This is a genomic window from Cereibacter changlensis JA139 (genome assembly GCF_003034985.1).
Lineage (GTDB): Bacteria > Pseudomonadota > Alphaproteobacteria > Rhodobacterales > Rhodobacteraceae > Cereibacter > Cereibacter changlensis.
This window is the reverse complement of record NZ_PZKG01000019.1, coordinates 1-51576: the sequence shown is the minus strand read 5'-3', so window position 1 is coordinate 51576 and position 51576 is coordinate 1. Positions and strand designations below refer to the sequence as shown.

The window sequence follows — 51576 nt, the reverse complement described above, 5'->3', positions numbered from 1 at the left end:
GGGTCGGCGCGGTGCGCTACCTCGCCAGCCAGCCCTGGCCCTTCCCGGCCTCGCTGATGATCGGCTGCCATGGCGAGGCCCTGACCGATGCGATCACCCTCGACCCGGTGGAGCTGGAGGAGGCGCGCTGGATCAGCCGGGAGGAGATGGTGACGGTGATGGCCGGCGCCCATCCGGAGGTGCGGCCGGCGCGCAAGGGGGCCATCGCGCATTTCCTGATCGCGGCCTGGCTGGCCGACCGGCTGGACTGAGGTGCGTCACGGGAGTTCGCAAGGAGAGGAGGCGGGATGAGGCTCAGCACGCGGGAAGATGTCGAGGCGCCGATCGGCTTCGTCTTCGGAAGGCTTTGCGATTTCGACAGCTGGGAGCGCGCGGCGCTGCGCCGGGGCGCGGATGTGCAGCGCACCGACGGGCTGACGGCGGCGCAGCCGGGCATGGGCTGGCAGGTGCAGATCGACTACCGCGGCAAGCTGCGCAGCGGCGAGGTGCGGCTGGCCGTGCTGGAAGCGCCGCAGAAGCTGCTCTTCACCGGCGCCGGCGGGTCCTTCGAGGCCACGCTGGAGATCGAGCTTTTGGAGCTCGGCCCGCGCCGCACCCGGGTGGTGGTGATCTCCGAGGCGCGGCCGCGCAGCCTTTCGGCGCGGGTGCTGCTGCACTCGGTGAAGCTGGGCAAGGCGAAGCTGGTCCAGCGCTACGAGCATCAGGTCGCCCGTCTCGCCGCCGATATCGAGGAGCGTTTCCGCCGCGCCTGAGCCGCCTCAGCCGCGGCCGGGGTGCGCCGGGTAGACGCCGAGGATCTCGTGCTGGCTGGTGAAGTAGCGCAGCTCGTCCAGCGCCCTGGCGACGTTGTCGTCTTCCGGGTGGCCCTCGATGTCGGCATAGAACTCGGTCGCGATGAACGACCCGCCGACCATGTAGCTTTCCAGCTTGGTCATGTTGATGCCGTTGGTGGCGAAGCCGCCCATCGCCTTGTAGAGCGCCGCCGGGATGTTGCGGACGCGGAAGGTGAAGGTCGTCACCATCTTGCCCGGCCCGCGCCGGGTCCAGTCGGCCTCGCGCGCCATGACGAGGAAGCGGGTGGTGTTGTTCGACTGGTCCTCGATCTGCCGCGCCACCACGTCGAGCCCGTAGATCTCGCCCGCCAGTTCCGAGGCCAGCGCCGCCATCTTCGGATCGCCGAACTCGGCCACCAGCTTGGCAGACCCCGCGGTATCGGCCCCGGTGACGGCGCGCAGGTTGTGCGTCTTGAGGAAGCCGCGGCACTGGCCCAGCAGCACCGTATGGCTCATGGCGGATTCGATCTGCTCCAGCGGCGTACCGGGCAGGGCGAGGAGGTTGATGTGGACGCGGACGAAGGCCTCGTCGATGATCCGCAGCCCCGAACCGGGCAGCAGCGAGTGGATGTCGGCCACCCGGCCATAGGTGGAATTCTCCACCGGCAGCATTGCCAGATCGGCCTCGCCGCCGCGCACCAGTTCGATCGCATCCTCGAAGGTCCGGCAGGGAACGGCCTCCATGTCCGGGCGCGCCTGGCGGCAGGCCTCGTGCGAATAGGCTCCAAGCTCGCCCTGAAAGGCGATCCGTCCGGTTGTCGTGACCTGCTGCACCTCAAAACCCCGTAACTTGCGCGTAGGTTTTCGCTACTACACCTTGAAAGGGAGGGGGGGAAGCAGGTAGATACCCCCGGATTGGAAGCCAGAGGTGGACGCGACATGTTCGACACGATGACTAGCACCAAGGTGGTTGGCGCGGGCTGCGGCGCGCTGCTGGTGTTTCTCCTGGGCGGGTGGGCCGGGGAGACCCTGTACTCTGTTGGTGGTGGGCATGGTGAGGACGAACAGCAGGCCTATGTGATCGACACCGGCGCCGCCCCGGCCGAGGAAGCCGCGGAGGCCGTGCCCTTCGCCGATCTGCTGGCCGCGGCCGACCCGGCCGCCGGGCAGAAGGTCTTCGCCAAGTGCTCGGCCTGCCACAAGGTCGACGGCGGCGACGCCACCGGCCCGCACCTGAACGGCGTGGTCGATCGCCAGGTCGCCTCGATCGCCGGCTATGCCTATTCCGACGCGATGCTGACCCATGCCGACAAGGTCTGGAACGGCGAGGAACTGAACGCGTTCCTGGCCAGCCCCAAGGGCTATGTCCCCGGCACCAAGATGACCTTCGCCGGTCTGCCCAAGGACACCGATCGCGCCAATCTGGTCGCCTATCTGGCGACGCTGCCGTAATCGACCGCATATCGCGTCGCAGGGCCGTCCTTCGGGGCGGCCTTTTGCGTTCCGCCGCCGACGCTTCACGCAATCGCAACTTGAGCCATCGACAAGATACGTTTTACCTACATGATTGTAGATCGGGTGGCGCAAGCCCGGACCGGACAGGGGGAGAACGGCATGAAGAGACAGCACCGCACGTCGCGTATCGAGGTCAGGGTCGCTGACCGTCCCGACGCGCGGCCTTGGCTGGTGGCGGGTCTCGGCATGCTGGCGCTGGCGGGCTGGGCGGTCGCCGCCCGGGCGCAGGAGCCGGCGGTGATCACCGCGCATGGCATCTCGACCTTCGGCGACCTGAAGTATCCGGCGGATTTCACCCATCTCGACTACGTGAACCCCGAGGCGCCCAAGGGCGGCGAGATCGCCGAATGGACCTTCGGCGGCTTCGACTCGATGAACCCCTATTCGATCAAGGGCCGGGCGGCGGCGTTGTCGAACATCAGCCTCGAGAGCATCCTCACCGGCACCGCCGACGAGATCGGCGCGGCCTACTGCCTGCTCTGCGAGACGCTGGAATATCCCGAGGACCGGTCCTGGGTGATCTTCAACCTGCGGCCCGAGGCGCGGTTCTCCGATGGCACGCCGCTGACCGCCGCCGACGTGGTCTTCTCCTACGAGACGCTGCTGGCCAAGGGCCTGACCGATTTCCGCACCATCTTCGCCACACAGGTCGAAAGCGCCGAGGCGCTGGGCGATCACCGGGTGAAGTTCACCTTCAAGCCGGGCATCCCGACCCGCGACCTGCCGCAGGACGTGGGCGGGCTGCCGGTGATCTCGAAGGCGCATTACGAGGCGAACAACCTCGATCTGGAAGAGAGTAGCCTGACGCCCTTCCTCGGCTCCGGCCCCTATCTGCTGGATAGGATGAACATCGGCCAATCGGTGGTCTACAAGCGCAACCCGGATTACTGGGGCGCGGACCTGCCGATCAACCGCGGGACCAACAACTTCGATACGATCCGCATCGAATACTACGCCGATTACAACGCCGCCTTCGAGGGCTTCAAGGGCGGCAGCTACACCTTCCGCAACGAGGCCTCGGCGATCCTCTGGGCCACCGGCTACGACTTCCCGGCGGTGCAGAACGGCGGCGTGGTGAAGGCCGAGCTGCACTCCGGCGCCAAGGCGACCGGGCAGGGCTTCATGATGAACCTGCGGCGCGAGAAGTTCCAGGATCCCCGGGTGCGCGAGGCGCTGGGGCTGATGTTCAACTTCGAATGGTCGAACGAGACGCTGTTCTATGGCATCTACGAGCGGGTGAACTCGCTCTGGGAGAACAGCTATCTCGAGGCCGAGGGTCCTCCCTCGCCGGAGGAGGCGGCCTACCTGAAGCCGCTGGTGGACGAGGGGCTGCTGCCCGCGTCGATCCTGACCGATCCGCCGGTGATGGCCCCCACCTCCGGCCCGCGCCAGCTCGACCGCGGCAACCTGCGCAAGGCCAGCGCCCTGCTGGACGCGGCGGGCTGGCCGGTCGGCGAGGGCGGGCTCCGGCGCAACGCGGCGGGCGAGGTGCTGCGCGTCGAGTTCCTGAACGACAGCCAGACCTTCGACCGGGTGATCAACCCCTATGTCGAGAACCTGCGCGCGCTGGGCGTCGACGCGCTGATGACGAGGGTCGACAACGCCCAGATGGAAAGCCGCAGCCGGCCGCCGGCCTTCGATTTCGACATCGCCGTCGGCAACGCCATGACCAACTACATCTCCGGCTCCGAGCTGAAGCAGCATTACGGCTCCGGCACGGCGGATGTGTCCAGCTTCAACATGATGGGGCTGAAGAGCCCGGCGGTGGACAGGCTGATCGACGTGGTGCTGGCGACCGAGACCAGCGACGAGCTGACCGCCGCGACCAAGGCGCTGGACCGGGTGCTGCGCGCCGAGCGCTTCTGGATACCACAATGGTACAAGAGCACCCATACCGTCGCCTATTACGACATGTACGAGCATCCCGAGACGCTGCCGCCCTATGCGCTGGGCGAACTGTCCTTCTGGTGGTACAACGCCGACAAAGCCGCCGCGCTGAAGACGGCGGGCGTGTTGCGATAAGAAAGAGCAGTTCCCCCATATGGGCGCCTATATCCTCCGGCGGTTGTTGCTGATCATCCCGACGCTGTTCGGCATCATGGTCATCAACTTCGTCCTGACCCAGTTCGTGCCCGGCGGCCCGATCGAGCAGGTGCTTGCCCGGCTCGAGGGCGGCGGCGACGCCTTCCAGACCATCGGCGGCGGCGGCGACGCCGGTGGGGGCGCGCAGGATTTCGCCTCGGATGAACGCTACGTCGGCTCGCGCGGCCTGCCGCCGGAGTTCATCGCCGATCTGGAGCGGCAGTTCGGCTTCGACAAGCCGCCGCTGGAACGCTTCCTGACGATGATGTGGAACTACCTGCAGTTCGACTTCGGCGAGAGCTATTTCCGCTCGATCTCGGTCGTGGATCTGGTGCTGGAGAAGATGCCGGTCTCGATCTCGCTCGGGCTCTGGTCGACGCTGATCGCCTATATGGTCTCGATTCCGCTCGGCATCCGCAAGGCGGTGCGCGACGGGTCCAGCTTCGACACCTGGACCTCCGGCGCGATCATCATCGCCTATGCGATCCCCGGCTTCCTCTTCGCCATCCTGCTTCTGGTGCTCTTCGCGGGCGGCTCCTACTGGCAGTGGTTCCCGCTGCGCGGCCTGACCTCGGACAACTGGGACCAGTTGAGCCTCTGGGGCAAGGTGGTTGACTACTTCTGGCACATCACCCTGCCGGTGCTGGCCTCGACCATCTCGGCCTTCGCCACGCTGACGCTGCTGACAAAGAACAGCTTCCTCGAGGAGATCCGCAAGCAATACGTGATGACGGCGCGGGCCAAGGGGCTGAGCGAGAGCCGGGTGCTCTACGGCCATGTGTTCCGCAACGCCATGCTGATCGTCATCGCCAGCTTTCCCTCGGTCTTCGTCTCGGTCTTCTTCGGCGGCAGCCTGATCATCGAGACGATCTTCTCGCTCGACGGGCTGGGGCGGCTCGGGTTCGAGGCGGCGGTGGCGCGGGACTATCCGGTGATCTTCGGCACGCTCTTCGTCTTCGGGCTGATGGGGCTGCTGATGGGGATCCTGGCGGACCTGATGTATATCTGGATCGACCCCCGCATCGATTTCGAGACGAGGGGCTAGATGGCGCTGTCGCCGCTGAACCAGCGCCGCTGGCGCAACTTCCGCTCCAACGGCCGGGCCTTCTGGTCGCTGGTGGTGTTCTCGCTGCTGTTCGGCCTGTCGCTCTTCGCCGAGCTTCTCGCCAACGACAAGCCGCTGATCGTGAACTACAAGGGCGAGTATTACCTGCCGATCCGCAGCTTCTACCCCGAGACGGCCTTCGGCGGCGACTTCCAGACCGAAGCCGCCTATCGCGATCCCGAGGTGCAATGCCTGATCGTCGCCGCCGGCAGCGAGGCCTGCTGGGACGATCCCGAGGGGGTGATGGCAGAGGCCAAGGGCGGCACGGTGGACGGCCAGCCGGTGCAGACCGGCTGGATGCTCTGGCCGCCGATCCCCTACAGCTACAACACGATCAACAACATCGGGGGGGCCGCGCCTTCGGCCCCCGATGCGCAGCACTGGCTCGGCACCGATGACACGGCGCGGGATGTGCTGGCGCGGGTGATCTACGGCTTCCGGCTCTCGGTCGCCTTCGCGCTGATCGTCACCGCGCTGACCTCGGTCATCGGCATCGCGGCGGGGGCGGTGCAGGGCTATTTCGGCGGGCTGACCGACCTTATCTTCCAGCGCATCATCGAGCTCTGGGGCTCCACCCCGTCGCTCTATGTCATCATCATCGTCGCGGCGATCTGGCAGATGAACTTCTGGCTGCTGGTCGGGCTGATGGTGTTCTTCGGCTGGACGGGGCTCGTCGGCGTGGTGCGGGCCGAGTTCCTGCGCGCCCGCAACTTCGAATATGTCCGCGCCGCACGGGCGCTGGGCGTCTCGGACCGGGTGATCATGTTCCGCCATGTGCTGCCGAACGCGATGGTCGCCACGCTGACCATGCTGCCCTTCATCATCACCGGCACCATCGGCAGCCTCGCGGCGCTCGACTTCCTCGGCTTCGGCCTGCCGGCCAGCGCGCCGTCGCTGGGCGAGCTGACGCTGCAGGCCAAGCAGAACCTGCAGGCGCCCTGGCTCGGTTTCACCGCCTTCTTCGCCTTCGCCATCATGCTGAGCCTGATGGTCTTCATCTTCGAGGGCATCCGCGACGCCTTCGATCCGCGAAAGACGTTCAGATGACCGCCGTTCTCGACGTGCAGAACCTCACAGTCCGCTTCCGGCAGGACGGGCGGGTGATCGAGGCGGTGAAGGGCGTGAGCTTCACCGTCGGCAAGGGCGAGACCGTGGCCTTGGTGGGCGAGAGCGGGTCGGGCAAATCCGTCACCGCGCTGTCCACAGTGGCGCTTCTGCCCGACAGCGCCGGACGCGGCGGCTCGGTGCGCTACAACGGACAGGAGATTGTGGGGGCGGCGGAGCCGCTGCTGCGGAAGGTGCGCGGCAACGACATCAGCTTCATCTTCCAGGAGCCGATGACCTCGCTGAACCCGCTGCACACGATCGAGCGGCAGCTGAGCGAAAGCCTCGCGCTGCATCAGGGGCTGACCGGGGCCAAGGCGCGGGCGCGGGTGCTCGATCTGCTGGAAAAGGTCGGCATCCGCGAGGCGGAAAGCCGGCTCGGCGCCTATCCGCACCAGCTTTCGGGCGGGCAGCGGCAGCGGGTGATGATCGCGATGGCGCTCGCCAACGGCCCCGACCTGCTGATCGCCGACGAGCCGACCACCGCGCTCGACGTGACGATCCAGGCACAGATCCTCGATCTTCTGGCCGAGCTGAAGGCGAAGGAAGGGCTGAGCCTTCTGTTCATCACCCATGACCTCGGCGTGGTGCGGCGCATCGCCGACCGGGTCTGCGTGATGCAGGGCGGCGAGATCGTAGAGCAGGGCCCGGCGGCGCAGATCTTCGCCGACCCGCAGCACCCCTACACCCGCAAGCTGCTCGCCGCCGAGCCGCAGGGCCGCCCCGACCCGGTGCCCGCCGATGCGCCCGAGATCGTCAGCACCCGCAACCTGCGGGTCTGGTTTCCGATCCATCGCGGGCTGCTGAAGCGCACCGTCGGCCATGTGAAGGCGGTGAACGACGCCACGCTGGCGATCCGCGCCGGCGAGACGGTGGGGGTGGTGGGCGAGAGCGGGTCGGGCAAGACCACGCTGGCGCTGGCGATCATGCGGCTGATCGCGTCGGAGGGGCCGGTGGTCTTCATGGGGCAGGACATCAGCGGCTATCGCAGCCGCCAGATGCGCGACCTGCGCCGCGACATGCAGATCGTCTTCCAGGACCCGTTCGGCAGTCTCAGCCCGCGCATGACGGTGGAGCAGATCATCGCCGAGGGGCTGGGCGTGCACGGGCTGGAGCCCGGGCGCAACCGGCGCGAGATGGTGGCCGAGATCATGACCGAGGTCGGGCTCGACCCGGCGGCGATGGGGCGCTATCCGCACGAATTCTCCGGCGGGCAGCGGCAGCGGGTGGCCATCGCCCGCGCCATGATCCTGCGGCCGAAGCTGGTGGTGCTGGACGAGCCGACCAGCGCGCTCGACATGACGGTGCAGGTGCAGATCGTCGATCTGCTGCGCGACCTGCAGCGCAAATGGGGGCTGGCCTATCTCTTCATCAGCCACGACCTGCGGGTGGTGCGGGCCCTGTCGCACCGGGTCATGGTGATGAAGGAAGGCGATGTGGTCGAGGAGGGCGACAGCGCCACCGTCTTCGCCGCCCCGAAGAACGACTATACCCGCACCCTGCTGGCGGCGGCCTTCGGACAGGCGGTTCCCGGGGCGGAATAGGCCGGCGCGATGAGGATCCTCTTCGCCCCCAGACCTTCTCCGAGGCGCCCCAACCGGCCTTCGGCGCGCTGATGCGGGTCAGTCCCTGCGTTCTGTAAGGGCGACGCAGGAGGCGGTGGCGGCGGCTTGCTGCCGCGCCGGTCGCCGAGGTGATAGGGGATGGGGTGATTTCGTGGATCAGAAGGCCGCGCTGTGCGGCAGGCCGCTCTGGTCATAGGCGTCGAAGGCGCGGGCGATCATCCGGGTCAGCGGCCGAGCCTCGGGCGGGATGGCGAGACCGGAAGCGTCGAGGTCGAGCATCCCCGGAAAGGCCTGGGCGGCGGCGTCGAACAGCGCCTGCAGCCGCTCCGGCGCCACGTCGAAACGCGAAAGCTCCGCCCGGCTGACCCGGAAATCGCACATCAGCGCCTCGATGATCCGGGCGCGCAGCAGGTCCTCTCCGGCGAAGACATGGCCGCGCGCGGTGGAGAAATGCCCGGCGCGGATCGCCTTCACATGGTCCGAGGTGGTCGCCGCATTCTGCGCATAGCCCTGCGGGAAGCGCGAGATCGCCGAGGCCCCGAGGCCGATCAGCACCGGCGCGGTGTCGTCGGTGTAGCCCTGGAAGTTGCGCCTGAGCCGCCCGACCGCCTGCGCCACCGCCAGCCCGTCATCGGGCCGGGCGAAATGGTCGATGCCGACCTGACGGTAGCCGTCCCAGGCCAGCAGGTCGCGCGCCACTTCGAACAGCTGCAGCCGCTCCTCGGCGCGGGGCACGAGGTCGGTGGGGATCATCAGCTGGCGCCGCGACATCCAGGGCACATGGGCATAGCCGTAGAGGGCAACGCGGTCCGGCGACAGCGACAGCAGTTTCTGCACCGACTCGGCGATCCGCCCGGTGGTCTGCGAAGGCAGGCCGTAGAGGATATCGGTGCTCAGGCTGCGGATGCCGCGGGCGCGCAGCCCCTCGATCACGTTGCGGGTCAGCTCATAGCTCTGTTCGCGGCCGATGAGGCGCTGGATTTCGGGATCGAAATCCTGCACCCCGATCGAGGCCCGGGTCATGCCCGCCTCGGCCAAGGCGTCGAGTCGCGCGTCGTCGATCTCGTTCGGGTCGATCTCCACCGAGAATTCCGCGCCCTTGCCCATCGGCGCCGCGTCGAGGATGGCGGCGCTCAGCTCGCGCATCAGCTCGGCAGGGATCAGCGTCGGGGTGCCGCCACCCCAGTGCAGCCGGGACAGGGTGACGCCCGGGGCCAGCCGGGCCTTCACGAGGGCGATTTCCGACTTCAGCGTTGCGACATAAGCGCGCACCGGAGCGTCGGAACTGGTGCCCTGGGTGCGGCAGGCACAGAAAAAACAAAGCCTTCTACAAAAGGGAATATGCAGATACAACGAAATGGAGGAACCGGCGGGAATGGCGGAAATCCAGTCGCATAAGGCGCGACCGGTGACTGCGGGACCGAAATGCGGCGCCGTCGGGTAACTGGTATACCGTGGCACACGGGCGTCGAAGAGCCCAAATCTGGTCAGCTTGGCGAGTGTCTCCATCGGCTTTCGTTATGGCTGAAACTCGGTTATGGCTTTGATGCAGATCAAGCGGGGATTATGGGCATGGCGCTGCACGACGTACCAACGCTGCATGGAGGATGTGGCGATTGCCCGATCCGCCACCGGGCCGTCTGTGCGCGCTGCGATACCGACGAGCTCGCGCAGCTCGAGAACATCAAGTATTACCGCTCCTACCAGGCGGGCCAGACGGTGATCTGGTCCGGCGACAAGATGGATTTCGTGGCTTCGGTGGTCACCGGCATCGCCACGTTGACCCAGACCATGGAGGACGGCCGCCGCCAGATGGTCGGGCTTCTGCTGCCGTCGGATTTCGTCGGGCGGCCGGGTCGGCAGACCGTGGCCTATGACGTCACCGCGACCACCGACCTTCTGATGTGCTGCTTCCGCCGCAAGCCCTTCGAGGAGATGATGATCGCCACGCCGCATGTCGGCCAGCGCCTGCTCGAGATGACGCTGGACGAACTCGATGCGGCGCGGGAGTGGATGCTGCTGCTAGGCCGCAAGACCGCGCGGGAGAAGATCGCGAGCCTCTTGGCGATCATCGCCCGGCGCGACGCCTCGCTGAAGCTGCGCGACGCCAGCAAGGGCCCGATTGTCTTCGACCTGCCGCTGACGCGGGAGGAGATGGCCGATTATCTCGGGCTGACGCTGGAGACAGTGAGCCGCCAGGTCTCGGCGCTGCGGCGCGACGGGGTGATCGCGCTCGAGGGCAAGCGGCATGTCATCGTCAACGACCTCGGGCGGTTGCTCGAGGAAGCCGGCGACGACAGCGACGGCGGCTTCCTCGTCTGAGATCAGTGCGCCATCAGGATCGGCGTCTCGGCCAGCTCCAAGAGGTCGCGCGTCGCGCCGCCGAGGATCGCCTCGCGGAACCGCGAATGGCCGTAGGCCCCCATCACCAGCAGGTCGGCGTTCAGGTCGCGCACATGCCGGGCCAGCACGTCGGAGATTCGCGGCAGCGTCTTGGCGATGACCGAGACCTCGGCCCGCACCCCGTGCCGCACCAGCATCTGGCAGAGCATCCCGCCGGGGTCCGACCGTTCCGCGCCATGGGCTGACGGATCGACCACGACGATGTTCACCGTCTCGGCGCGCAGGAGGAAGGGCAGGGCGCGGCGCACGGCGGTCAGCGCCTCGCGGCTCTGGTCCCAGGCGACGACGACGCGGTTGCCGACGCTGGCGCTGAGCGCCGGATCGTCGGGCAGCACCAGCACCGGCGCCTGCCCGTCGAACAGCGCGGCCTCCACCACCGCCTCGGCCTCCGGCCCGCGCCCCTTGCCATAGGGCCGCGGCAGCACCACTAGATCGGCGAAGCGCGACCGCAGGCCGACCAGCCCCGTCATCCCGCCAAGCTGCGCCACCGCCGCCTCGACCGAGGCGCGTAGCCCGGCGGGCTGGGCCAGGATCAGGGCGTTCGCCGCCTTCTCGATGGCCTGGGCATCGGTTTCGGCGCGCTCCAGCGCCATCTGCAGCACCACCGCGGTGCCGCCCATGTTGTAATAGGCGACCTGCGTCGCGTCGATGCCGAGCGCCAGCACGTCCAGATGGCCGTCTTCCGCCAGGGCGAGGCGGGAGGCCACGGAAAGCGCCGGTTCCAGCCGATCTGCGGCTGTCGCAACGGTCAGAATGGATTTGTAGGCCATTGCAGGAATCCTCCTCGGGAAAAGCCAGTATGCCTTTCCATACCGCCGGAATCCCCTGTTTTCCTTGAGCCGGATCAAGCGGCAGCGCGGAAAGTCTTGATGTGGATCAAGGCGGTCTAGCCGGTATGCCGTCACATACAACGCGTCGAAGAACGTCGGCCGACCCCCGAGTCGGACCGGAAAGACGAAGGGACGCACAATGTGGGATTACTTAAAGCTGGTCGTGCTGGGCCTGATCGCGCTGGGCGCCGCGATCGTGGCCAACAAGGCGCATGACCTCGCATTCATGATAAACGCAGTCGAGGTCATGCTGGCCGCCGGCTTTGTCTTCCTCTGGACGCTACGCAAGATGGACGAGCCGCGCCAGCCGGTGCTCCAGACGGAATACATGGATGGGGTGATCCGCTACGGCGTCGTCGCGACGGCGGCCTGGGGGGTCGTCGGCTTCCTGGTCGGCACGATCATCGCCTTCCAGCTCGCCTTTCCGGCGCTGAATTTCGACTGGGCGGAGGGCTACCTGAACTTCGGTCGGCTGCGGCCGCTGCACACCTCGGCGGTGATCTTCGCCTTCGGCGGCAACGCGCTGATCTGCACCAGCTTCTACGTGGTGCAGCGCACCAGCGCGGCGCGGCTGTTCGGCGGCAACCTCGCCTGGTTCGTGTTCTGGGGCTACAACCTCTTCATCGTGCTCGCCGCCACCAGCTACCTGCTGGGCGGATCGCAGTCGAAGGAATACGCGGAGCCGGAATGGCACATCGACCTCTGGCTGACCATCGTCTGGGTCGCCTATCTGGTGGTGTTCCTCGGCACGATCATCAAGCGCAAGGAACCCCACATCTACGTGGCGAACTGGTTCTACCTGTCCTTCATCGTCACCGTGGCGATGCTGCACATCTTCAACAACCTGGCGATCCCGGTCTCCTTCCTCGGCTCCAAATCGGTGCAGGTCTTCTCGGGCGTGCAGGATGCGATGGTGCAGTGGTGGTATGGCCACAACGCTGTGGGCTTCTTCCTGACCGCGGGCTTCCTCGGGATGATGTACTACTTCGTGCCGAAGCAGGCCGAACGTCCCGTCTTCAGCTACAAGCTGTCGATCGTCCACTTCTGGGCGCTGATCTTCCTCTACATCTGGGCCGGTCCGCACCACCTGCACTACACCGCGCTGCCGGAATGGGCCGCGACACTGGGCATGGTGTTCTCGATCATGCTGTGGATGCCGTCCTGGGGCGGGATGATCAACGGCCTGATGACGCTGTCCGGCGCCTGGGACAAGCTGCGCACCGACCCGGTGATCCGGATGATGGTGGTCTCCATCGGCTTCTACGGCATGTCGACCTTCGAAGGGCCGATGATGTCGATCAAGGCGGTGAACTCGCTGTCGCATTACACCGACTGGACCATCGGCCACGTCCATTCCGGCGCTCTCGGCTGGAACGGCATGATCACCTTCGGCGCGCTCTACTTCCTGACGCCGAAACTCTGGAACCGCGAGCGGCTCTACAGCCTGACGCTGGTCTCCTGGCACTTCTGGCTCGCGACCATCGGCATCGTGCTCTACGCCTCGGCCATGTGGGTCACCGGCATCATGGAGGGCCTGATGTGGCGCGAGGTGGACGCCAACGGCTTCCTCGTCAACGCCTTCGCCGACACCGTCGCCGCCAAGTTCCCGATGTACGTGGTCCGGGGCCTGGGTGGGGTCATGTACCTCGCCGGCGCGCTGATCATGTGCTTCAACCTGTGGAAAACCGTGAAGTCCGCACCCGCCCGGGTGTCGTCCTCCACGGCTGTTCCCGCTGAATAATCGGAGGGAACCATGGCCTTTCTCGACAAACATAAAGTCATCGAAACCCACGCCACGCTGCTGCTGATCCTCAGCTTCCTCGTGGTCACCATCGGCGGTCTGGTGCAGATCGTGCCGCTGTTCTACCTCGAGAACACCATCGAGGAGGTGGAGGGCGTGCGGCCCTACACCCCGCTCGAACTGGCGGGGCGCAACATCTACATCCGCGAGGGCTGCTACGTCTGCCACAGCCAGATGATCCGCCCGATGCGCGACGAGGTGGAGCGTTACGGCCATTACAGCCTCGCCGCGGAATCGATGTATGACCATCCGTTCCAGTGGGGCTCCAAGCGCACCGGGCCGGATTTGGCCCGGGTGGGCGAGCGCTACTCCGACGACTGGCACGTCGATCACCTGACCGACCCGCAGTCGGTGGTGCCGGAGTCGGTGATGCCGAAATACGGCTTCCTGCTCGACCGCGAGATCGACGGCCGCCGCATCGGCGACGAGATGCAGGTGCACCGGATGCTGGGCACGCCCTACACCGACGACATGCTGCAGAACGCCGTCGCCGACTTCCGGGCGCAGGCCGATCCGGACGCCGACTATGACGGCATGGTGGAGCGCTACAAGACGGCGATGCTGCCGACCGATCCGGAGCGGCAGAGCGACCGCGACCCGCTGATCGCGGTGCGCAACTTCGACGGCCAGCCGCAGCTGACTGAGATGGACGCGCTGATCGCCTATCTGCAGGTGCTGGGGACGATGGTCGACTTCTCGACCTTCCAGCCCGATCCGAACCGGTGAGGGGGGCAGACCATGGATACCTACAGCCTGCTCCGTGAGTTCGCCGACAGCTGGATGCTGCTGCTGCTGACCGCCTTCTTCGTGGGGGTCGTGCTCTGGGCCTGGCGCCCGGGCAGCCGGCGCCTGCACCAGGATGTCGCGAATTCGATCTTCCGCAACGATACGAAACCCGCCAGCGACGGCGCCAAGCCGTCGTCAGGGGAGGCGAGGACATGAGTGTGAAACCGACCAACCGGAAACCCGGCGACCCGACGACCACCGGCCATTCATGGGACGGGATCGAGGAGTTCAACAACCCGATGCCGCGCTGGTGGCTCTGGACCTTCTACGCCTGCATCGTCTTCGCGCTGGGCTATTCCATCGCCTATCCGGCCTGGCCGATGATCAACCGGGCCACGCCGGGTCTGCTCGGGGCCTCGACCCGCGCCGATGTGGCGGCCGAGATCCAGCGCTTCAATGACGCCAACGCGCCGATCCGCGCCCGGCTGGAGGCGGCCGACCTGACCGCCATCGCCGCCGATCCGGAGCTGAACCAGTATGCGACCAACGCCGGGGCTGCCGTGTTCCGCACCAACTGCTCGCAATGCCATGGTTCCGGGGCGGCGGGGGTGCAGGGGCAGGGCTATCCCAACCTCTTGGACGACGACTGGATCTGGGGCGGCGACATCGACTCGATCCACACCACCGTCACCCATGGCATCCGCAACACCACCGACGCCGAGTCGCGCTATTCCGAGATGCCGCGCTTCGGGGCCGACCAACTGCTGGAGCCGGCGCAGATCGCGCAGGTGGTGCAGCATGTGCTGGCCATCTCGGGGCAGGAGCATGACGCTGCGCTGGCCGCCGAAGGGGCCGTGGTCTTCGCCGAGAACTGCGTCGCCTGCCATGGCGAAGAGGGCAAGGGCGACCGCTCGGTCGGCGCGCCGAACCTGACCGACGCGATCTGGCTCTATGGCGGCGACCAGGAGACGCTGACCGACACCGTCACCAATGCCCGTTTCGGCGTCATGCCGAACTGGAACCAGCGCCTGACCGAAGCCGACATCCGCTCGGTGGCGGTTTATGTCCACGGGCTCGGCGGCGGCGAGTGACTGAGGGTCCCGGGGGCTGCACGCCCCCGGGACCGACGCCGGCTTCCCACCCTGCGCGCGTTCCGAGTGCGGGAAGCCGGCGCGCCCTCCAGAGGGAGGGGATGGGGCGTCGCACGCCTGCCTTGAGTTTCGCCTGCCTCTAATGATGTATCACAAATGCGTTTATTGATGCAGGTCAAGGCTCGCCGCCGCTCCCGTCCGCTAGCACCGGAGCACCCATCCAGCCGGAGTCCGCCTGTGACCAGCCCCGATACCCAGCCCACCAGCCTCTATGCCAAACGCGAGCCGGTCTTCCCGCGCCGCGTGAAGGGCACGTTCCGCACGCTGAAGTGGTGGATCATGGCGGTGACGCTGGGGATCTACTACATCACCCCCTGGATCCGCTGGGACCGCGGCCCGAACCTGCCGGATCAGGCGGTGCTGGTCGACATCGCCAACCGGCGCTTCTTCTTCTTCATGATCGAGATCTGGCCGCACGAATTCTACTTCGTCGCCGGCCTGCTGATCATGGCGGGGCTCGGGCTCTTCCTCTTCACCTCGGCCGCCGGCCGGGTCTGGTGCGGCTATGCCTGCCCGCAGACGGTCTGGACCGACCTGTTCATCCTGGTCGAGCGCTGGATCGAGGGCGACCGCAACGCCCGGGTCAGGCTGCACCACCAAAGCTGGAACGCCGAGAAGATCCGCAAGCGGCTGGTGAAATGGGTCGTCTGGCTGTTCATCGGGCTGGCGACCGGCGGGGCCTGGGTGTTCTACTTCACCGATGCACCGACGCTGCTGGGCAACCTGCTGACCTTCAGCGCCCATCCGGCGGCCTATATCACCATCGCCATCCTGACTCTGACCACCTTCGCCTTCGGCGGCTTCGCCCGCGAGCAGATCTGCATCTACGCCTGCCCCTGGCCGCGGATCCAGGCGGCGATGGTCGACGAGGACACGATCACCGTCGCCTATCGCGACTGGCGCGGCGAGCCGCGCGGCAAGCTGCACAAGGGCGCTGCTCCTGCCAAGGCGGCGCCGGACCTCGTCAGCTCCGCGCCTGCAAAGGGCGACTGCATCGACTGCATGGCCTGCGTGAACGTCTGCCCGATGGGGATCGACATCCGCAACGGCCAGCAGATGGAGTGCATCACCTGCGCGCTCTGCATCGACGCCTGCGACGACGTGATGGACCGAGTCGGCAAGCCGCGCGGGCTGATCTCCTATCTCGCCTATACCGACGAGGTGGCCGAGCGCGCCGGCGGCAAGCCTAAATCGGCCTGGAAACATGTGTTCCGCCTGCGCACCCTGCTCTACACCGCGCTCTGGTCCGGGGTCGGCGCCGCGCTGGTGGTTGCGCTGTTCCTGCGCACCGACATCGACGTGAACGTGACCCCGGTGCGCAATCCGACCTATGTCACCCTGTCGGACGGGGCGATCCGCAACACCTACGACCTGAGGCTGTTGAACAAGCATGGCGACGACCGGCAGTTCCAGATCTCGCTGACCAGCGACGCCGCGCTGGACCTGACGCTGGAAGGCGCGCCGGGGCAGGTGGTCACCGTGCCGGCCAACCAGACCATGACCCAGCGCATCTATCTGACGGCGCAGGCCGGCAGTCCGGCGGCGCTGGCCGAGCGCAGCGAGCTGCGGCTCTGGGTCGAGGACCTGAGCAATACCGAGCGGGTCCACCACGACACGATCTTCAACGGAAAGGGCGACTGACATGGGCGAGATCACCGGGCGCAAGGTGCTCTTCATCACGGTGAGCGCGTTCAGCGTCATCATCGGGGTCAATCTGGTGATGGCCTGGCAGGCGATCAGCACCTTCCCGGGGCTGGAGGTGGAGAACTCCTATGTCGCCAGCCAGAGCTTCGACAGCGACAAGGCGGCCCAGCTGGGCCTCGGCTGGACCCTGGCCAGCGACTATGACGAGACGGGCAAGGCGCTGCACCTGAGCTTCACCGGCGATGACGGCCTGCCCGCCGATGTCGCCACGCTGACCGTGCTGGTCGGGCGCACCACCGAGGCGCAGCAGGACCAGCGCCCGCAGTTCGACCGGGCCGCCGGCGTCTATTCCGCGCCGCTCGACCTGCAGCCCGGCAAGTGGATGATGCATGTCGAGGCCACCGCCCGCGACGGCACGCCGTTCCGGCAGCGGATCGACCTCTTCGTGGAAGGCTGAGCCATGAGCATCGCCGAGCGCATCGACACCGGCGGCGGTCAGACCGCTTCGGCCTGCCCCGCCTGCGCCGTGGTTCCCTCGGCCGAGCGGCTGGCCCAGCTTGCGGCACCGACCTCGGCCCGGCTGATGCTGTCGCTGCCCACGGCGCATTGCGCGGCCTGCATGTCCACTGTCGAAGGCGGGCTGGAGAAGCTGCCCGGCGTGCGCTCGGCGAGGGTGAACCTGACGCTGCGCCGCGTCAGCGTCGATGCCGAGCCCGAGGTGACGGCGGAGGCGCTGATCGCCGCGCTCGACGGTCTGGGCTACGAGGCGCATGAGCTCGACGCCGGCATGCTCTCGGCCACCGAGACCGACCGGCAGGGGCGCGAACTCTTGATGCGGCTCGGCGTCGCCGGTTTCTCGATGATGAACGTCATGCTGCTGTCGGTGGCCGTCTGGTCCGGGGCCGAGGATGCGACGCGTGACATGTTCCACTGGATTTCGGCGGCCATCGCGCTGCCGACCGTGGTCTTCGCCGGGCAGCCCTTCTTCAAGAACGCCTGGCGCTCGCTCCGGGCGGGGCGGCTGGGGATGGATGTGCCGATCTCGCTCGCCATCATCCTCGCCTCCTCGATCTCGCTGTTCGAGACCTTCCACTCCGGCCATCACGCCTATTTCGATGCGGCGGTGATGCTGACCTTCTTCCTGCTCGCGGGCCGCTATCTCGACCACCGCACCCGCGCCGTCGCCCGTTCGGCGGCGGAGGAGCTTGCGGCGCTGGAAGTGCCGCGCGCCACCGCCCTGCGCGACGGGGCCGAGGTGACGGTGCCGATCGCGGAACTGGCGGTGGGCGAATGGGTCCGGGTGCGCCCGGGCGGGCGGATGCCGGTCGACGGGGTGGTGACGGAAGGCTCGAGCGAGCTCGACCGCTCGCTGCTGACCGGGGAGAGCCTGCCGGTGATGGCGGGGCCCGACACGGTGGTCTCGGCGGGTGAGGTCAACCTGACCGGGCCGCTCACCGTGCGGGTGACTGCGGCGGGCAAGGATTCGTCGCTGCACCGCATGGCCGATCTGGTGGCGGTCGCGGAAAGCGCCAAGACCCGCTACACCTCGCTGGCCGACCGCGCCTCGCGGCTCTATTCGCCCTTGGTGCACATCCTGTCCTTCGGCGCCTTCGGCGTCTGGATGTGGATCACCGGCGGCGACGTGCGCTATGCGATCAACATCTCGGCGGCGGTGCTGATCATCACCTGTCCCTGTGCCCTCGGTCTGGCCGTGCCCGCCGTGGTGACCGCGGCGAGCGGCAAGCTGTTCCGCAAGGGGCTGCTCATCAAGCACGGCACGGCGCTGGAGCGGCTGGCCGAGGTGGATACCGTGGTCTTCGACAAGACCGGGACCCTGACCCTCGGCGCACCGGAGCCGACCAATCTGGGCGAGCACAGCCGCGCCACGCTGGAAGTGGTGGCGGCGCTGGCGCAGGCCTCGTCGCACCCGCTGGCCATGGCGCTGGCGGCGGCGACGCGCAGTGCGGGCATTCCCCCGGCGAGGGTCGAGGCGCTGCGCGAGGCGCCGGGATACGGCATCGAGGGGCTCTGGCGCGGGCAGGTCGTCCGGCTGGGGCGTGCGGAATGGGTGGGGGCCGCGCCGCTGGCGGTGACGGCGACCTATCTCTCGCTCGGCGGCACGACGCGGGCGCTGACCTTCGCCGACCGGCTGCGCCCGGGGGCGGAGCAGGCGGTGGCGGCGCTCAGGGCGCAGGGCAAGCGCATCCTCTTGATCTCGGGCGACAGCGAGGGGGCGGTGGCCGATCTGGCGACAAGGCTCGGCATCGCCGACTGGACCTCGGGCGCGCTGCCCGCCGAAAAGGCGGCGCGGGTGGCCGAGCTGACCGCCGAGGGGCGGCGGGTGCTGATGGTGGGCGACGGGCTGAACGACACGGCGGCGCTGGCGGCTGCGCATGTCTCGATCTCGCCCGCCTCGGCGCTGGACGCGGCCCGCGTCGCCTCCGACATCGTGCTGCTGGGGCAGGACATGGCGCCGATCGGTGACGCTCTGCGCATCGCGGGGCAGGCGACCCGGCGCATCCGCGAGAACTTCGGCATCTCGGCTGGCTACAACGTCATCGCCGTGCCCTTGGCGCTGGTCGGGCTCGCCACGCCGCTGGCGGCGGCGCTCGCCATGTCGCTCTCGTCGATCACGGTTTCCCTGAATGCCCTGAGGCTGCGCTGATGGATATCCTCGCCTATCTCATCCCGATCTCGCTGTTCCTCGGCGGGATCGGCCTCGCCGCCTTCTTCTGGGCGCTGAAGTCGCGGCAGTTCGACGATCCGCAGGGCGACGCCAGCCGGATCCTGAAGCCCGACTACGAGGACAAGCCCAAGCCCTGACATGAAGACGCCGGAGCCTCGCGGCCCCGGCGTTTTCTTTTGTGAAGCTGTGGGCCGCTTTACGGCCCGATGGCGAAGCACTGCACCGCGCGGGCCTGCAGCCGGCGGCAGGCGAGGTCGGCCTGATCCTGGGTCAGCCCCATGAAGTTGGCGTCATAGCCGCCGCTGCGCTGCACGATCTTGCGCAGCCCGTCGGTGAGGGTGGCGCTTTCGGCAAGGGCGATGGTCATCAGCTGCCGCTCGGCCGTGGCGTTCGACGGGAAGCGGCCGACGTTGATTCCCCAGTGCCGGCCGCCGGAGGTCGACATGCGCGTCACCACCTCGGGGGCGGTGGGCACCGGTGCCACGGCCGGCGGCGCGACGAGGGCGGCGACCTGGGTCTCCGCCATCTCGGGGCGGGGCTGCGGAATGACCGAGGCCGAGAGGTTCACGATGCTGCCGCTCTCCGGGGCGATGGCCGCCACCGCGGTGGCCACAGCGCCGGTCGCCGCCGCTTCGGCGAGCGCCGAATCGATGCTGCCCTGCATGGCCGAGACCGCCTCGGCCGCTGCAGCGGCGTGGGCGAGCCCCGGGCGCGGCAGCGGGCGGGGCGAGGAGGCCAGGGCCACCGCCATGGTCTGGGCCGTGGCCGGCGCGCTGCGGGCGGCGGCCACAGCCACCGCCTCGTAGCTGATCGGCGCGGGCTTGCGCACCCGGGCGTTGTTCGGCGCGGCGTTGAAGCCGAGGTCCATCAGCTCCGCCATCTTGGCGTTGCGATGCGCGGTGGACTTGCCGCCGAAGATCGTCGCGATGATCCGCTTGTTGCCGCGCTCGGCCGAGGCGGTCAGGTTGAAGCCGGCCGGGTTCGTGTAGCCGGTCTTGATCCCGTCGGCGCCTTTGTAGGCGTCGAGGAAGCGGGTGTTGGTGTTGTTTACCTTGGCCATGCCGGCATCGGCGGTGCGGCGCGAGAAGATGTTGTAATATTGCGGGAAGTCGAAAAAGATCCGCCGCCCCAGCGTGTTCATGTCGCGGGCGGTGGACAGGTGGCCCTCGCTGGTCAGGCCGTTGCAGTTCTTGAAGGTGGTGCTGTTCATGCCCATCGCCCGGGCGGTGACGTTCATCCGGGCGGCAAACTGGGCTTCCGAGCCGCCGATGGCCTCGCAGATCGCGGTGGCGGCGTCGTTGGCGGATTTCACCGCGGCGGCGCGGATCAGGTAGCGCAGGGCAATTTTCTGGCCGGAACGCAGCCCGAGTCGCGACGGCGGCTGGGCGGCGGCGTGCTTGGTGACCGTCACCATCGAATCGAGGCTGATCTCGCCGCGCTGGATCGCCTGGAAGGTGATGTAGAGCGTCATCATCTTGGTCAGCGAGGCCGGATGCAGCCGCGTGTCAGCGTTGGTTTCGTACAGCGTTTCGCCGGTCCGCGCATCCATGACCACTGCGGCATAGGGGGCGGCGCTCGCCGCTCCGGTCGAGAGCGCGGCGCAGGCCGCCAAAACCACGAATGTCAGATTGCGGACATACTGCCCCATAAGCGATGTCACGTCGCCATGTCCTTCTTCTGCCTCGGTCCCGCCCCTGTTTTTGCCGGGGCTTATTCTTCGTGGAGAAACGCTAACATACAGGGTGATTCAGGAAAACCCCCTTGTTTCAAGAGGTTTGCGCACAAGCTTCAGGGTTGCGCCGCAGATCTGGGGTCAACCGGTTGTTCGGCAACAACTTGTGCCCCATCCCCCTCCAGCGCGGCGACCAAGGCGGGCAAGCCGCCCAGATCGGGCAGCTCGCGGAAGCGGCGGTGGCCCGCCGGAGGCTCGGCGGATTCCAGCGCCCAGGTCAGGCCATGCGGCACATGCACCCCCCAGCCGCCGGCCTCGATCACTGGCAGCACGTCGGATTTCAACGAGTTGCCGACCATCAGCGCCCGCTCCACCCCGTCGCCGTGCCGGGCGAAGACCCTCGCATAGACCTGCGCCGTCTTCTGCGACACGATCTCGACCCCGTGGAACAGCTCACCCAAGCCCGACTGCGCCAGCTTGCGCTCCTGGTCCAGCAGATCGCCCTTGGTGATCAGGATCACCCGGTGCTTCTCGGCCAGTGATTCCACCGCGGCGCGGGCATGGGGCAGCAGCTCGATCGGGTGCTCCAGCATCTCGCGCCCGGCCGCCATGATCTCGGCGATGACCGGGGCGGGAACGCGGCCCTCGGTCACCTCGATGGCGGTTTCGATCATCGACAGCACGAAGCCCTTGATGCCGAAGCCGTAGGACCCCAGATTGCGGGTCTCGGCAGCCAGCAGCCGGTCGTGCAGATGGTCCGGCGCGGCGTAATCCGCCAGCAGCCGGGTGAAACGGTCCTGCGTCAGCCGGAAGAACGTCTCGTTCTGCCACAGCGTGTCGTCCGCGTCGAAACCGATTGTTGTCAGAAGGCGGGTCATGATGCGGGCAGTGTCGACCGGGACGGGGCGGACCGCAAGGCCTGTCGCGGCGCCCGTGCCTCCCCCTTTCGGAAGAAAGAAAAAAGTCTATAATGCCAGCCTCAGCGACCCGTCCCGAATCCGCGATCCGTCAGGAGTTCTCTTCGTGATCCACCGTCCGCTTCAGATGTCCGACAAGACTGACGGGCCCGACGGCGATGCGTCGATCCTGACCAAGACCCGCAGCAAGACCCAGCGCCCGCCGCTCTACAAGGTGTTCCTCTTGAACGACGACTACACCCCGATGGAATTCGTCGTGCATGTGCTGGAGCGGTTCTTCGGCCTGAACCATGCCCAGGCCTTCGAGATCATGCTGACGGTCCACAAGAAGGGGCTGGCGGTCGTCGGCGTGTTCTCCTTCGAGGTGGCGGAGACGAAAGTGGCGCAGGTGATGGATTTCGCCCGCCGCCACCAGCATCCGCTGCAATGCACCATGGAAAAGGAATAGGGCCGCACGCGGCCGCTCATGCGATCTGCAAGACTGACCCTCGCACTCGAGACGGGCGCCGTGGTGCTGCCCGATACCGGCACGATTGCCATCTACCGTCCGCGCGGCGGCGACGACCTCTCGGCGCTGCCGAAGGACCGGCTGCTTGTGGTGCAGGGCTTCCGCCCCGACCATGACGCTTTCGCCGCGCAGGGCTATCGCGTGACGGTGCAGGGCGGGTCGGGCCATGCTGCGGCCATCGTCTGCCTGCCGCGCGCCAAGGCCGAGGCGAGGGCGCTTCTGGCCGAGGCGACGCGGGCCGTGCAGCCCGGCGGGCTGGTGGTGGTGGACGGGCAGAAGACCGACGGGGTCGAGGCGGTCTACCGCGACCTGGGCGAGCGGCTGGGGGTCTCCGCCACGCTGTCCAAGGCGCATGGCAAGCTGTTCAGCTTCGCCGCGGCCCCGGGGCTCGAGGATTGGGCCGCGCAGCCGCAGCAGGTCGAGGGCGGCTTCCAGACCCTGCCGGGGGTGTTCTCCGCCGGTGGTCCCGACCGCGGCTCGATGCTGCTGGCCGAGGCGCTGCCGGCCAGCCTGCCGGGCCGTGGCATCGATCTGGGCGCGGGCTGGGGCTTCCTGTCGCGGGCGGTGCTGGCGCGCGAGGGGGTGAAGCAGCTCGATCTGGTGGAGGCCGAGGCGGCGGCGCTCGACTGCGCCCGCATCAACATCACAGATCCCCGCGCCCGCTTCCACTGGGCCGACGCCACCAGCTTCAAGCCCGAGAAGCTGGCCGATTTCATCGTCTGCAACCCGCCCTTCCACATTTCGCGCGATGCCGATCCCGCCCTGGGCATGGGTTTCCTGCAGGCGGCGGCGCGGCTGCTACAGCCGGCCGGGGTGCTCTGGCTGGTGGCGAACCGTCACCTGCCCTATGACCGCGGGCTGGCCACGCTGTTCCGCGAGGTGAAGGACATCGGCGGCGATTCCGCCTTCAAACTCATCCGCGCCGCCCGCCCCGAGCGGGCGAGACACATTTAACGGGGTCCTCCCATGTCACTTTCCATCGCTGGCAAGACCGCCATCGTCACCGGCGCCGCCAACGGCATCGGCTATGCCATCGCCCGGCATTTCCTCGACAAGGGCGCCAATGTCATGTTCGTCGACATCGACGAGGAACGGCTGGAGCAGCAGGTCGGCGAAGAGGCGCGGGCCGAGGGGCCGCTGCGCATGTTCGCCGGCGACCTGCGCGAGAAGTTGACCATCACCAACCTGCTGTCGGCCACGGTCGACGCCTTCGACCGGGTCGACATCCTGGTGAACGCGAGCCGGCAGATGGTCGCCTCGGACCCGCTCTGCCCCGAGGAGGACGCGGTGGAGACGCTGCTGCAGCAGAACCTGCTGACCAGCCTGCGGCTGACCCAGCTGACCGCCAAGCGGATGATCGCCCGGGCCGAGAAGATGACCGATGTCGCCGGGCCGATCGGCTCGATCATCAACATCTCCTCGATCGCGGCCCACCGCACCCAGCCGCAGCTGCTTGGCTATTCGATCAGCTGCGCCGCGCTGGACCAGATGACCCGCTCGATGGCGGTGGCGCTGGCGCCGCGCGGCATCCGGGTGAACTCGGTCGCCTTCGGCTCGGTCATGAGCGCCAGCCTGCAGGCCTCGCTGAAGGAGAACCCGGCCTATCGCGAGGCGATCACCTGCTGCACCCCGATGCAGCGGATCGCCAGCGCCTCGGAACTGGCGGAGACCGTGCAGTTCCTCGCCTCCGACGCCGCCAGCTTCATGACCGGGCAGATCCTGACGCTGGACGGCGGGCGCGGGCTGATCGACGCGGTGCGGGCGCCGGTGCACTGATCACTCGGGGTATTGCGCCTTGCACTGGCTGACCGAGGCCTGCGCCGCGCGCGCAAGCTCGGTCCGCTTGGCCTGGAGACTGGCGAGCAGGCGCGCCTCGGCGGCGAGGTCGATGGCCTTGGGCCGCGAGATGGTGCGGGGCCGGGTTTCGAGGCAGAGCCGCGGGGCGACGGCGACCACCTCGCCGGTCTTCTTGTTGCGGCGGAAGCGGTCGCCGCAATTTTCCCAGACCGGCTCGTAGATCACCTTGTCTTCCATGGCATAGCCGCGGGACAGGTTCAGCTGACTGGTGGCGATCAGGCTGTCGACCGTGCGCAGGTCGCGGGTTTCGCGGTAGACGCAGCGCTCCTGCGGCGTGCCGCAGGCGGCGAGGGCGAGGCCGAGAGGCAGGATCAGCAGAAAGCGCATGGCGGACTCCTTTTCCCATATCTAGCGCGCGGGCCGCGGCGCTTCCAACCTTTCCTGCGCGCTGGATCGGTAATGCCGACTCTGTTACGGCTCGGAAAACGCGTCGGGAGATTTGCATGATTGAAGAATTCGACAGCCGGAAAGCCCGGGCCGCCGCCTGGTTCCGCAGCCTGCGCGACGAGATCGTCGCGTCTTTCGAAGGGCTTGAGGACAGCCATACCGGCGAGGGCGAAGCGGGGCGCTTCGAGGTGACCGAGACCCGGCGCGAAAGCGGCGGCGGCGGGCTGATGAGCGTCATGCGCGGCGGGCGGGTGTTCGAGAAGGTGGGCGTCAATGTCTCCACTGTCCACGGCTCGCTGGGCGAGCGGGCGCAGAAGGCGATGGCGGCGCGCGGCGTGCCGGGCATGGCCGAGAACCCGGAGTTCTGGGCCTCGGGAATCAGTCTCGTCGCCCATATGCAGAACCCGCATGCGCCGGCCGTGCACATGAACACCCGTATGTTCTGGACGCCGCATGCCTGGTGGTTCGGCGGCGGGTCGGACCTGAACCCCTGCCTTGAATATCAAGAGGATACGGCGCACTTCCATGGTCGGATGCAGGCGGCCTGCGACGCACATGCGCCGGATTACTTCGCCCGGTTCAAGGCCTGGGCCGACGAGTACTTCTTCGTGCCGCACCGGGGACGGGCGCGGGGGGTGGGGGGGATCTTTTATGACGATCTCAACACCGGCGATTGGGAGGCCGACTTTGCCTTCACACAAGATGTGGGGCGCGCCTTCCTGCCGGCCTTCGTGCCGCTGGTCGAGAAGCGCCGCGACATGCCCTGGACCGAGGCCGACCGCGACGCGCAGCTGGTGCACCGCGGGCTCTACGCCGAATACAACCTGGTCTACGACCGGGGCACCAAGTTCGGGCTGGAGACCGGGCATGACGCCAACGCGGTGCTGATGAGCCTGCCGCCGCTGGCGAAGTGGGTTTGAGACGATGCACATCCGATGCACGCTGCGTGCACGGGTGATGCAGACGACCTGAGGCGGCGCGCCGCCCCGGGTCGGCTCACTCGCTGCAGACGTAGACCGTGCCGCCCACTGCGACGACGGTGACAGCGGCGGCGGCGAGCACGGCGGGGGCCGAGAGCGCGGCGGCGGTGGAGGCGCCGAGGCTGGAGAGCGCCGAGCCGATGCTGGCCCCGGTGCCCGACATCACCACGGCCCCGGCGCCGTTCTGCACCGCATTCACCCCGGAGAGCGCGCCGCGCCCGGCATTGCCGGCGATCGCCAGCGCCGAGTCGCGCGAATCGTTCACCTTCTCGCAGAAGGCCCGGGTCGGCTGGGCGCAGTGGACATAGGCGTTGCGCTTGCCCTGGGAGAAGCCGGTGTAGGTCTCGGCCTTGGCGTCGTATTGCAGGCAGAAGACCGAGCGCTCGCTGTCGGTCAGGCCGGGGGTCATGGCGCGCAGGGTGACGTAGCCGGGGCAGGTGATGTCGCCATAGCCGCCGAGGAAGCGCTCGCGATAGCTGCGGTTCTGCCGCATCTCGGCGTCGTCGGTGTCATATTGCAGCGGCGTCGGGAATCCCTCGAGCGAGGTGAGGCAGGCCTCCGGCTTGGCTTCGGCGGCGGTGCCCAGCACCGAAGCGGCGGGCAGCAGGAGGGCGAGGATGAGGATGGCCTGTCGCATGGTTCACTCCACGTTTTGCGGGAGCGTGTCAGGTCGCGGGCCTGGGTTCAACCTGAGAGAGGGTCAACAAGGCGTGACGGCAGGGCAGGGCGGCGGCCCGTCGCTCGGGCCGCCGCCGCCAGGTCAGCCGCGGACCGCCTCGATCATGCGGGCCACGTTGTCAGGATCGGCCTCGGGGGTGATGCCATGGCCGAGGTTGAAGATGTGCGGCCCGCCGGAGAAGGCGTCGACGACGCGGCGGGTGGCCTTCACCAGCTCGTCGCCGCCGGTGACCATGTAGGACGGGTCGAGGTTGCCCTGCACGCAGCCGGTGCTCTGCACATGTTCCGCCGCCCATTCCGGCGTCACCGAATTGTCGATGGCCACGCAATCCGCGCCGGTCTTCTCGGCGAAGCCGATGTAGCCGTCGCCGGCCTCGCGCGGGAAGGCGATGATCGGCAGGCCGGGGTGGCGGGCCTTCAGCTCGGCGATGATGCGGCGGGCGGGCTCGACGGCGAAATCGTCGAAGTCCTGGCCCTTCAGCGACCCGGCCCAGCTGTCGAAGATCTTCACCACCTCGACGCCGGCCTCGACCTGCTTCGACAGGTAGTCGACGGTCGCCTCGGTGATCCGGTCGATCAGCGCGGTGAAGGCCGGGCGGTCGGTGTCCTTCAGCCGGTGGGCGGCGGCCTGATCGGGCGAGCCGCGGCCGGCGATCATGTAGGTGGCGACAGTCCAGGGAGCGCCGGCGAAACCGATGAAGGTGGTCTCCTTCGGCAGCTCGCGGGCGAGGATGCGGCAGGTCTCGTAGACCGGCGACAGGGTCTCGTGGATCTCTTCCTTCGGCTTCAGCGCCTCGACGCCGGCCATGTCGGTGATGGTCGACATGCGCGGGCCCTCGCCGGTGGCGAACCAGAGCTCGGCCCCCAGCGCCTGCGGCAGCAGCAGGATGTCGGCGAAGAGGATCGCCGCGTCGAAGCCGTAGCGGCGGATCGGCTGCAGCGTCACCTCGGCGGCAAGCTCGGGGTTGTAGCAGAGCGAGAGGAAGTCGCCGGCCTGCGCCCGGGTGGCGCGATACTCGGGCAGGTAGCGGCCCGCCTGACGCATCATCCAGATCGGGGGCGTCGGCAGGGTCTCGCCCTTGAGCGCGCGCAGGATCGTCTTGGTCATGGGATGCTCCTTCATGCTTGGCTTGCTGTTCCCAAGCGCGGCGCGGGATGTCAATATGGGGAGTTGTCAGGCGAAGTGGACAGCGCTAACCAATTCGGCATGACACATCCCATGCCCACACCCGCTGAACCCCTCAAGATCGGCACCCGCGGATCGCCCCTCGCCCTGGCGCAAGCCTATGAGACGAGGGCGCGGCTTTCCGCGGTCTTTTCGCTGCCGGAAGAGGCATTCGAGATCGTCGTGATAAAAACCACGGGGGATAAGGTACTTGACCGGCCCCTGAAGGAGATCGGCGGCAAAGGTCTCTTCACCCGCGAGATCGAGGACGCGCTGCTGGACGGCGGAATCGACATCGCCGTGCATTCCATGAAGGACATGCCGACGCTGCAGCCCGAGGGGCTGATCCTCGACACCTACCTGCCGCGCGAGGACACGCGGGACGCCTTCGTGTCGCCCTTCCCCGGGGGAATGGCTGATTTGCCGCAGGGGGCGGTGGTGGGGTCGTCGAGCCTCCGGCGGCGGGCGCAGCTGCTGAACCGGCGGCCCGATCTGCAGGTGGTGGAGTTCCGCGGCAACGTGCAGACCCGGATGAAAAAGCTGTCCGAGGGCGTTGCGCGGGCGACCTTCCTCGCCATGGCCGGGCTGAACCGTTTGAAGATGGATGACGTGGCCCGGGTGGCGGTCGAGCATGAGGAGATGCTGCCGGCGGTGGCGCAGGGCGCCATCGGCATCGAGCGGCGGATCGACGATCAGCGCGCCGAGGAGATGCTGGCGGCGATCCATGATGGGCCGACCGGACGCCGGCTGATGGCCGAGCGCAGCTTCCTTCTGCGGCTCGACGGGTCCTGCGAGACGCCGATCGCCGGGCTGGCGCTGCTGGAAGGCGACGAGCTTTGGCTGCGCGGCGAGATCCTGCGGCCGGACGGGTCGGAGTCGATCTCGGGCGAGCTGCGCGGGCCGGCGTCGGACGGGCAGGCGCTGGGTCTGGCCTTGGCGGCAGAGCTGTTGGGCCGCGCGCCGAAGGACTTTTTCAGCTGGCGCTGACGCGCAGGGCCCGGCCGCGGCCGGGCCCCGCTTTTCACTGACCGGCCGGCGGGATCGTCTTCCCCGGGTTGAGCAGGCCGCGCGGGTCGAGCGCGGCCTTCAGGCTGCGCATCACGTCCAGCGCCACCGGGTCCTTGCGCCGGGTCATCGACGGCAGCTTCGACAGGCCGACGCCATGCTCGGCCGAGAAACTGCCCTTCAGATCGGCCACAACATCCTCCAACGCCGTGACCACCGCCTCGTTCAGCGCCGGATCGGTGCGCGAGGGATAGGCGGTGTAATGCACGTTGCCGTCGCCGAGATGCGCCACCACCAGCGAGGTTGCCTCGGGGTCGAGCTCGGCCAGCCGGGCGTCGATGGCGGTGAGGAAATCGCCGACCCGGTCCAGCGGCACGGCGATATCGGTGTCGATGATCGGCATCTGGGTGAAGGTGATGCGGGCGGCCGATTCGCGGCGCTCCCACATCTCGCGGCGCTGGGCTTCGGTGCGGGCGACGGTGGCGTCGAGCACCATGCCCTCCTCCATCATCCCGGCCAGCGTTTCTTCCAGCAGGGTGACGATGGGCAGGCTGCCATCGGCCAGCGCATCCGCGTCGCGCGGCGCGGTGGCGCCGACCTCGACGAGGATCGTGGTGTCATGCGTCTCGGCGAAGGGCGGCTTCAGATTCGGCAACTCGCGGGCGAGCCGTTCCATGTAGCGGCGGGGCATGTATTCGAAGGCCTCGACCGCGCCGCCGGTGGCCTCCTGCAGCCGGTTCAGGAGGATCAGCGCGTCGGGCAGCGAGCGGGCGGCCAGCGTCGCCGTAGCATGGGCGCGGGGCTTGGGGACCAGTTTCATCACCGCGGCGGTGATGATGCCCAGCGTGCCCTCGGCGCCGATGAAAAGGTCTTTCAGGTCGTAGCCGGAGTTGTCCTTGTGCAGCTCCGACATCAGGTTCAGCACCCGGCCGTCGGCCAGCACCACCTCCAGCCCGAGGCAGAGCGCGCGGGTCGAGCCGTAGCGCAGCACGTTGGAGCCGCCGGCGTTGGTCGACAGCACGCCGCCGATCTGCGCCGAGCCGCGGGCGCCGAACCAGAGCGGGAAGTAGAGGTTCTCGGCGTCGGCGCCCTCGTGCAGGCTCTGCAGGATCGTGCCGGCCTCGACCACGGCGAGCCGCGTGTCGGCGCGGATCTCGCGGATGCGGTTCATCCGCTCCAAGGACAGCATCAGCGCGCCCTCGTTCATCGTCGCCCCGGTCAGTCCGGTGAGCCCGCCGGTGGGGACGACCGCCACCCCGGCCTCGGCGCAGGCGCGCACGGTGGCCGAGACCTCGGCCGTCGTGCCGGGCCGGGCGACCGCCAACGGCGAGGACTGGTACTTGCCGGTCCAGTCGCGGCAGTAGCGCGCGGCGGCCTCGCCGGTGAGGACGTTGGCGGCTCCGAGAAGCTCGGTCAGGCGGGCGGTCAGGGTCATGCAGGGCTCCGGGCAGGTCACGGCCTTTTGTGCCGCCGCCCGCCCGGAATGGCCAGAGCCATGTCAGTCGGCGGCGCGCTCCAGCAGCTTTTCCACCTGCGGGCCGATGGCCTCGACGATCACCGCCACGCCCTCGGCGCTGGGGTGGATGCCGTCGGCCTGCAGGTACTTCTGCCGGGCGGCAGCGATGTCGAGCTCGGCGGTGAGCGGGGCGAAGAAGTTGGTGTCGAGATCGGCCCCGTATTGCTCGGCCAGTTCGGGATACATCGCATCGAAGGCCTGCTTGAAGGCCGGGCCATAGTTGCTCGGCGCTTCCAGCCCGACCAGCAGCACCGGCAGATCGCGCTCCGACGCCTTCGACAGGATGGCATCGAGATTGGCACGGCTGCTTGCCGGATCGAGCCCGCGCAACAGATCGTTGCCGCCGAGGTTCACAATCATGGCATCGGTTTCGGGCGTCAGGCTCCAGTCGAGCCGGGCAAGACCGCCCGCCGTGGTGTCCCCGGAGACGCCCGCGTTGATGATCGTGACGTCTTTTCCCTTGGCATTCAGCCAATTCTGCAACTGCGGAACGAAACCCTCCTCGGGCGGCAGGCCGTAGCCGGCGGTCAGGCTGTCGCCGAGGGCGACCAGCGTCTGGGGTTCGGCGGCGGCGGCCGTGGTCGCGAAAACCAGGGCCATCGCGCAGTTGCGCAAAGCGCGGGCCGCGCCATATGCAAGGGGGAAACAGGCTTGAGAGGCGATGTGCATGGGTGATCCGGTTCTGGCGCTGAAGGCGGCGCGGCTGACATTGGCGGGCAATGCGGGGCCGGTTGAGATTCTGAAGGGCATTTCGCTGGAGGTGGCCAAGGGCGAGACGCTGGGGCTGATCGGGCCGTCCGGTTCTGGCAAATCGTCGCTCCTGATGCTGATGGGCGGGCTCGAACGCGCCACCTCTGGGTCTGTCGTTGCGCTGGGCCATGACCTGACCAAGCTGGACGAGGATGCGCTGGCGCGCTTCCGTCGTGGGAATATGGGGGTGGTGTTCCAGTCTTTCCACCTGATCCCGACAATGACCGCGCTGGAAAACGTGGCGGTGCCGCTGGAACTCGCCGGAGTCGAGGATGCCTTCGGGCGGGCCGAGGCGGAATTGCGCACGGTGGGCCTGGGCAGCCGGATGGATCACTACCCCTCGCAGATGTCGGGCGGCGAGCAGCAGCGGGTGGCGCTGGCGCGGGCCGCGGCGCCGCGACCGGCGATCCTGCTGGCCGATGAGCCGACCGGGAACCTCGACGGAGTCAACGGGGCGGCGATCATGGACCTTCTGTTCGGGCTGCGCGACCGGCATGGCGCGACGCTGGTGCTGGTGACCCATGCGCCGGAACTGGCGGCGCGCTGCGACCGGGTGGTGCGGCTGGCCGACGGCATGGTGAGCGGCGAAGAGCGGAAAGCGGCATGAGCGTCGCCTGGCGGATCGCCCGGCGCGAGCTGCGCGGCGGGGTGAAGGGCTTCCGGGTCTTCCTCGCCTGTCTGGCGCTGGGGGTGGCGGCGATTGCCGCCGTCGGCATGGTGCGCGCGGCGATCGAGGCCGGGCTCGAGGATCAGGGCGCGGTGCTGCTGGGCGGCGATGCGCAGATGGAATTCACCTATCGCTACGCCACGGACGAGGAGCGCGCCTATATGGCGGGCATCGCCACCGCCGTGTCGGAGGTGGTCGATTTCCGGTCGATGGCGACGGTGGGCGAGGATCGGGCGCTAACGCAGGTGAAGGGCGTCGATGACGCCTATCCGCTGGTCGGCGAGGTGGTGCTGGAGCCCGAGGTTCCCTTGGCCGAGGCGCTGGCGGGGGTCGAGGGGCTGCCGGGCGCCGTGATGGACCGGGTGCTGGTGGACCGGCTGGGGCTGGCCGTGGGTGACCGCTTCACGCTGGGGGTGCAGGCGTTCCGGCTGGGCGCGGTGCTCGTGCGCGAGCCGGATTCGGCCACGGGGGGCTTCGCGCTCGGGCCGCGGACCATCGTGCTGACGCCGGCGCTGGCCGCGTCGGGGCTGCTGGAGCCCGGGACGCTGTTCGAGACGGAATACCGCATGACCCTGCCGGCGGGCAGTGATCTGGCGGCGCTGGAGGCTCAGGCCGAGACGCAATGGCGCGACGCCGGGATGCGCTGGTCCGACAGCCGCCGCGCCACGCCGGGGCTGGAGCGCTTTGTCGAGCGGATCGGGTCTTTCCTCGTGCTGGTGGGGCTGGCGGGGCTTGCCGTCGGCGGTGTCGGGATCTCGGCGGCGGTGCGGGCCTATCTGGAGGGCAAGATCGCCACCATCGCCACGCTGAAGACGCTGGGGGCGGAGGGACGGACGATCTTCACCGTCTACCTGATGCAGATCGCCGTGCTGACGGCCATCGGCGTGCTGGCCGGGCTGGTGCTGGGCGTGGCCCTTCCGCTGGCTGCCGCGCCTTTCATCGAGGCCTCGCTGCCCTTCCCGGTGGCCTTCGCCATCTACCCGGCCCCGCTGGGCGAGGCTGCCTTCTACGGCATCGTCACGGCCTTTCTCTTCACGCTCTGGCCGCTGGCGCGGAGCGAAGGGGTGCGGGCGGCCTCGCTCTATCGTGGCGGAGGCGGCGAGGGGCTGCCGCGCTGGCCCTACCTTCTGGCGCTGGTGGCGCTGGCGCTGTTGCTGATCGGCGGGGCGGTGCTGTTCTCGGGTACGGTGACGCTGGCGCTGGGCAGTGCCGGGGGCATCGTCGGGGCGCTCTTCGTGCTGCTTCTGGCGGCATGGGGCGTGCGGCGCGGCGCGAGGGCCGGGGCGCGTGGGCTCTGGGTGCGGGGGCGCACGGCGCTGCGGCTGGCGCTCTCGGCCATCGGCGGACCGCGGGAGGAGGCGGGGTCGGTCATCCTGTCGCTCGGGCTGGGGCTTTCGGTGCTGGCGGCGGTCGGGCAGATTGACGCCAACCTGCGCTCAGCCATCGACCGCGACCTGCCGAAGCTGGCGCCGTCCTATTTCTTCGTCGATATCCAGCAGGACCAGATCGGAGGCTTCCTCGATCGGGTGGAGGGCGATCCGGCCGTGTCGAAGGTGGAAAGCGCGCCGATGCTGCGCGGGGTGCTGACCCAGATCAACGGCCGCCCGGCCCGCGAGGTGGCGGGCGAGCATTGGGTGGTGCGCGGCGACCGCGGCGTGACCTATTCCGCCGCGCCGCCCGAGAACACCCGCGTGGTGGCGGGCGAATGGTGGCCGGAAGACTACTCGGGTCCGGCGCAGATCTCCTTCGCGGCGGAAGAGGCCGAGGAGATCGGGCTGAAGCTGGGTGACAGGCTGGTGGTCAACATCCTCGGGCGCGACATCGAGGCCGAGATCACCTCGTTCCGCGAGGTCGATTTCTCGACCGCCGGGATGGGCTTCGTCATGGCGATGAACCCGGCGGCGGTGGCGGGCGCGCCGCATACCTGGATCTCGACGGTCTATGCGACGCCGGAGTCCGAGGCTGCGATCCTGCGCGACACGGCGGGGGCCTATCCCAACATCACCGCGATCCGGGTGCGCGACGCCATCGACCGGGTGACCGAGGCGCTGTCGGCCATCGCCACCGCGACGGCCTGGGCGGCGGCGGCGACGCTGGTCACCGGCTTCGTCGTGCTGATCGGCGCGGCGGCGGCGGGCGAGCGGGCGCGGGTCTACGAGGCGGCGGTTCTGAAGACGCTGGGGGCGACGCGCGGCACCATCCTGCTGAGCTTTGCGCTGCGCTCGGCGCTCCTGGGGGCGGCGGCGGGCGGGGTTGCCATCGTCGCGGGCGGCATCGCCGGCTGGGCGGTGATGACCTTCGTGATGGACACGGCCTATGCCTTCGAGCCCTGGTCGGCCTTGGCGATCGTTCTGGGGGGCGTGGCGGCTACCCTGCTGGCGGGCTTGGCCTTTGCGCTCAGGCCGCTGGCGGCGCGGCCGGCGCAGGTGCTGCGCTCGCAGGAGTAGGGAACGGGAACATTCGGCACGGCCCCGGCATTATCCTCCTGTAAACGGGAGGTAACGGCGATGCCGAAGACGAAGAACCTGGGTATCGACCTGACGCCGCCCGCCGAGGTCGCCTTGGCGGCGGAGAAGGGCCTGGCGCTGCGGCGCAAGTACAAGCGCGGCGGCACCAATGTCGGCGTGGCCCGCGCGCGCGATCTTAAGGGCCGCAAGTCGCTGTCGACCCAGACGATCAAGCGGATGGTGTATTTCTTCCAGCGCCACGAGATCGACAAGCAGGCGGAGAACTTCGGCAACGAGGACGATCCCTCGGCGGGCTATGTCGCCTGGCTGCTCTGGGGCGGCGACCCGGGCCGCGCCTGGGCCGAGAAGCTGGCGGCGGAGATCAAGGCCAGCGAGGGAAAGCCCAAGGATGGCTGAGTTCCAGAAGGGCGACGCCGTGGTCTGGGACTGGGGCAACGGGGTCGCTCGCGGCAAGGTCAGCAAGGTCTACACCCGCAAGATCACCCGCAGCATCAAGGGCACCGACGTGACCCGCAAGGCCAGCAAGGACGAGCCGGCGCTGCTGATCGTGCAGGATGACGGCGACGAGGTGCTGAAATCCTCGAGCGAGGTCCGCAAGGGCTGAGCGTTCGGGATCCGTCAGAGGCAGAGGGGGCCGCGGTCGTCAGGACCGGCGGCCCCTCTGCATGTTCGGCGGGCGCCGCGTGGGCGTTTTGGAATTTTTCATTTGAAAATTCGGTGAAATGGAATATCAATTCCATTGTGGCGGCTTGGGGGGCCGCGGGGAGAGTCACCGATGCTGCCGTTCGCGCTGAACCACATGACGACGCCGCGTCTCGGCTGGCAGGCGTTCCTCGATCTGGCGGCGCGGCTGGGCTGCGTCGGCATCGAGTTCCGCAACGACCTGCCGGGGCCGCTGTTCCAGGGCGCCGAGCCCTCGGAAGTCGCCGCCGGCTGCCGCGACCGGGGGCTGCGGCTGCTGGCGTTGGCGGAAGTGAAGATGTTCGACGACTGGTCCGACGCCAAGCGGGCCGAGGCCGAGGCGCTGATGCGGATCGCGGTTGCGGCGGGGGCCGAGGCGGTCAGCCTGATCCCGCGCAACGACGGTGTGGCGACCAGCGCGCTGGAGCGCCGGGCCGCGCTGGCCCTGGCGCTGCGCGAACTGGCCCCGATGCTGCGCGCCCACGGGCTGCGCGGGTTGGTGGAGCCGCTGGGCTTCGAGAGCTGCTCGCTGCGCCACAAGGCCGAGCTGGTGGAGGCCATCGAGACGCTGGGCGCGGCGGAGACTTTCGCGCTGGTCCATGATACCTTCCATCATCATCTGGCGGGCGGCGGGCCGGTCTTCGCCGCGCATACCGGCGTCGTGCATGTCTCGGGCGTCACCGATGCGGCGCTGACCGTGGCGGAGATGCGCGATGGCCACCGGGTGCTGGTCGATGCGGAGGATCGGCTGGGCAACCTGGAGCAGATCGCAGCGCTGCGGGATGCCGGCTATGCCGGGCCGCTGAGCTTCGAGCCCTTCGCGGCCTCGGTGCATGCGCTGGAGGATGCCGAGCCGGCGCTGCGCCGCTCGATGGGCTTCATCGCCGGCAGCCCGGCCGCGACGGCCGCCTGAGGCGACAGGATCAACCGCCTGCAAGGGCGGTCCGGCGGGAGGATTTTGGTGGGCCGGACACCGACAAGGGAGAGGATGACATGAAAAAGACGCTTCTGGTGGCGGGGCTTGCCTCGATGCTTTCGACGACCGCGATGGCCGAGAATGTCGGCGTGTCCATGGCGCTGTTCGACGACAACTTCCTGACCGTGCTGCGCAACGGCATGACCGATTATGCCGCCACGCTGGACGGGGTGAACGTGCAGGTCGAGGATGCCGGCAACGATGTCGGCAAGCAGCTCGATCAGGTGAAGAACTTCATCGCCTCGGGCGTCGACGCCATCGTGGTGAACCCGGTCGATACCTCGGCGACGCAGGCGATCTCGGACGCGGCGGCGGCGGCGAATGTGCCGCTGGTCTACGTGAACCGCGAGCCGGTGAACGTCGACACGCTGCCCGACAGCCAGGCCTATGTCGCCTCGAACGACATCGAATCCGGCACGCTGCAGACCAAGGAGGTCTGCCGTCTGCTGAAGGAGGCGGGCAAGACCGAGGCCAACATCCTGGTGATCATGGGCGAGCTGTCGAACCAGGCCGCCGTGGTGCGGACCAAGGACATCCATGACGTGATCGCGACGGATGAATGTTCGTTCATGAAGATCGTCGATGAGCAGACCTCGAACTGGCAGCGCGACCAGGCGGCCAACCTGATGACCAACTGGCTGTCCTCGGGGGTGCAGTTCGATGCGGTGATCGCCAACAACGACGAGAGCGCGGTGGGCGCGATCCAGTCGATGAAGGCGGCGGGCGTGGGCATGGAGGATGTCGTCGTCGCCGGCATCGACGCGACGCAGGACGCGCTGGCGGCGATGGCGGCGGGCGATCTGGACGTGACCGTGTTCCAGGACGCGGCGGGGCAGGGGCAGGGCGCGCTGGATGCGGCGCTGAAACTGGCCAAGGGCGAGGCGGTGGAGCAGAAGGTCTACATCCCCTTCCAGCTGGTGACGCCGGACAACATGCAGGACTTCATGGCGAAGAACTGATCGCCTGAGACGGACGCACCGGGCCGGGGCGGCGAGACTGCCCCGGCCGACCACCAAGGGGGAGAGGAAATCATGGCCGTGAGCGCCGTATCAGCGCGGACAGACAGCCAGTCGCGGCCGGTCAGGCCGCCGGAGATGAACGTCTTCATCGGGCTTCTGGTGATCGCCCTCGTCTTCGAGGCGCTGGGCTGGCTGTTCATCGGGCAGAGCTTCGTCTTCAACCTGCAGCGGCTGCAGATCATCATCCTGCAGGTCTCGATCGTCGGGATCATCGCCATCGGGGTGACGCAGGTCATCATCACCGGCGGGATCGATCTCTCGTCGGGCTCCATCGTCGGGGCGACGGCGATGATCGCCATGAGTTTTGCCCAAAGCTCCGACTATGCAAGGGCGGTCTATCCGGCGCTGACCGACCTGCCGGTGATCGTGCCGATCCTCGTGGCGCTGGTGATCGGCGGCCTCGCCGGGTCGATCAACGGGGCGCTGATCGCCTATACCAAGATCCCGCCCTTCATCGCCACTCTGGGGATGATGGTGGCGGCGCGCGGCGTGGCCAAGTGGTACACCAAGGGCCAGCCGGTGTCCTTCCCGACCGAGAGCTATGCCTGGATCGGCGCGGGGCTGAACCCGGTGATCATCTTCCTCGTGCTGGCGCTGCTGTTCCATCTGGCGCTGAAATACACGGTCTACGGCAACCACACCTATGCCATCGGCTCGAACCAGCAGGCAGCCCGCGTCTCGGGCATCCGGGTGGAGCGGCATCTGGTGATGGTCTATGCCATCGCCGGGATGCTTGCCGGGATCGCGGCGCTGGTGCTGTCGTCGAAGAACGTCACGGCGCAGGCCGGGATGGGGATGATGTACGAGCTCGACGCCATCGCCATGGCCGTGATCGGCGGCGTGTCGCTGGCGGGCGGGCGCGGGTCGGTCGTCGGCACGGCGCTGGGGATGCTGATCTTCGGGGTCATCATCTCGGGCTTCACCTTCCTCCGGATCGACGCCTACTATCAGGAGATGATCAAGGGCGTGATCATCGTGGCGGCCGTGGTGGCCGATGTGGCGCGCCAGCAGCGCCGGGCGAAGGCGGTGTGAGATGAGCAAGGTCATTCTGGAAACCCGCGGCCTGACCAAACGCTACGGCGGCGTGCATGCGCTGGAAGACGCGAATTTCGTGCTGCACGAGGGCGAGCATGTTGCGGTGGTCGGCGACAACGGCGCCGGCAAATCCACCTTCGTGCGGCAGATCACGGCGGTGGAGCAGCGCACCTCGGGACAGATCTTCTTCGACGGGCGGGAGGTGAATTACGCCGGTCCGCTGGAGGCGCGGGAGAGCGGGATGGAAACGGTGTTCCAGAACCTCGCGCTGGCCGATGATCTCGACGTGCCCTCGAACCTCTATCTTGGGCGCGAGCTGATCAAGTTCAACCTCGGGCCGTTCTCGATCCTCGACCGCAAGGCGATGCGCGAGCGGACGCAGGCGGCGCTGGACCGGACGGCGGTGCGGATCCCGAACCTTTCCAACCCGATCCGCAACATGTCGGGCGGCCAGCGGCAATGCGTGGCCATCGCCCGGGCGGCGGCCTTTGCCTCGAAGCTCATCATCATGGACGAGCCGACGGCGGCGCTGGGGGTGCAGGAGACGGGGCAGGTCGAGAACATCATCCGCGGGCTGAAGGAGCGCGGCGTGCCGCTGATCCTCGTCAGCCACAACCTGCGGCAGGTCTTCGATCTGGTGGACCGGATCGTGGTGTTCCGCCGCGGGCGCATCGTCGCCTCGCTGCGCGCGGACGAGACCGACGGCAACGACATCGTCAGCTACATCACCGGGGTCAAGGGGCAGTCGGACGTGGCCTATGTCTGAACCCTGTGGCATCTGGGGCTGACCCACCGGGGCCCGCCCGGAAGACGCAACGGCCGCAGCGGCCAAGATTCGAGGAAACTATGACGGTAAGATTCGGGCTTCTGGGCGCCGGGCGCATCGGCAAGGTGCATGCCAAGGCGATCTCGGGCGATGCGCAGGCCGAGCTTGTGGCGGTGGCGGATGCCTTCCCCGAGGCGGCGCTGGCAATCTCGGCGCAATACGGCTGCGCGGTGCGCACCATCGAGGATATCGAGGCCGCGGCGGATATCGACGCGGTGGTGATCTGCACCCCGACCGACACCCATGCCGACCTGATCGAACGCTTTGCCCGGGCCGGCAAGGCGATCTTCTGCGAGAAGCCGATCGACCTGTCGCTGGAGCGGGTGAAGGCCTGTCTGGCCGTGGTGCGCGAGACCAAGGCCACGCTGATGGTCGGCTTCAACCGCCGCTTCGATCCGCATTTCCAGGCGGTGCGGGCCGAGATCGACGCGGGGACCATCGGCGAGGTGGAGATGGTGACCATCGTCTCGCGCGATCCGGGCCTGCCGCCGCTCGACTATCTGCCGCGCTCGGGCGGGATTTTCCGCGACATGACGATCCACGATTTCGACATGGCGCGGTATCTCCTGGGCGAGGAGGTCGAGACGGTTTCGGCGCAGGCTTCGGTGCTGGTCGATCCGAAGGTGGCCGAGGTGGGCGATTTCGACTCGGTCTCGGTGATGCTGCGCACGGCCTCGGGCAAGCATTGCACCATCTCGAACTCGCGCCGGGCGACCTACGGCTATGACCAGCGGATCGAAGTGCATGGCGCCGAGGGGTCGGTTCTGGCCGAGAACCAGCGGCCGATCTCGATCGAGGTGGCGAATGGCCGGGGCTACACCCGCCCGCCGCTGCATGATTTCTTCATGACCCGCTACACCGAGGCCTATGCCGCCGAGATCGCCGCCTTCATCGCGGCGCTGTCGGGCAAGGGCGCGGCTGCGCCCTCGGGCGAGGACGGGCTGGCGGCGCTGGCTCTGGCCGAGGCGGCGCTGAAATCGGTGGCCGAGGGCCGCGCGGTGGCGGTTTCGGAAATCCTCGGCTGAGCTTTCCGACGCGAGGACAGGAGGGGGCAGGGCGCGGCTCTGCCCCCTTTGTCATGGGCGGCCCCTTCCGCCCGGCGCGGATTTGCGGTTTGGTGGCGCGGAGAAGCGGAAGGACCAAACCATGCAGATGCGGGCGATACTGGAGCGGCTGATCGCCTTCGATACGGTCAGCTCCAGGCCCAACCGGGCGCTGATCGACTGGGTGCGCGACCTTCTGGCGGGCGCCGGGATCGAGTCGGTGCTGATCCCGGACGAAGGCGGCGGCAAGGCCAATCTCTATGCCACCGTGGGGCCGGAAGGCGCGGGGGTGATGCTGTCGGGCCATACCGATGTGGTGCCGGTGGAGGGCCAGCTGTGGACCCGGCCGCCCTTCGCGTTGACCGAGGAGGCGGGGCGGCTCTACGGGCGCGGCACGACCGACATGAAGGGTTTCGTTGCCTGCGCCATCGTGGTGATGCTGGAGGCGGCACAGCGCCCGCTGAAGACGCCGCTGCATCTGGCGCTGAGCTATGACGAGGAAGTTGGCTGTCTCGGCGTCGGCTCGCTGATCGACCTGCTGGAGGGCGCGCCGGTGCGGCCGGCGATGTGCATCGTGGGCGAACCGACGGGCATGATGGTGGCCACGGGTCACAAGGGCAAGATCGCGCTGCGCGCCACCTGCACCGGGCGCGAGGGCCATTCGGCGCTGGCGCCTTTGGCCCTGAACGCGCTGCATCTGGGGGCGGATTTCCTGACCGCGCTGCGGGGGGTGCAGGCGCGGCTGGCCGAGAGCGGACTGCGGGACGGCGACTATGACGTGCCCTACACGACGGTGCATGTCGGCAAGATGAACGGCGGGGTGCAGGTGAACATCGTGCCCAATGCCTGCGTGCTCGATTTCGAGATCCGCTCGCTGGCCGAGGAGGATACCGCCGCGCTGATCGACGAGATGCGCGCCCTGGCCGAGGGCATCGTCGCCCCGCTGCGGGCGGAGTTTCCCGAGGCCGACATCGTGGTGGAGCGGCTCTGGGACTATCCGGGGCTGGGGACGGCCTCCGATGCGGGGGTGGTGAACTTCGTCAAGGCGCTGACCGGGGCGAATGGCACGATCAAGGTGGCCTATGGCACCGAGGGCGGGATGTTCGCGAAGCGGCTCGGCATTCCCACGGTGATCTGCGGGCCGGGCAGCATGGCGCAGGGCCACAAGCCGGACGAATTCGTTGCGGTCGAGCAGCTTGCCCGCTGCGAGGCGCTGCTGGGCGCGCTGCTCGACCGGCTGGAGGCGGGGCTCTGATGGCTGTCACATTTTCCTCTCTGGCGGATGTGCTGGCGCATGGTTTCGACGAGGTGATCGACGTGCGCTCGCCCGCCGAGTGGCTGGAGGACCGGATGCCGGGGGCGATCAGCCTGCCGGTGCTGGACAACGAGGAGCGGGCGCGGGTCGGGACGATCTACAAGCAGGTGAACCCGTTCACGGCGCGCAAGCTCGGCGCGGCGCTGGTCGCGCGCAATGCGGCCAAGCATATCGAGGGGCCGCTGGCCGAGAAGCCGGGCGGCTGGCGGCCCTTGGTCTACTGCTGGCGCGGCGGGCAGCGGTCGAACTCCTTCGCGATGATCCTGAGCCAGATCGGCTGGCGGGTGGAGGTGGTGGCGGGCGGCTACAAGTCGTGGCGCGGGCTGGTGGTGAAGGCGCTTTACGAGACGCCTTTTCCCAGCCGGGTGGTGCTGCTCGACGGCAATACCGGCACGGCCAAGACCGGGCTCCTGCCGCTATTGAAGGCGCGGGGGGTGCAGGTCATCGATCTGGAGGGGCTGGCCAACCATCGCGGCTCGCTCTTCGGGGCGATGCCGGGCGGGCAACCGGCGCAGCGCGGCTTCGAGAGCGCGCTGGCGATGGAGGTGGCGCGGCTCGACCCTTCGCTGCCCGTGGTGATCGAGGCGGAATCGAGCAAGGTCGGCGATCTGCGCCTGCCCTCGGAGCTGTGGAAGGCGATGCGCGCCGCGCCGCGGCTGGAGATCGACGCGCCGCGAAGTGCGCGGGCGGAATATCTGGCGCGCGCCTATGCAGACATGGTGGAAGATGCCGGAAAGTTGACAGCTGTCATCGATCGGCTGCGCCCCCTGCATGCGGCGGCGGTCATCGAGGACTGGCACAAGATGGTCGCGGCGGGCGCGCATGTCGCGCTGGCCGACGATCTGATGGCCCGGCACTACGACCCGCGCTATCTGCGCCACCGCGAGCGGATCGGCGCGGCGCAGGAGACGGTGGCCGTCGAGGGGCTCGGGCCGCAGAACCTCGAGGCGCTGGCCGACCGGGTGGCGGCGCGGGTCGGGGCGCTCTGACGCGCCCGCGCGACGCGCTGGATCTCCGTCGGGGGGAACGCGACTCGCAGAGCCATCGTCACGGAAACGCGACGCTCTGGGCCGTCGTCGCTGGCTGCGGCGCGTGCTAGAACGGGAAAAAAGGAGAGCAGGATGCAGGGCCCTTTGCCGCTGGTTCAGGATCTGGTGCTGATCGGCGGGGGCCATGCCCATGCGCTGGTCCTGCGCATGTGGGGCATGGACCCGCTGCCGGGGGTGCGGCTGACCGTCATCAACCCCGGCCCGGTGGCGCCCTATACCGGCATGCTGCCCGGCCATATCGCCGGGCATTACGCCCGCGAGGATCTGATGATCGACCTCGTGCGGCTGGCGCGCTTTGCCGGGGCGCGGGTGATCCTCGACCGGGCCGTGGGCATCGACCGCGAGGCCAAGAGGGTGATCCTCGGGCGGCGCGATCCGATCGGCTATGACGTGGCCTCGATCGACGTGGGCATCGCCTCGGACCTGCCGCAGCTGGCGGGGGGCGAGCATGCGGTGGCGGCCAAGCCGCTCGGCGCCTATGCTGAGATGTGGCAGAGCTTCGTCGCCCGCCGCCTGCCGCAGCCGAAGCTGGTGGTGATCGGCGCGGGCACCGGCGGGGTGGAGCTGGCGATGGCCTCGGCCTTCCGGCTGAAGGCGGAGGGGGCGGCGCCGGAGGTGGTGCTGCTGGAGCGCGGCGAGGCGGCGCTGCCGGGGCTGGGCGAGGGGGCGCGGGCGGCGCTGCTGGCGCGGCTCGAGAGCCTCGGCGTGCGGCTGATGACCGGGGCCGAGCCCGCGCGGGTCGAGGCCGAGCGGGTGGTGCTGGCCGACGGGCGCGAGCTCGCATCGGATTTCACCCTGTCGGTGGCGGGGGCGCAGCCGCAGGGTTGGCTCAGGGCGACGGGGCTTGCCCTGCACGAGGGCTTCGTCAGCGTCGGGCCGGAGCTGCAGACCTCGGACCCCGCGATCTTCGCCGCCGGGGATTGCGCCCATCTGAGCCACGCGCCGCGTCCCAAGGCCGGGGTCTTTGCCGTGCGCGAGGCGCCGATCCTGCTGCACAACCTGCGCGCCGCGCTGTCGGGCGGGCGGATGCGGCGCTACAGGCCGCAGAGGGATTATCTCAAGCTGATCTCCTGCGGCGGCAAGGTGGCGGTGGCCGACAAGTTCGGCAAGCGGCTGGAGGGGCGCTGGCTCTGGCAGTTGAAGGACCGGATCGACCGCAAGTTCATGGAGAAATTCGCTTCCTACCCGGCGATGACTCCCGATCTGCCCGAGGTCGCCGCGACGGGGCTGCGCGAAGCGCTGGGGGCGAAGCCGCTCTGCGGCGGCTGCGGCGCCAAGGTGGGGGCGGGGGATCTGTCGGCGGCGCTGTCGCATCTGCCCGCGCCGGTGCGTGGCGATGTGGTCTGGGGGCGCGGCGACGATGCCGCCGTGCTGCGGCAGGGCGACGGGTTTCAGGTGCTGACCACCGACCATCTGCGCGCCTTCACCCATGACGCGGCGCTGATGGCGCGGATCACGGCAGTGCATGCCACGGGCGACATCTGGGCGATGGGCGCGGCACCGCAGGCGGCGCTGGCGCAGATCACCCTGCCGCGCATGGCGCCGCGGATGCAGGCGGATCTGTTGCGCGAGATCATGGAGGCGGCGAGCGAGGTCTTTTCCGCCGCCGGGGCCGATGTGCTGGGCGGGCATACTTCGGTCGGGGCGGAGCTGACGTTGGGCTTCACCGTGACGGGGCTGGCCGAGCGGATCATCGCCAAGGGCGGGGCGCGCCCGGGCGATGCGCTGGTGCTGACCAAGGCGCTTGGCACGGGCGTGGTGCTGGCCGCCGAGATGGCGGGGCAGCCGGCGCCGGGGCTCCTGCTGGGCGAGGTGGTGGAGCAGACCTACCGCCGGATGGTGCGGCCACTGGGGCCAGCCGCCTCGATCCTCGCGCCCGAGGCGCATGCGATGACCGATGTGACGGGCTTCGGCCTCGCCGGTCATCTTCTGGAGATGCTGGAGGCTTCGGGCTGCGCCGCCGAGCTCGATCTGGCTTCGGTGCCGCTGCTGCCGGGGGCGGAGCGGCTGTCGGCGGCGGGGCATGGATCGAGCCTCCTGCCCGCCAACCGCGCTTCGGCGCTGGGGCGGGTGCGGCTGACCGACAGCCCGCGCGCGGCGCTTCTGTTCGATCCGCAGACCGCGGGGGGGCTGCTGGCGGCGGTGCCGGCGCAGGCTGCCGAGCGGCTGGTGGCGGAACTGCGCGCGCTGGGCGAGCCCGCGGCGGTGATCGGGCGGGTCAGCGAGGGCGCGCCGATCCTGACGGTGACCGGCTGAGGTTGCGGAGCGGCGGGGCGCTGGCTAGGGTTTCGGGCGCGGGAGGGGCTCCATGAAATCACGGCAGCGGATCAGCATCGCCCAGACCCAGCGTCTGCAGCTGAACCTCGGGCTGGCCGCCTCGATCCGCATCCTGACCTATGATGCCTCGGGCCTCACCCGCTATCTGGAGGAGCAGGCCGGCGAGAACCCGCATCTGGCGCTGGAGCCGGCGCAGGCGGTGCCGGGCGAATGGCTGCCGCGCTGGACCGAGGCGCTGGCCGGGCTCGGCGGGCGCGGCGGCGCCTCGGTGGAGCTGGCCGCCTCGGCCGCGCCGAGCCTGATGGCGCATGTGATGCAGGCGGTGGACGGGCTGTTCCCCTCGGGCCGGCCACGCCGGCTCGCGGTGCTGCTGGCCGAGGCGCTGGAGCCTTCCGGCTGGCTCGGCCGGCCGCTGGCCGAGATCGCCGCGCAGGGCGGCGCCACCCTGCCGGAGGCCGAGGCGGTGCTGGCCCGGCTGCAGGGCATCGAGCCGACCGGGCTCTTCGCCCGCTCGCTGGCCGAATGCCTGCGGCTGCAGGCGGTGGAGGAGGGCTGTCTGGACCAGACGCTGTCCTGCATGCTGGAGCATCTCGACGTCGTCGCCGCGGGCGAGTTCACCCGGCTGGCGCGGATCTGCGCCGTGACCGAGGCGGAGATCGTCGCCCGGCTGCGGCTGATCCGCGGCTTCGATCCGAAGCCGGGCGCGCAATTCGACGCGGGCTCGGCGGCGGTGCGCGAGCCCGACCTGATCGTGACGCGCGGCGAGGAGGGCTGGCAGGTGGCGCTGAACCGCTCGGCCCTGCCCAGCGTGCGGGTGAGCCGGCCCGAACAGCGGCCGAAGACGCCGCAGGCCCGCGCCGCCTGGTCGCAGGCGCAGTCGCTGGGGCGGATGGTGGAAAGCCGCAACGCCACCCTGCTGCGGGTCGGGCGCGAGATCCTCGGCCGGCAGGAGGCGGCGCTGGAGGCCGGCATGACGGCGCTGGTGCCCATGACCATGGCCGAGGTGGCCGAGGCGGTGGAGCTGCACGAGAGCACGATCAGCCGCGTGGTGGCCGGGACCAGCGTCGACACGCCGAAGGGCACATGGTGGCTGCGCCGGCTGTTCAGCGGCCGGATCGGCGAGGCGGGGCCGTCGGCGGCGGCGCTGCGCGCGGCCCTGACGCGGCTGGTCGCGGCGGAAGATCCATCGGCCCCGCTGTCGGATGTCGCCTTGACCGAGGCTCTGGCGGCGGAAGGGGTGACGCTGGCGCGGCGCACCGTGGCCAAGTATCGCGAGATGCTGAACATTCCCCCGGCGTCGCGGCGGCGGCGCAAGAAGCCCGGACGGGCGGGTTGACCCTGGGGCATATGGCGGCGGAGCGACAGGCAAGGTCGCTCGGGGCGCTGAAGATGTGTCGCAGACCCCGCATTGTGCGGCCGGACAAGAGACGATGAGGCAGGTATGACGGTTCTTCTGGGCGTCGATACGGGTGGCACGTATACCGACGCGGTGATCGTCGATCCTGCCACCGACCGGGTGATCGGCTCGGCCAAGTCGCTGACCACAAGGGCCAATCTGGCGCTGGGGATCGGCCGCGCGGTGGATGCGGCGCTGGCGGGGGCGGGGATCGCCGCCGCCGAGGTCGCCATGGTCTCGCTCTCCACCACGCTGGCCACCAATGCGCTGGTCGAGGGGCAGGGCGGGCGCGTGGCGCTGGTGTTCATCGGCTTCGACGACAGCGATCTGGAGCGCGGCGGGCTGACCGAGGCCCTGGGCGGCGATCCGGTGATCCGGATGGCGGGCGGCCATTCCCATGCCGGGACCGAGACCGCCCCGCTCGATCTGGCGGCGCTCGGGGCGCAGGTGGCGGCGCTGGGGCCGGAGGTGATGGGCTTCGCCGTGGCCGCGCGCTTTGCAACCCGCAACCCCGCGCATGAGGTGGCGGCGCGCGAGGTGATCCGCGCCGCGACCGGGCGGCCCGTCACCTGCTCGCACGAGCTGTCGGCGCAGCTCAACGGCCCGAAGCGGGCGCTGACGGCGGTGCTGAACGCCCGGCTGATCGGCATGATCGACCGGCTGGTGAGCGCCTGCGAGGGCCATCTGCGGGCGCTGGCCATCGACGCGCCGCTGATGGTGGTGCGCGGCGACGGGGCGCTGATCTCGGCGGCGATGGCGCGCGAGCGGCCGATCGAGACGATCCTGAGCGGCCCTGCCGCCAGCATCGTCGGCGCGCGCTGGCTGACCGGGGTGGAGGATGCGCTGGTTTCGGACATCGGCGGCACCACGACCGATGTGGCGCTGCTGCGCGGCGGCCTGCCCGAGATCGATCCGCAGGGCGCGCGGGTCGGGGCCTATCGCACCATGGTCGAGGCGGTGGCAATGCGCACCACCGGGCTCGGCGGCGACAGCGAGGTGCATCTGCTGGAGGGGCTGGCAGGCGGGCTGCGGCTCGGGCCGCGTCGGCTGATCCCGGTGGCGCTGATGGCGGCGGACCATGGCGCGATGGTGCATGCGGCGCTGGACCGGGCGCTGTCGTCGGAGACCTCGGGCGATCACGACGGGCGCTTCGTGCTGCCGACGGGCCTCGAGGCGGGCGGGCTCACCCCGCGCGAGGCGGGGTTGTTGGCGCGGATCGCCGGGCCGATGCCGCTGACCGAGGCGCTGGCCAGCCGGCTCGAGGCGGCGGCGCTGGAGCGGCTGGTGGCGCGCGGGCTGGTGATGCTGTCGGGGGTGACGCCCTCGGACGCGAGCCATGTGCTGGGGCGGCTGGACAGCTGGGACGCGGCGGCCTCGGAGAAGGCGCTGCGGCTGATGGGCCGGCGGCGCAATGCGCGCGGCGAGCGCATCGCCCCCGATCCGGCGCTTCTGGCGCAGCAGATCGTCGATCAGCTGACCGCGCAGACGGTGGATTGCCTCTTGGAAGCGGCCTTCGCCGAGGAGCCGGCGTTTCAGGACGAGGAGCCGCAGGCGCTGGCGCGGCACAGCCTGATGCGGGCGGGGCTGGGCCAGCATCGCGGCGTGATCGAGATCAGCGCCCGGCTGGGCATCCCGGTGGTGGGGCTTGGCGCCTCGGCGCCGTCCTATTACGGCGCGGTGGGCGAGCGCCTGGGCTGCGAGATGATCCTGCCGGAGCATGCCGGGGTGGCCAACGCCATCGGCGCGGTGGTGGGCATGGTCTCGCAGCGCGCGACCGGGCTGGTGAGCAGCCCCGGCGAGGGCCGCTTCACCGCGCATCTACCCGGCCGGCTGCAGACCTTCCCCGACCGCGACGCGGCGCTGGAGGCGATGCAGGCGGCGCTGGTGGCCGAGGCGAGCGCAAGGGCCCGGGCGGCGGGGGCGGAGGACCTGCGGGTGACCGCCAGCAGTGACATCCGCGAGGCGCTGGTGGAGGGCCGATCGATGTTCATCGAGGCGACGCTGAGCGTCGTCGCCTCGGGCCGCCCGCGCATCGCGCGCTGAGAGAGGGGCGCGCGGCGCAAGATGCGCGATGAAGAGCGGCCCCATCGAGTTTTCCGCTTGACGCTTCCGGGCCGTTTCACTAGGCAGCGTCCACCGATGGCGAGGTAGCTCAGCTGGTTAGAGCACACGACTCATAATCGTGGGGTCGGGGGTTCGAGTCCCCCCCTCGCCACCATCGGACCCCCCACAACCTGTTGATCAAGCCCGAGCAGGCTTTCCATGTTGCCGCGGACCTCGACCAGCACGTCGCGAGACTCATCCTTCGGGTGGACCGTGATCTCCGTCACGACCCGGCGCAGAGCTTCGACTGCGGCAGCATCGAAGCGCCCATCGCCACGCTTGAGCGCCGACGAGAGGTCGGCGATTGCCCGGGTGTAGGCCGCAGCCGCCTGCGGATGCAGCTCAACAACATTCGTGTCTGCATGGACAAGGTCCAGCTCGGCCCGGGCGAGGGCGGCGGCCCGCTTCGCGTTCAGAACCTGGGCGTCCGCCTCCTGTCCCTCGATCAGCCCTCTGGCCATCATCTCAACCAGCCGCATGTATCGCGCTTGGGTATCGGCTGCGGCCCGCTCGATCTTGGCGCGGTCCTGACGGGCGGCATTTGCCAAGCGCCGCCGCTCTTCGGCATAAGAGCGCACAAACTCATTGAGATACTCCGGCCGGTCGAGCTGAGCGCGCAGGCGTTCGAAAATCGCCTCCTCGATCTTGTCGAGGCGATAGCGTGCCTTGTTGCCGCAACTGCCGCTCTCCGTCGCGGCGCTGCAGCGGATCCGGATGGCCGCGCCGTACCGGTCATGGATGCTCATGCCGCTTCCGCAGCAGGCGCAGCGGATCAGGCCGGAAAATGGGCGTGGGGGGGCCTTGGTCAGCCCGCCGCTGCTGGCCGCCGCTGATTGCTTCAGGTAGCGGGCAAAGGCCTCCTCGAACAGCTCCCGCGGCACGATGCGCAGGTGCTCTGCCTCCACCTCCTGCCGGTTTTCAATCGGGTTCTCGCGATTGACCCGTCGCCCTGTGTCCGGATCCCTGACCATGGTGACCCGATTCCAGACGAGGCGGCCGTCGTACATCGGATTTCGCAGGATGCCGTAGCCGCGAGTGGGGTTTCCGTTCAGCGTGGACGCGTTCCAACGCCGTCCGCGCGGCGGAGAGATGCCGCGGTCGTTTAACTCCCCTGCGATCGTCCGCGGGCTCTTGCCACTGACGTAGGCCGAGAAGATCTCGCAGATCGTCTCGGCTTCATGCGGGATGATCTCGCGCTTTCCCGGCTCTCCCGGCACGGGGCGATAGCCGTAGGTCTGTCCGCCGGCGTGCCGGCCGTCGCGGATCACGCCCGCCAAGCCGCGTTTGGTCTTCGCCTTGAGCGCATCGAGAAACATGGTGCCCATCAAGCCGCGCAGGCCAACCGAGACTGAGTCCGCTATGCCCTCGTGGACGGTGCGGATCTCGATGCGCGCAAAGCTCAGACGTTTGTGGATATGCGCGAGGTCCTCCTGGTCGCGCGACAGCCGGTCCAGCGCCTCGACGATCAGGACATCGAAGCGCCGAGTCTTCGCCTGTTCCATCATGCGCGCCAGCCCGTCGCGGCCAAAGATGCTGGCGCTGGTCTTGGCTCTGTCCTCGAAGGTGGCGACGACGATCAGCTGATTCCGGTCGGCGTAGTCCCGGCAGAGCGCCAGCTGATCATCAATCGATCGTTCGTCCTGGAGCTCTGTGGAGTAGCGGGCGTAGACTGCGGCGCGGCATCCTTGCGGCATTCCAATTCTCCGGTCTGGTCTTGGGCATGATGCCGCGCCGCGAGGCTTCGAGCCAGTGCCCGAACAAACGCCATGAGCTCATCCGTATCGTGCTCCCTGGCCATGATATCCCGTTTGCCGCCGGGTCGCGGAGTGGCAGTCATGGCCTGATCCTTTGCGCTGACGCGCGATCAGCCTGCGTCTGCCAGTGATATGACGCAGATATCGGGTGCTGCAGTGACTGCTCGACTCCGCGCAGCGCCAGAAAACAGCGTACGGTGCTCTCGCTCCCGCCCTCATCACCGGCCATCGGCTGCGCCCTCATGCCGCAGCCTCCCGCTCAGCATGTCCGCCCCATTGCTCGGCGATCGCTTCGGCGAGGCCGGTGAAGGTGCGGCTGCGGATCTTCCAGCGGTCGGGGCCGGGGCTGGCGCGGTGGATGGCGGACCAAGCCTTGTGTTCGTCGGTCCCGGGCTTCGGCGGGGTCAGGCGGTTAGTCGGGGTGAGCGGCGGCAGGCCGCGGCGGTAGAAGCCGGTGGCCTTGAAGAAGGGCTCGCCGAACCACCAGGGCTGGACGATCTGCGGCCGGGGCAGGTCGGGCGGCAGGCGCTCGGCGGCGTGTCGGTGCATCACCGGGTTCTCGATCGCCACCCTGTCGATCGGCGCGCTCCAGCAGGCGGAGAAGAGCGACGCGCCCTCCTCGAGCAGCCGCCACATGACGGCGAGCCGCGCCTCGCGGCCGAGATCCGGCCAGGCGGCGCGCTCCTCGGCGCTCGCCTCCTTCGGCGCGTGCTTGGGCGGCTCGTGCAGCCAGCGCACACCGCTGTTGCAGAGCCGGGTGCAGGGCGGGTGCATGACGGCGAGCAGGTCCCATCCCATGTGCAGCATGTCGCGGATATCGCCGACGAGATGGCGGTTGCTGCCGTCCTCGGCCGGCAGCAGGTCGCAGGACCAGGCGTCGTGGCCGCGGGCGGCGAAGGCGCGGCGCACCCGGCCGGAAGTCTCGCAGCCGACGAGGACGCGGAGGGCTTGGGCCATCTTCCCCTCCCTCAGGCGCGGCCGGAGCGTTCGTGCTCCGGGGCGCGGGCGGGGGCGGTGAACTGCGGGCGTAGGCCGGTATCCTGCTCGACCCGATCGGCCAGCACCTCCTGCATCAGAGCGAGGAAACCCGCCTTGCGGGCGGTGTTGCCGGTGACCGCCGCCATGGCGATGGAGCCGAGCGGCGCGGCTCCCTCCATCGTCCCGCCGGCGGCGTGATAGGCGACCCACCAGTCGCCCTCGACCCGCAGCGCGAGCCGGCCGACGCTCCGCGCCTCAGCCAACGGAGCGCTCCGCCGGCACGACGGAGGCGACCGCCTCGGGGGTGGTGCCGAGCCGGCGGGCAACATCACGGCGCAGAAGCGCGAGATCGTGCAGCTGCTGGATGCGTCCTACGATGTGAAGGCCGGGCGCTACGTGGGCGGCGAGACCGATCAGACGGTCGCCGCCTCGCTGCCGGGGTCCTGCCGGGCTGGGTCGCCTCGGTGCGCGAGGATCTCTACGGGCCGGCGGGCGGCAACGAGGAGATCGAGGGCTCTTGGCCGATCTGCGCCGGGAGTTCGCCGCCATGGCCGCGCGGGATGCGGCGATCGAGGCGGCGCGCGCCGAGCTGGCCGAGGCGCGGGGCATCCTCGGCACGATGCTGAAGCGGCTGGAGGCGATCCGGGCGGCGGTGGGGCCGAAGGCGGTGCGGGCATGACGCGGGAGGACATCCTCGCCACCGCCAGCCGGCTGGTGACGGTCGAGCGGGCGGCGACGCATGGCGCGCTCGACGAGGGGCTCGGGCGGATCGGCGATCTCTGGAGTATCTATCTCGGCCAGCCGGTGACGGCGGTCGACGCGGCGGCGATGCTGGCGCTGATGAAGGTCGCGCGGCTCGTCGAGAACCCGCGCCATGCCGACAACTGGATCGACCTCGCCGGCTATGCGGCCTGCGGCGGCGAGCTCGCCACGGGGGCCGGGTCATGACGCGGATCTCCGACAGCGACCGGGCGCTGATCGACGCGGCGCTGGCGGCGGGCCGGCTGCGGCGGATCCCGCGCGGGGTCTCGGGCCTGCCCGTGGCGGTCTGGGACGGGGCGAAGCTGATCTATCCGGAGAAGGACGGCGCTCCGGCGCCGAAGCAGGGCTTGAGCTTCGCGCGCACCACCGCGCCGCCGGAGCTCAGGGCGCGGCGGGCGGCGGTAGCC

50 protein-coding genes, 1 tRNA gene and 1 pseudogene are annotated in these 51576 nt (G+C 69.0%); 39 read left to right on the top strand and 13 right to left on the bottom strand.

Annotation, left to right across the window (positions count from 1 at the left end; translation table 11 throughout):
• Together C5F48_RS06555 and C5F48_RS06550 are read left to right on the top strand one after the other, a co-directional pair.
• A pseudogene (locus C5F48_RS06555) lies at window positions 1-251 on the top strand (NAD(+) diphosphatase); the annotation flags it as partial.
• Between the two features lie 36 nt (window positions 252-287).
• On the top strand, window positions 288-752 hold the full coding sequence (locus tag C5F48_RS06550; RefSeq protein ID WP_107663109.1) for an SRPBCC family protein: 465 nt from the start codon (window positions 288-290) through the stop codon (window positions 750-752).
• Between the two features lie 6 nt (window positions 753-758).
• Here the strand turns inward: C5F48_RS06550 and C5F48_RS06545 are convergent, their stop codons facing one another.
• Window positions 759-1607, bottom strand: a complete 849-nt coding sequence (locus C5F48_RS06545) for a prephenate dehydratase (protein ID WP_107663108.1) — start codon at window positions 1605-1607, stop codon at window positions 759-761.
• Between the two features lie 105 nt (window positions 1608-1712).
• Between C5F48_RS06545 and C5F48_RS06540 the strand changes: the two genes are divergently transcribed.
• The 5 genes from C5F48_RS06540 to C5F48_RS06520 all read left to right on the top strand — a co-directional run bounded on the left by C5F48_RS06540 (window position 1713) and on the right by C5F48_RS06520 (window position 8123).
• Window positions 1713-2225, top strand: a complete 513-nt coding sequence (locus C5F48_RS06540; RefSeq protein ID WP_107663107.1) for a c-type cytochrome — start codon at window positions 1713-1715, stop codon at window positions 2223-2225.
• Between the two features lie 162 nt (window positions 2226-2387).
• Window positions 2388-4310, top strand: a complete 1923-nt coding sequence (locus C5F48_RS06535; RefSeq protein WP_107663106.1) for an extracellular solute-binding protein — start codon at window positions 2388-2390, stop codon at window positions 4308-4310.
• 19 nt (window positions 4311-4329) lie between these two features.
• Complete coding sequence (locus C5F48_RS06530; protein ID WP_107663105.1) at window positions 4330-5415, top strand: microcin C ABC transporter permease YejB; 1086 nt, start codon at window positions 4330-4332, stop codon at window positions 5413-5415.
• Complete coding sequence (locus C5F48_RS06525; protein WP_107663104.1) at window positions 5416-6522, top strand: ABC transporter permease; 1107 nt, start codon at window positions 5416-5418, stop codon at window positions 6520-6522. It begins immediately after the preceding gene.
• Complete coding sequence (locus C5F48_RS06520; protein ID WP_107663103.1) at window positions 6519-8123, top strand: ABC transporter ATP-binding protein; 1605 nt, start codon at window positions 6519-6521, stop codon at window positions 8121-8123. The genes C5F48_RS06525 and C5F48_RS06520 overlap by 4 nt, the downstream gene beginning before the upstream one ends.
• 177 nt (window positions 8124-8300) lie before the next feature.
• Here the strand turns inward: C5F48_RS06520 and hemN are convergent, their stop codons facing one another.
• Window positions 8301-9653, bottom strand: a complete 1353-nt coding sequence (gene hemN, locus C5F48_RS06515; protein WP_107663102.1) for an oxygen-independent coproporphyrinogen III oxidase — start codon at window positions 9651-9653, stop codon at window positions 8301-8303.
• A 63-nt stretch (window positions 9654-9716) separates the two neighbouring features.
• On the opposite strand from hemN, the gene fnrL reads away from it, so the two are divergent.
• Complete coding sequence (fnrL, locus tag C5F48_RS06510; protein ID WP_107663111.1) at window positions 9717-10466, top strand: transcriptional regulator FnrL; 750 nt, start codon at window positions 9717-9719, stop codon at window positions 10464-10466.
• A gap of 2 nt (window positions 10467-10468) precedes the next feature.
• On the opposite strand, the gene C5F48_RS06505 is transcribed toward fnrL, so the two are convergent.
• Entirely contained in the window at window positions 10469-11317 is an 849-nt protein-coding gene (locus C5F48_RS06505) for a universal stress protein (protein WP_107663101.1), read from the bottom strand.
• A 199-nt stretch (window positions 11318-11516) separates the two neighbouring features.
• Here C5F48_RS06505 and ccoN point away from each other — a divergent pair, with 199 nt between their 5' ends.
• The 8 genes from ccoN to ccoS all read left to right on the top strand — a co-directional run bounded on the left by ccoN (window position 11517) and on the right by ccoS (window position 19522).
• Window positions 11517-13118 (top strand): cytochrome-c oxidase, cbb3-type subunit I, encoded by a 1602-nt coding sequence (ccoN, locus tag C5F48_RS06500; protein WP_107663100.1) that lies wholly within the window; start codon window positions 11517-11519, stop codon window positions 13116-13118.
• Window positions 13119-13130: 12 nt separating this feature from the next.
• Window positions 13131-13904 carry a cytochrome-c oxidase, cbb3-type subunit II gene (gene ccoO / locus C5F48_RS06495; protein ID WP_107663099.1) on the top strand — a complete coding sequence of 258 codons (774 nt, stop codon included), beginning with the start codon at window positions 13131-13133 and terminating at the stop codon, window positions 13902-13904.
• A gap of 12 nt (window positions 13905-13916) precedes the next feature.
• On the top strand, window positions 13917-14120 hold the full coding sequence (locus C5F48_RS06490) for a cbb3-type cytochrome c oxidase subunit 3 (protein WP_107663098.1): 204 nt from the start codon (window positions 13917-13919) through the stop codon (window positions 14118-14120).
• Complete coding sequence (gene ccoP, locus C5F48_RS06485) at window positions 14117-14995, top strand: cytochrome-c oxidase, cbb3-type subunit III (RefSeq protein WP_107663097.1); 879 nt, start codon at window positions 14117-14119, stop codon at window positions 14993-14995. Before C5F48_RS06490 ends, ccoP begins: the two co-directional genes overlap by 4 nt.
• A gap of 237 nt (window positions 14996-15232) precedes the next feature.
• On the top strand, window positions 15233-16696 hold the full coding sequence (gene ccoG, locus C5F48_RS06480) for a cytochrome c oxidase accessory protein CcoG (protein ID WP_107663096.1): 1464 nt from the start codon (window positions 15233-15235) through the stop codon (window positions 16694-16696).
• A gap of 1 nt (window position 16697) precedes the next feature.
• A complete protein-coding gene (locus C5F48_RS06475) occupies window positions 16698-17156 on the top strand; it encodes a FixH family protein (RefSeq protein WP_107663095.1) in 459 nt (152 codons plus the stop codon).
• Between the two features lie 3 nt (window positions 17157-17159).
• Window positions 17160-19364 carry a heavy metal translocating P-type ATPase gene (locus C5F48_RS06470; protein WP_107663094.1) on the top strand — a complete coding sequence of 735 codons (2205 nt, stop codon included), beginning with the start codon at window positions 17160-17162 and terminating at the stop codon, window positions 19362-19364.
• Window positions 19364-19522 carry a cbb3-type cytochrome oxidase assembly protein CcoS gene (gene ccoS / locus C5F48_RS06465; RefSeq protein ID WP_107663093.1) on the top strand — a complete coding sequence of 53 codons (159 nt, stop codon included), beginning with the start codon at window positions 19364-19366 and terminating at the stop codon, window positions 19520-19522. Before C5F48_RS06470 ends, ccoS begins: the two co-directional genes overlap by 1 nt.
• Window positions 19523-19581: 59 nt before the next feature.
• Here ccoS and C5F48_RS06460 read toward each other — a convergent pair whose 3' ends face one another.
• Both C5F48_RS06460 and C5F48_RS06455 read right to left on the bottom strand, forming a co-directional pair.
• Window positions 19582-21045, bottom strand: a complete 1464-nt coding sequence (locus C5F48_RS06460; protein ID WP_170139687.1) for a D-alanyl-D-alanine carboxypeptidase family protein — start codon at window positions 21043-21045, stop codon at window positions 19582-19584.
• 128 nt (window positions 21046-21173) lie between these two features.
• Window positions 21174-21935, bottom strand: a complete 762-nt coding sequence (locus C5F48_RS06455) for an HAD family hydrolase (RefSeq protein WP_107663091.1) — start codon at window positions 21933-21935, stop codon at window positions 21174-21176.
• A 166-nt stretch (window positions 21936-22101) separates the two neighbouring features.
• Here C5F48_RS06455 and clpS point away from each other — a divergent pair, with 166 nt between their 5' ends.
• Genes clpS through C5F48_RS06440 form a run of 3 tightly spaced genes read left to right on the top strand, consistent with a single transcriptional unit; the run spans window position 22102 to window position 24258 of the window.
• A complete protein-coding gene (clpS, locus tag C5F48_RS06450) occupies window positions 22102-22422 on the top strand; it encodes an ATP-dependent Clp protease adapter ClpS (protein ID WP_170139692.1) in 321 nt (106 codons plus the stop codon).
• A gap of 18 nt (window positions 22423-22440) precedes the next feature.
• On the top strand, window positions 22441-23436 hold the full coding sequence (locus C5F48_RS06445) for a class I SAM-dependent methyltransferase (protein ID WP_107663089.1): 996 nt from the start codon (window positions 22441-22443) through the stop codon (window positions 23434-23436).
• A gap of 12 nt (window positions 23437-23448) precedes the next feature.
• Window positions 23449-24258 (top strand): SDR family NAD(P)-dependent oxidoreductase, encoded by an 810-nt coding sequence (locus C5F48_RS06440; protein WP_107663088.1) that lies wholly within the window; start codon window positions 23449-23451, stop codon window positions 24256-24258.
• Here C5F48_RS06440 and C5F48_RS06435 read toward each other — a convergent pair whose 3' ends face one another.
• Window positions 24259-24666, bottom strand: a complete 408-nt coding sequence (locus tag C5F48_RS06435) for a hypothetical protein (protein ID WP_107663087.1) — start codon at window positions 24664-24666, stop codon at window positions 24259-24261.
• A 116-nt stretch (window positions 24667-24782) separates the two neighbouring features.
• Between C5F48_RS06435 and hemF the strand changes: the two genes are divergently transcribed.
• Window positions 24783-25646 carry an oxygen-dependent coproporphyrinogen oxidase gene (gene hemF / locus C5F48_RS06430; protein WP_107663086.1) on the top strand — a complete coding sequence of 288 codons (864 nt, stop codon included), beginning with the start codon at window positions 24783-24785 and terminating at the stop codon, window positions 25644-25646.
• A gap of 76 nt (window positions 25647-25722) precedes the next feature.
• Here the strand turns inward: hemF and C5F48_RS06425 are convergent, their stop codons facing one another.
• On the bottom strand, window positions 25723-26343 hold the full coding sequence (locus tag C5F48_RS06425; protein WP_107663085.1) for a hypothetical protein: 621 nt from the start codon (window positions 26341-26343) through the stop codon (window positions 25723-25725).
• 123 nt (window positions 26344-26466) lie between these two features.
• The gene (gene hemE / locus C5F48_RS06420; protein ID WP_107663084.1) at window positions 26467-27492 is read right to left on the bottom strand and encodes a uroporphyrinogen decarboxylase; all 1026 of its coding nucleotides are present in this window, start codon (window positions 27490-27492) and stop codon (window positions 26467-26469) included.
• A gap of 111 nt (window positions 27493-27603) precedes the next feature.
• On the opposite strand from hemE, the gene hemC reads away from it, so the two are divergent.
• Complete coding sequence (gene hemC, locus C5F48_RS06415; RefSeq protein ID WP_170139686.1) at window positions 27604-28536, top strand: hydroxymethylbilane synthase; 933 nt, start codon at window positions 27604-27606, stop codon at window positions 28534-28536.
• 34 nt (window positions 28537-28570) lie between these two features.
• Here hemC and C5F48_RS06410 read toward each other — a convergent pair whose 3' ends face one another.
• Entirely contained in the window at window positions 28571-29989 is a 1419-nt protein-coding gene (locus C5F48_RS06410; protein ID WP_107663082.1) for an FAD-binding oxidoreductase, read from the bottom strand.
• Window positions 29990-30052: 63 nt separating this feature from the next.
• A complete protein-coding gene (locus C5F48_RS06405) occupies window positions 30053-30670 on the bottom strand; it encodes an arylesterase (protein ID WP_245941460.1) in 618 nt (205 codons plus the stop codon).
• A 67-nt stretch (window positions 30671-30737) separates the two neighbouring features.
• On the opposite strand from C5F48_RS06405, the gene C5F48_RS06400 reads away from it, so the two are divergent.
• The 15 genes from C5F48_RS06400 (at window position 30738) to C5F48_RS06330 (ending at window position 47790) form a co-directional block, all read left to right on the top strand.
• Window positions 30738-31427 carry an ABC transporter ATP-binding protein gene (locus C5F48_RS06400; protein WP_107663080.1) on the top strand — a complete coding sequence of 230 codons (690 nt, stop codon included), beginning with the start codon at window positions 30738-30740 and terminating at the stop codon, window positions 31425-31427.
• The gene (locus C5F48_RS06395) at window positions 31424-33934 is read left to right on the top strand and encodes an ABC transporter permease (RefSeq protein ID WP_107663079.1); all 2511 of its coding nucleotides are present in this window, start codon (window positions 31424-31426) and stop codon (window positions 33932-33934) included. Before C5F48_RS06400 ends, C5F48_RS06395 begins: the two co-directional genes overlap by 4 nt.
• Window positions 33935-33994: 60 nt before the next feature.
• Entirely contained in the window at window positions 33995-34351 is a 357-nt protein-coding gene (locus tag C5F48_RS06390; RefSeq protein ID WP_107663078.1) for a hypothetical protein, read from the top strand.
• Entirely contained in the window at window positions 34344-34559 is a 216-nt protein-coding gene (locus tag C5F48_RS06385) for a hypervirulence associated TUDOR domain-containing protein (protein WP_107663077.1), read from the top strand. The genes C5F48_RS06390 and C5F48_RS06385 overlap by 8 nt, the downstream gene beginning before the upstream one ends.
• 171 nt (window positions 34560-34730) lie before the next feature.
• Window positions 34731-35549 carry a TIM barrel protein gene (locus C5F48_RS06380; RefSeq protein ID WP_107663076.1) on the top strand — a complete coding sequence of 273 codons (819 nt, stop codon included), beginning with the start codon at window positions 34731-34733 and terminating at the stop codon, window positions 35547-35549.
• Window positions 35550-35629: 80 nt separating this feature from the next.
• Window positions 35630-36571 carry a sugar ABC transporter substrate-binding protein gene (locus tag C5F48_RS06375; RefSeq protein WP_107663075.1) on the top strand — a complete coding sequence of 314 codons (942 nt, stop codon included), beginning with the start codon at window positions 35630-35632 and terminating at the stop codon, window positions 36569-36571.
• A gap of 78 nt (window positions 36572-36649) precedes the next feature.
• Window positions 36650-37663: an ABC transporter permease gene (locus C5F48_RS06370; protein ID WP_425451786.1), complete on the top strand. Its 1014-nt coding sequence runs from the start codon at window positions 36650-36652 to the stop codon at window positions 37661-37663.
• Window position 37664: 1 nt separating this feature from the next.
• On the top strand, window positions 37665-38432 hold the full coding sequence (locus C5F48_RS06365) for an ATP-binding cassette domain-containing protein (protein ID WP_107663073.1): 768 nt from the start codon (window positions 37665-37667) through the stop codon (window positions 38430-38432).
• A gap of 80 nt (window positions 38433-38512) precedes the next feature.
• Window positions 38513-39517, top strand: a complete 1005-nt coding sequence (gene iolG / locus C5F48_RS06360; RefSeq protein ID WP_107663072.1) for an inositol 2-dehydrogenase — start codon at window positions 38513-38515, stop codon at window positions 39515-39517.
• A 121-nt stretch (window positions 39518-39638) separates the two neighbouring features.
• Window positions 39639-40790 (top strand): acetylornithine deacetylase, encoded by a 1152-nt coding sequence (argE, locus tag C5F48_RS06355; RefSeq protein ID WP_107663071.1) that lies wholly within the window; start codon window positions 39639-39641, stop codon window positions 40788-40790.
• A complete protein-coding gene (gene mnmH, locus C5F48_RS06350; protein WP_107663070.1) occupies window positions 40790-41839 on the top strand; it encodes a tRNA 2-selenouridine(34) synthase MnmH in 1050 nt (349 codons plus the stop codon). Before argE ends, mnmH begins: the two co-directional genes overlap by 1 nt.
• 132 nt (window positions 41840-41971) lie before the next feature.
• Window positions 41972-44155, top strand: coding sequence for a selenide, water dikinase SelD (gene selD, locus C5F48_RS06345; RefSeq protein WP_107663069.1), 2184 nt, complete (start codon window positions 41972-41974; stop codon window positions 44153-44155).
• A gap of 52 nt (window positions 44156-44207) precedes the next feature.
• Window positions 44208-45512 (top strand): RNA polymerase factor sigma-54, encoded by a 1305-nt coding sequence (gene rpoN, locus C5F48_RS06340; RefSeq protein ID WP_107663068.1) that lies wholly within the window; start codon window positions 44208-44210, stop codon window positions 45510-45512.
• 105 nt (window positions 45513-45617) lie between these two features.
• On the top strand, window positions 45618-47615 hold the full coding sequence (locus tag C5F48_RS06335; RefSeq protein ID WP_107663067.1) for a hydantoinase/oxoprolinase N-terminal domain-containing protein: 1998 nt from the start codon (window positions 45618-45620) through the stop codon (window positions 47613-47615).
• 98 nt (window positions 47616-47713) lie between these two features.
• Window positions 47714-47790: transfer RNA gene (locus tag C5F48_RS06330), tRNA-Met, on the top strand.
• Here the strand turns inward: C5F48_RS06330 and C5F48_RS06325 are convergent.
• From C5F48_RS06325 to C5F48_RS06315, 3 genes are all read right to left on the bottom strand, one after another.
• A complete protein-coding gene (locus C5F48_RS06325; RefSeq protein ID WP_107663110.1) occupies window positions 47747-49369 on the bottom strand; it encodes a recombinase family protein in 1623 nt (540 codons plus the stop codon). The two genes, C5F48_RS06330 and C5F48_RS06325, sit on opposite strands and share 44 nt — an antisense overlap.
• A 300-nt stretch (window positions 49370-49669) precedes the next feature.
• Window positions 49670-50386 carry a hypothetical protein gene (locus C5F48_RS06320; protein WP_107663066.1) on the bottom strand — a complete coding sequence of 239 codons (717 nt, stop codon included), beginning with the start codon at window positions 50384-50386 and terminating at the stop codon, window positions 49670-49672.
• An 11-nt stretch (window positions 50387-50397) separates the two neighbouring features.
• Window positions 50398-50670 carry a hypothetical protein gene (locus C5F48_RS06315; RefSeq protein ID WP_107663065.1) on the bottom strand — a complete coding sequence of 91 codons (273 nt, stop codon included), beginning with the start codon at window positions 50668-50670 and terminating at the stop codon, window positions 50398-50400.
• Between the two features lie 254 nt (window positions 50671-50924).
• Between C5F48_RS06315 and C5F48_RS25085 the strand changes: the two genes are divergently transcribed.
• The 3 genes from C5F48_RS25085 to C5F48_RS06305 form a co-directional block, all read left to right on the top strand.
• Window positions 50925-51086, top strand: coding sequence for a hypothetical protein (locus tag C5F48_RS25085; protein ID WP_181247674.1), 162 nt, complete (start codon window positions 50925-50927; stop codon window positions 51084-51086).
• On the top strand, window positions 51083-51355 hold the full coding sequence (locus C5F48_RS06310) for a DUF6378 domain-containing protein (RefSeq protein ID WP_107663064.1): 273 nt from the start codon (window positions 51083-51085) through the stop codon (window positions 51353-51355). The genes C5F48_RS25085 and C5F48_RS06310 overlap by 4 nt, the downstream gene beginning before the upstream one ends.
• Window positions 51352-51576, top strand: a 225-nt coding sequence (locus C5F48_RS06305; RefSeq protein ID WP_146170563.1) for a hypothetical protein, incomplete at its 3' end; no start/stop codon positions are given. The genes C5F48_RS06310 and C5F48_RS06305, both read left to right, overlap by 4 nt.

What these genes read in the sequence shown, in the direction of transcription:
- C5F48_RS06550 (WP_107663109.1), top strand. Translation starts at nt 288, where the DNA reads ATGAGGCTCAGCACGCGGGAAGATGTCGAGGCGCCGATCGGCTTCGTC.
- C5F48_RS06540 (WP_107663107.1), top strand. Translation starts at nt 1,713, where the DNA reads ATGTTCGACACGATGACTAGCACCAAGGTGGTTGGCGCGGGCTGCGGC.
- C5F48_RS06535 (WP_107663106.1), top strand. Translation starts at nt 2,388, where the DNA reads ATGAAGAGACAGCACCGCACGTCGCGTATCGAGGTCAGGGTCGCTGAC.
- C5F48_RS06530 (WP_107663105.1), top strand. Translation starts at nt 4,330, where the DNA reads ATGGGCGCCTATATCCTCCGGCGGTTGTTGCTGATCATCCCGACGCTG.
- C5F48_RS06525 (WP_107663104.1), top strand. Translation starts at nt 5,416, where the DNA reads ATGGCGCTGTCGCCGCTGAACCAGCGCCGCTGGCGCAACTTCCGCTCC.
- C5F48_RS06520 (WP_107663103.1), top strand. Translation starts at nt 6,519, where the DNA reads ATGACCGCCGTTCTCGACGTGCAGAACCTCACAGTCCGCTTCCGGCAG.
- hemN (WP_107663102.1), bottom strand. Translation starts at nt 9,653, where the DNA reads ATGGAGACACTCGCCAAGCTGACCAGATTTGGGCTCTTCGACGCCCGT.
- fnrL (WP_107663111.1), top strand. Translation starts at nt 9,717, where the DNA reads ATGGCGCTGCACGACGTACCAACGCTGCATGGAGGATGTGGCGATTGC.
- C5F48_RS06505 (WP_107663101.1), bottom strand. Translation starts at nt 11,317, where the DNA reads ATGGCCTACAAATCCATTCTGACCGTTGCGACAGCCGCAGATCGGCTG.
- ccoN (WP_107663100.1), top strand. Translation starts at nt 11,517, where the DNA reads ATGTGGGATTACTTAAAGCTGGTCGTGCTGGGCCTGATCGCGCTGGGC.
- ccoO (WP_107663099.1), top strand. Translation starts at nt 13,131, where the DNA reads ATGGCCTTTCTCGACAAACATAAAGTCATCGAAACCCACGCCACGCTG.
- C5F48_RS06490 (WP_107663098.1), top strand. Translation starts at nt 13,917, where the DNA reads ATGGATACCTACAGCCTGCTCCGTGAGTTCGCCGACAGCTGGATGCTG.
- ccoP (WP_107663097.1), top strand. Translation starts at nt 14,117, where the DNA reads ATGAGTGTGAAACCGACCAACCGGAAACCCGGCGACCCGACGACCACC.
- C5F48_RS06475 (WP_107663095.1), top strand. Translation starts at nt 16,698, where the DNA reads ATGGGCGAGATCACCGGGCGCAAGGTGCTCTTCATCACGGTGAGCGCG.
- C5F48_RS06470 (WP_107663094.1), top strand. Translation starts at nt 17,160, where the DNA reads ATGAGCATCGCCGAGCGCATCGACACCGGCGGCGGTCAGACCGCTTCG.
- ccoS (WP_107663093.1), top strand. Translation starts at nt 19,364, where the DNA reads ATGGATATCCTCGCCTATCTCATCCCGATCTCGCTGTTCCTCGGCGGG.
- C5F48_RS06455 (WP_107663091.1), bottom strand. Translation starts at nt 21,935, where the DNA reads ATGACCCGCCTTCTGACAACAATCGGTTTCGACGCGGACGACACGCTG.
- clpS (WP_170139692.1), top strand. Translation starts at nt 22,102, where the DNA reads ATGTCCGACAAGACTGACGGGCCCGACGGCGATGCGTCGATCCTGACC.
- C5F48_RS06445 (WP_107663089.1), top strand. Translation starts at nt 22,441, where the DNA reads ATGCGATCTGCAAGACTGACCCTCGCACTCGAGACGGGCGCCGTGGTG.
- C5F48_RS06440 (WP_107663088.1), top strand. Translation starts at nt 23,449, where the DNA reads ATGTCACTTTCCATCGCTGGCAAGACCGCCATCGTCACCGGCGCCGCC.
- C5F48_RS06435 (WP_107663087.1), bottom strand. Translation starts at nt 24,666, where the DNA reads ATGCGCTTTCTGCTGATCCTGCCTCTCGGCCTCGCCCTCGCCGCCTGC.
- hemF (WP_107663086.1), top strand. Translation starts at nt 24,783, where the DNA reads ATGATTGAAGAATTCGACAGCCGGAAAGCCCGGGCCGCCGCCTGGTTC.
- C5F48_RS06425 (WP_107663085.1), bottom strand. Translation starts at nt 26,343, where the DNA reads ATGCGACAGGCCATCCTCATCCTCGCCCTCCTGCTGCCCGCCGCTTCG.
- hemE (WP_107663084.1), bottom strand. Translation starts at nt 27,492, where the DNA reads ATGACCAAGACGATCCTGCGCGCGCTCAAGGGCGAGACCCTGCCGACG.
- hemC (WP_170139686.1), top strand. Translation starts at nt 27,604, where the DNA reads ATGCCCACACCCGCTGAACCCCTCAAGATCGGCACCCGCGGATCGCCC.
- C5F48_RS06410 (WP_107663082.1), bottom strand. Translation starts at nt 29,989, where the DNA reads ATGACCCTGACCGCCCGCCTGACCGAGCTTCTCGGAGCCGCCAACGTC.
- C5F48_RS06405 (WP_245941460.1), bottom strand. Translation starts at nt 30,670, where the DNA reads ATGGCCCTGGTTTTCGCGACCACGGCCGCCGCCGCCGAACCCCAGACG.
- C5F48_RS06400 (WP_107663080.1), top strand. Translation starts at nt 30,738, where the DNA reads ATGGGTGATCCGGTTCTGGCGCTGAAGGCGGCGCGGCTGACATTGGCG.
- C5F48_RS06395 (WP_107663079.1), top strand. Translation starts at nt 31,424, where the DNA reads ATGAGCGTCGCCTGGCGGATCGCCCGGCGCGAGCTGCGCGGCGGGGTG.
- C5F48_RS06390 (WP_107663078.1), top strand. Translation starts at nt 33,995, where the DNA reads ATGCCGAAGACGAAGAACCTGGGTATCGACCTGACGCCGCCCGCCGAG.
- C5F48_RS06385 (WP_107663077.1), top strand. Translation starts at nt 34,344, where the DNA reads ATGGCTGAGTTCCAGAAGGGCGACGCCGTGGTCTGGGACTGGGGCAAC.
- C5F48_RS06380 (WP_107663076.1), top strand. Translation starts at nt 34,731, where the DNA reads ATGCTGCCGTTCGCGCTGAACCACATGACGACGCCGCGTCTCGGCTGG.
- C5F48_RS06375 (WP_107663075.1), top strand. Translation starts at nt 35,630, where the DNA reads ATGAAAAAGACGCTTCTGGTGGCGGGGCTTGCCTCGATGCTTTCGACG.
- C5F48_RS06365 (WP_107663073.1), top strand. Translation starts at nt 37,665, where the DNA reads ATGAGCAAGGTCATTCTGGAAACCCGCGGCCTGACCAAACGCTACGGC.
- iolG (WP_107663072.1), top strand. Translation starts at nt 38,513, where the DNA reads ATGACGGTAAGATTCGGGCTTCTGGGCGCCGGGCGCATCGGCAAGGTG.
- argE (WP_107663071.1), top strand. Translation starts at nt 39,639, where the DNA reads ATGCAGATGCGGGCGATACTGGAGCGGCTGATCGCCTTCGATACGGTC.
- mnmH (WP_107663070.1), top strand. Translation starts at nt 40,790, where the DNA reads ATGGCTGTCACATTTTCCTCTCTGGCGGATGTGCTGGCGCATGGTTTC.
- selD (WP_107663069.1), top strand. Translation starts at nt 41,972, where the DNA reads ATGCAGGGCCCTTTGCCGCTGGTTCAGGATCTGGTGCTGATCGGCGGG.
- rpoN (WP_107663068.1), top strand. Translation starts at nt 44,208, where the DNA reads ATGAAATCACGGCAGCGGATCAGCATCGCCCAGACCCAGCGTCTGCAG.
- C5F48_RS06335 (WP_107663067.1), top strand. Translation starts at nt 45,618, where the DNA reads ATGACGGTTCTTCTGGGCGTCGATACGGGTGGCACGTATACCGACGCG.
- C5F48_RS06325 (WP_107663110.1), bottom strand. Translation starts at nt 49,369, where the DNA reads ATGCCGCAAGGATGCCGCGCCGCAGTCTACGCCCGCTACTCCACAGAG.
- C5F48_RS06320 (WP_107663066.1), bottom strand. Translation starts at nt 50,386, where the DNA reads ATGGCCCAAGCCCTCCGCGTCCTCGTCGGCTGCGAGACTTCCGGCCGG.
- C5F48_RS06310 (WP_107663064.1), top strand. Translation starts at nt 51,083, where the DNA reads ATGACGCGGGAGGACATCCTCGCCACCGCCAGCCGGCTGGTGACGGTC.